Consider the following 54,329-nt stretch of genomic DNA (forward strand, 5'->3'; position numbering starts at 1 on the left):
ACTCATAGCTGACATTCCCCAAAGAAAAGAGTTAGTTATTGACTCTGAAGAATTAGTGAGATTATTTGAGCTAAAGGTATTGAGTAAATTACAATACTTTTATTTTGCCATTATGTGCGATTACGGGCAAAAATCTATTGCTTCTATTGACAAAGAAGCATTTTGCAAAGAATGGAGAATTGGCTATAACGATTTTGATTTGCTCCTAGCACAACTACAGAAGAAAGGAGCGCTAGTACTCAAGCAAGAAAAATACGTACAGCTTCAGTTGCACACAACTCAAGATGACGATGAAGAATAACATTAACTACCACAATCTATTGGTTTGTTTTCGCCGACTCCCTCATCTCAAGTGGAAGATTATTCAAGAGCGAAAACATAACCGTTGCGGTATTTTTTGGGGATACGACGAGAGGGGAAACTATGTTGAGGTCATTGACCGGGAATGTGGTTTCTTTGCTCGCTACAAATCACATAGCGGTCAAATCCTATTGTTTAGCGATTTAGTTCCGGGAATGGAGTTATCTCAGGCTTTATCTCAAATTCAAAGACTCATGGAGGTGTTATATGCAACTACAAGCAATTAAATGCCCGCTCTCATCGGGCGATGGGCGGGCAAAAGCAAAGCAATATTTGCGTTTCAAAGTTTTTTTTCAAGAACACATTAATCAAGGGATTAACTGTGCCTAACAAACTAGCAAGAGAGCTAGCTATCGATGAATTAACACCTACTGAAGGAGTCATTAATATGAATATATCTGAAGACAACAATAATTACAAGCAGAAAAAACCCGTGTCAATCGAGAGATTAGCCCCCGCGACGCTTTTGCTAATTCAAGAAATTACTAAACTACTGAATGATGGAGTAATTCTCTCAGGGACGCAAATTGAAGAGATTGGGATGAATTTAGGATGTGGCTCTCAATCCAGAAAATCAGCAAAAAACTTTTTACTTGAGAATCAGGCTGCAATAAGAATCAGTGTTGGTTCTCGCTCTCTCGGCTCTTGGATGAGTCCTCAAACTCATCAAGAAAAATACTCGCATTGTCGCGAGTTTAAAGCTACAAAAAACAATACTCTCTATCAGGATTTACCAGAAATTTCTAAATGGGCACGCGGGGAGTTCGTTTACTTTCTAAGACGAACGAGAGATGGAATCTACAAAATAGGGGTAGCCAAAAACCCACGTAAAAGAGCACAAGGAATAGCGAATGCTTGCGGCTCTCACTTGGAAGTTGTTGCCTTCAAGGATTTTTGTAATGCCACAGACGCCAGAAATACAGAATTTACTCTTCACTCTATTTATGACGACAAAAGAACTGTTGGCGAATGGTTCGATCTCTTCCCAGAAGAAGTTGAAGCGATAACAAGAACATTGGGGGGCAAAGAAAATGAAATATAGTTTTCTAGCCATTTTAAGAGAAGGTATTCCTTACCACAAATCTCTAAGAGAATATACGGGAAGTGTGACATCTGTTATTTTAATGCAGCAACTTGACTACTGGTTTCACAAATACCCTGATGGTTTTTTTAAATTTCTTGCTCCATCGCCCAATCATCCAGACTATAGAGAAGAAGATAGCTGGATTGAAGAATTGGGATTTAGTGAAAAGGAATTTCGCACAGCTTTCGACTTCATCGGTGTTCGTTACGCATCTAAAAGTGAGTTTTTGAAAGCTGACAACAAGTTCATCGATAGCTCAGGGGAAGAGAGATTTTACTGTAGTTATCATGACAAGCAAAAGGGCTTGACTTGGTATTTTCGCAATCATCAAAAAGTTGATGAAATTATTGAAAAGGTGATTGCAGCAAAACCACCAAAGGAAAGAAAAAAGGCTTCTGTAACTGACCATAAGGCATCTACTGTAACTGCCCAAGGGGAAGTTACAGTAAACTCCCAAAGGGCAGTTACAGAACTTCCCTTTGGGCAGTTCTGTAACTGCCCAAGGGGAAGTTCTACTATATATACAGAAAATACAACAGAGACTACATCAGAGAGAGAAGAAGCGCCCGCGCTCGAAATTAAAACTATCACGGTTGAGCCGGAACTTTCCCAACCTGAAGCTCGCAGTTGTGACAAGGTTAACTCGGACAATCCCACGGAAAGTTTAATAACGGTTTGCCCTGCCCAACCACAAAATTCTGGAGCGGACAAAATTTCCGCCGCGCCGTCAGCAGTTGCAAAATTTGACCAACGGTTCATGGCAGCCTATGTGCCTGACGAAAAATTGGGAATTTACCTGCAAGTTTGGAATCAGGAGCGTCCATCGGCTTGTGGTGAGGCTTTCAAGATGGATTCAAAACTGAGAGCACATCTGCTTGAGCTTTCTAAAAGCTATACCGCGCAAGAGTTTGCTGAAGCAGTCATTTATATCCGCGAGGCAACAGAAGAGTTTTACCGCAAAGAGAAATTCACTTTGTTCAGGTTTACCAGTCCCTTGCAAAGCCATGTTGGGGATTGTTTCACCAAACATCACAACGCGATGAAGACAGACAGCGCCTATCGCGATCGCGTCCTTGGGAATGCCCCCTCTATGGACTTGGGGAGAAGTTGTCCCGATCTCGTAGGGGTACCCATGGCACAGCAGAAATACGAGCAAGCTGTAACCGAGTACAACAAGCCCAAGTCGTGGCTGGAACAAAGGGCAGAAGAAAGAATGCGTAAGTATCAGGAAGAATCACGAAGAGGTCAAGAACAATGCTAAATCATGAAGCTTTTTTACAGGGAATAGCGGCGTTAGAAGAGCATTACGGCAAAGAGTTGAGCAAGATTGCCAAAATTGCTTACTACGAGTGCTTGAAAGGTTTGAACGAGGAACAGCTAGAGGCAGGTGTTTTAAAAGCGATCACTTCCTGTGCGTTCATGCCCACGGCTGTAAAGCTCAAAGAATTTGCGGGGTGCGATGAGGAAAGATCTCCAGGAGAGAACTGGATCTCCTATAAAAGCGCCGGGACTAACTACTTTGCTCTACCATCTACCGAAATAGTCGTTGAAGGATTGTCCGACGAACAGCGATCGATTAACCTTCAACGCATTTCAGCAGAACTTGCAGCTAGAAAGGACATGAAGAAGCTTAGGAAAACTGCCAAGCCTCAACGAGAAAAGTTTGACGACATGAGAAAAATGCTGTTGTCTGGAGTTCCCTGGCTGCAGAAAGAAGCCATTACATGGGCTAAGGGTCAACCTTGTGTTTTGTTTGTTTATTGTGACAGCCCTGACGGCTCTGATATTCCTTCTGATATGCGCTGGGAAGAAGAGATGGAGAGCGGGCAGCAATGAAAACATACTTGGCAGTGTTTTCCGCATTGCCTCCCAAGTCGATGGATGTAGCTTACAAGGTACTGAGGAGCGGCGTTCATCCACGGGCGATGGCAGATTTCGATAAAGCACTTCAAGTGGTGAGGATACGGTGATGACAAGAAGACTTAATGATTTTTACCCTACCCCCGCATGGGCAACGCAAGAACTTATAAAGCGAGTTCCTATTATCGGAGTTATTCTCGAACCCTGTGCGGGGCAAATGGATATCAGCAAACGATTAGATAGTAGCGTCGATCGCCTTGTATTTAGCAGCGATCTTACTTGGGATAACGAAGCTCCTAGAGACGCAACAAAGGACGCATTTTGGGACTACTGGAGCAAAGAAACCCCTCTTGACTGGGTAGTCACCAACCCACCATTCACCCACGCTGCTGAAATTTTGATAAAAGCTTACGATCGCGCTCAAATCGGCTGTACTTTCCTGCTGCGATTGTCATTTCTAGAGCCGTGCAACGGACGAGCAAACTTCCTTGCCAAGCGCCCTCCGAATTATCTGATTGTTCTCCCCCGAATCTCCTTCACTGGGGATGGACGGGTTGATAACTGCACCTGCGCTTGGTTTGTGTGGATCAAGGGTTGCCAGGAACAAACGATCGCGATCGTCCCAAAAGATGCGCCGCAAGGTCAATTAAGTTTGGATTTGGGAGGCAACTGCAAAGCCTCCACGGATTGAACTGTTTGCCCGTGCCATCCGCCCGACTTGGAATGCTTGGGGTAATGAGGTGGTAGCAGAAAGTTCTATCTGCGGAATTTCCGCAGATAGCCTTGTTAGAGGAGGTAGTAAATTCTGAGAAAATTCTGAGAAAATTCTGAGGATCGCCCTGCACCTAGGCGGCGCGAGTTCATCTCACCTAAAAATCGCGGGAGCGTGGAAGCCCCGAAATATGAGACTCAAGAAATTAAATGAATTGAGTCTCATAGGTTATTTATATCGGGGAGGAAACGCGACCCGTGCGAATTTATTCGCTGTCATTCTTAGTTTTTGGCAGCCGCTTAATATAGTCTCGCAACACCTCAGCCGGAGATATTTGCTTTGACTCTGCATAGCACTTGAGCTTCACGAACTCTTCATCTGACAGCCTCAAATTGAATACATTAATTCTTGCCATCGTAGTAGAAATAAACTACAATGATTATATGCTGAAATGCGAAAGGCACTGTGGAAACCACGCAGAAAAGGTCTCGTAGTAGGCAAGTGTCGGAGATTGATACGCAAACCGTGGTTAATGGGGCTGTCCGGGGGAACTCGGTTGTAGAAACAAGACTAGATGTCCATGGGGATATCTTGAATGTAAGCCAGCCTCGAGGTTCAAGGGCTAGTGTTGCGAGACCTGAACAGGAATTCAACCGCTAGTTTCTTAGGGCTGCTGAAAACGACCGTTCTGGGCAAGAGAGCGAATGCTCCCGTGCTTCAGCCGGGAGTGAGCTTACCTTCGGGCGATCTGGAGACTGAGGAGAATTCGGTAAACTCCATCCGTTAACTATGCGCATAAAGTACATGGCGGCACACCCAGAGATTGAGGAGACAGTCGATGTTCAACAAAAGTTATTTCCACCATTTCAAATTGGTATAAAGTGGGAAAAATGATTGGAAATAAAAATCACGAATTTCAAAAAGCCTGACAAAATTAGGCTTGGACATAAAACTCAAAAATTTTACGTCCATCTCCCCAGGATTCATCGACTCACAGATAAAGATGATAATGAGTAAGGAACTTGAAGAATTTCTAGAGCAACCACCAGCGTGGATAGCAGTGATTGAGGCACCGCCACTGGCACCCACTTTTAAGCATTCATTAGGCACTATTCATGAAACAGGGATTCAATGGCGCACCTTTACGGGATGGGACGAGGAGCGATCGCGATCTATTCCCGTCATCGCTCCCTACCAACCAGGTGTGAGTGTAAAAACCCTTACCGCGATAAAGCAAGACAACAAATGGTTTTGGGAGTTTGAGTGGGTTACGAAAAAGTCAGACAAAGTGGACAGCCTTCATAGGTCATACAATCCCTAATGCAGATGGAAAAGTTGTTAACAAGGCTGTCCACTTTGTCAGGGATTAATGCAGGGGCTTCCTCCTCGCACTTCTCAAAGGAAATCTGAGGATGGCTTTTGAGTTACTATTAACGCACGTTGCTCTTAATCACCAATTCGGATCTTTATGGCAATTCACGACCTAATTAAAACTGAATCGGGATGGAAATGCAAAGTTTGCGATTGGCTGTGGCAAAGCAAGCCAAAAACTGAATGTCCCGGCATCACTCGATATGGTTGGAATCATCCAGACTGTTTAAAAACGAAGATCGAACTTCACAAGAAGAATCTCAAGCCCAAAGATAAAACCAAGCCAGATGCTTGTATCTATTCACAAAAAAGTTGCTGTTGGATATGGCTTTATGATGAGAAGAACTGTGAAGTGGATAACCCCAATTTACCACCGATTTATCAATGGGATGATAGAAGAGAGCTAAAAACAGTAGGTGAATTAAGAAAAATAAATTTAGCTCCTAGTGATGACATTAAAGCGGATGGAGTGGCATGGGTGTGGGATGAAGATGAGGAGTGGGGAAAGTGGATATCTCTTTATCATCGCGATGATTGCCAATGGCAACCCAAGGATAATTGGATTACTAAGTCGGCTCTAAAACAAAAGTATTTACTATCAGACGGATGGATTAAAAAAATAGGTGAGCCAGATAGAAGACTGGAGAATCGTAACTGGCGCAATGCCGCACCAATTCAACTTTACTCTAGGCAGAGGGTAGAGGCATTCCTAGCAGAAAATGCCACTGAATACGCTCACTGGTTGGACAGGCGAGAAAAGTACTTGGCAATTTTTGAAGCCAATAGAGACAAGATTTTTGAAAAACGCAATCTAATCAAGCAACAAACTGCTGATTGCTTGCGGTGTGCTTCCGGGTATTCCACTCCTGACGGATTCTTGTGCGCTATTTACCCGATGGGAGTAAAATATATGCCTTGTCCGGACTGGCAAGAAAGGAGTAAACCTTGAAATCTGCGAGTACAAGTACAGATTCAGTGGGGAACTTGCGGCAAATAGTTAAACGATCACTTACCTTTGTACACTTTTTGATATGGTCGGCAACTAAGAGATCTGACTGGCATTTGTTTGCGATCAGTATCAAGCCCCCCATTAAGTTTTCTTTCAGTTATCATGAGTGGTCTAGTGAATTTTGGCGAATGGAGATTCGTTTGTGCAAGCCCAAGTTTTACAGTTGCATCCCTTGGCACGCGCAGGAAGCTTATTGTTGGGAATTTCACGCCGATCTCAGTTTTCTAGATGACGACACTCCATTTTGATTTACAATAAGTCAGTTTTTTATCCCATAAATGGCTCTTATTCCCCGATACGCCGGTGTGGGCGAAACCTGTCCCCCCTGGCAAATTCAAGTCTTGAGTGGCGGCAACTTGTCGTCTGCTGGAACCCTCTATTTCAGCTTTCAACTTCAAAACCGTGCGGGTTTCAACAAGCCTTCAGCGAGCGCGGCGATCGCCTACTCCATCAATCAAAGAATCGTTATCACCATCCCTGAGTCAGTCCGCAAGGACGCTTGGGATATACATTACTTTGTGCTGAGTGCTGGAACCACAGCAGACGCCTCTCAACACGTGCAGATTGCCAGAGTCCCTGGCTATCAATACGGGTTGGGGATAGAACCACAATCAGTGAAGACAGTACTGCCAGCAACGATTGAATTGAGTAGAGATGTACATTTAGCTCTAGCTTCATCCATTGCCACTCTGGCGGATTTTCCAGTGGGTGCTAATCGATTAGATGGGCAGGTGAGGTGGGTCACCAGCGAATCAAAATGGTTTGAGTACAGAGCGGATTCAATTTTACCGATTACTACAGACGCAATAGAAGCGGATGTTGGGCGATGGGTACGGATTGGTGGTGCAAGTGCATATGTCACCGGCACAGCAATAGGGGTGGGTAGCGATCGCCCTATTGGTGCGATTAATCCAGTGACAATTATCCCCACTCCCACCTATCCCGGTCAAGATGCGGGAAATAACAAGGTGCTACCAGCTTGGGAAGCTCAATATTGGCTCTATAACTCTGGACCCGATGTGCTACCCGCAGGTCACGAATTTGGCGTGGAGTTAAGCTACAACGAGAAGCGCTCTCCCGACCTACTTAACGGGGTGGTAATGGTGAAATTCATCGGTTTTGCTTCTGCTGACGGAACCATCCGCACCACTGACGCTCAAGGCAGAAATTTCCCCAACACTGGCGCTTACTTTTCGTGGACTCCAAAAATCACAACAGTGTTTGTGACTGCTGATGACCTGCAAGTCGGGGAAGCGATCGCACTAGTAGTTAAACCCTTTTTCAGCAAAGCGGAACTGAACAACCAACTCACGCCGGGTAGCACTTTGGGTGTTATCCCAGCTATTCGCACTCAATCGGGTGATTTCAACCCACTAGGCAAGTTGTTCCCCACGGGTGCCGTGTACGCGATCGGGGACAGATATAGAGTAGTTCCCAACACCGGGCTATCGGTGGATATTTTATCTGGAAGTGCGATCGTTGGCTCTTATGATTTTCCCGAAAAGCCGCGACGCACTGTAGGCGGACTCGATCCGGCGACCGCAGGACAAAAAATAGTTATCAACGGCAATGGCGCAGTATTTGTTGACAGTCCAGCTTATACTCCCAGTGCCAGTGAGGCTTTGAGGGCGATCGTGAGTACATCGGCTGGCGAAAGCACGGTGGGTGAGTGGAGCAACGAGCTTGCCGTTTCGTCAGGTGGGTTGTCAGTTACACTCAACTATCCGTCTGCAATTCGCGATAACTACCCCGACGTTGTAGCTGGAAGCAATAAAGGGACATTTAATCCACCATTGGCTACAATTTACGTGCAGCGCACAGACACCGGAGAAATCCGCTCGTTCTCTGGGTTTGGGGTTGTTGTAGGAGGAAACTCACAGATTTTCACTGTTAATGATTGGAACAGTGGCTCAGTCGTCGCCTCACTCCCATCGGCGGCGGCTGATTTTTCTCTATTTGCACCGGGGGGGGTGGCGATCGCTTCTTCGATTGCTGGCAATTTTCCCGCAGCCACCTACAAGGCTTGTTATGCCTTTGTTTATGACGGGAATCAAGTTACTAGCATCTCTCACGCTTCACCGCCCTGTATAGCCGAAATAAACGGGGATTTTAGCCCTCCATCAATAAGTGTTGGATCTGTGACTGCGTTACCTTCAGGGTCATCGCCAACGGTTACAAATTCTGGGAGTGGTTCTCAAGCAATATTTAATTTTGGATTTTCTCCAGGTGAAGGTGCGGGTGGGGCTTCGTTCAGTGGTGAAATTGTCTGTTCCGGCACCTGTGTTATCGCGGGTACTGGAAAAGCGTTTAAATTCTATGCCCCACAACCAAATTTGGAAATCACGGTGCAAGTTAGTTTCGATATGACAGTTAGTACTGGTGCGAATTCAATTCAATTGCACCGATGGTCGCAAGAGCCAAATACGAATTTAAGTGGAAGAGAATTCGTTGCTGAAATGTCTCAAGCAGGAGGCAAGGCAACAGTTATCATTGATTCAATATATCGATGGATAAGTTTTTTTGCGAAAAATCCCAGCCTTGGCGACAATTTTGACGGTTGCTGCTTTACCGTTGAAGGAAATACTTTTACCCTTATGAGTTTCTAGTTATGAGAACGCTCATTAAACTTATTATTTATATAGGCGATCGCAAAGAAGAGCGATTTCTAAGATTGCTTGCGAAACTGGAATTTGGAGTTGCTATTTTTTGCGAAAAGCTATCACGAATGGCGCACGAAGAAGGATATTATAATTTATCAAAAATGCTAGCCGAGCACGCCAAGCAAGAAGAAAAGCACGGACGCATGTTATCTTCTTTGGTGGACGGCTGCGATCGCATATCGCTTAACGGTCAAACCGGGCATTGGTTTCACTTGAAGCGCTCCAACGGTCAAGACATACTAAAAACTCGCAATAATAGAGACTCAAAAGCAGAAGTTGCTACTCTATCTTGGGATTCTGTTGCTTATCCCGGAGAACGAATAGAGGGAGAATACGAAGCTCTAGATGGTATCAGTCAGCGCTATTTTTCTTTAAGATTGTTATTTGGAGGGCACAAGCCTGCGGATTTTTCTTGGGCAGACAGGCTGGCTTTTATGCACTGTTTGGAGTTAAGAACGAAAGAATTTTATGAAATGCTCTCAACTCAATCTAAACTGGAAACATTGAGGGCGATTTCATCTCAGATTGCTATTGACGAGAAAGAGCACGGCGACTATCTCAAATACGCGCTGACCAGTTTTTCTGAGCTACCTGCGTCACACATAGAAAAGTGGCAATTTCGGCTGTATTGTTCGTTATGGGGATTATTGGTTGATGGCTGGAGGTATCTCTGAATCCCAACTGTGGAACACGTGGAAGCAAGCTACAAAGCGCATGGTTCCCGTGAAGGTTGGCAAAGCAAAAAAAGGCGATCGCGTATATTTTAGCATGGGTATTGGTCGGGTTCAGGGGCAATGCTTGACCGATGTCAGTGGAGATGCGATCGCGTTATTAACTGACAAGGGGAATTGGTATCTATTAGGGGAAGATCGGGGGGGGGAAGATCGGGGGACAGAGAGCCGGAGCACCACTCGCGTTCTAGAGTATAGAAGGGTAGATGTCAAGAAAAAAGAGATCGCTGGTTACGTTGGATTCGCCAATCTAGGAAGTGAATACCCGTTAGGCAGGTCTACGGTAAAAATTTGGCGTTTTAAAAAAATTCCGGAATCACCTTCTTTTACAAATCTCGTCGAGTTTGCCGTGCTTAACACTTCCCCTGTCGTTTCTTACAATTCCATGATTGTTCGAGAAAGAAAAATACAATACTGGTTTGGGAGGAATATCGGGGCAATTTACGTAAGATTAATCGCCAGTACTTTTATTCGGAAGCTAGTTTTTAATTCAGCCTCTTCTTTATTGGAGGAAGATAGTTTTCATAACTTAAGCGTTGAGTTTTTAGAATATAGTGACGACTATAATTACTATTATAATAATGTTGCCCAATCACCAATTACCAGAGTTGTTAAATATTTTGATAGCGAAAATCAGTTGAAGTTGGCGGCAGTACTGACGACTAGTGACGAAACAGATGCTAGCACTCAAGGAGTTTTTATTTGGAATTTAGGCGATGCCGCCAACCCCACTTTTCCGACGAATGTTTGTTGCTATTTTGGAAGGGCATTTGGAAGGACGGACACCACCGCTAGAGATCGCCCCGTTGATATGTATGGCGTTCGAGGTGGTATTGTTTTTGATTTTATTTATTTTAAAATTTTTGTGAAGGACGAATATTTGAAGTTTGCTCAAGGGAAGAAATTGCTTCAGGCGGATTTGATATTTTCAAGCGATACTCCCCCAACTTTTATTTGGTATCAAGAGCCTGGGGTTCCTCAAAATTTAGTAAAAAGCGATCTGACGATTGGGAATATGCCGCCTCCAATAGATACGCGATCGCCGTATCTTCTTAAACCCAGTCCACTACAGCCGTATTTCTATCAAAACTTTCTGAGCAATACTCCTAAAAATTTGTTTTTACCAATTAGTAATAAAGATATTGCAGGTGATGCTCGGATTTTCCGCTAGCGCCCGTAACCTAGATAGCGCTTGGTTGTCGTCTTTGTCTCGGTTTTGGGTTTGTTGATCGCGTAAGCTTGTCCCCTTAGTTTTACATTGATTTTGCTATTTGTTTCTGATATTCGTGGAAACAAAGATTTCCACAATTGAAGAATTTCTCTGTCTTGCATAGTATTCGTTGTTTGTCTTTTGTTATCTGCGGAAATTCCGCAGATGCGATTATCCGGGATTGCGACGCGATCGCACGCTCGCCCAGTCCAGCAGCTGACCGAGGTTTTCGTTAATAATGTTAATGACTAACACGCTCAACTCTGGATTTGACGGATCGCCGTTGACCGGGATTTTAAAGTATTCCAATTGTGGCAGCATCCAGCGTCCCAACGTCAACCGGGTAACGGCGGTGAGACGAGGTTTTCTGTCAATTGCTCCGAGAATATTTAACGTAGTTGAAGCGCCCAGGACTACTCTTTGGCGGTATTCACCATTGAGATAGTAGTTAAAGCGATCGCCCTCTTTGATGTTTAGGTTACCTCCTATATCCAAAGTTTCCGTCAGTCCCTGTCTCCAGTTTTCGATAGCGAGCTTGCACCTTGCGGCTGTTAGTGCTTCTTCTAAAGTTTTGGCGAGAGGGAAATCTTCGGAGCCGTTTACTGGATCTTCCGAAGTGTAGCCCGGAGTGCGGATTAAATATTTGTATTGTTGTTCGCGATCGCTCTCGGTTTTGGAATTGTTTTGAGAGGGTTCTTCTTTTGCGTACAGCGCCACTCTGCGTTGGTGAACGGGCAGATCTCCCGTTCCTTGTTCGATGCTGGTTTCAGCGAGAGCTTGAGCGATCTGTTGCCCTTCGGCTTTGAACTTTTTGATGTACTTGATCCACTTTTGAGGATACAACTGAACACCTTGTTCATAGATAGGAATTTTGTTATCAAATCCCACAAGTTTTTCCTCATAGACTGCGGGAATGACTTCTACTCTTGCCTCAAACATTGACTCTTCTCCCACAATCAAATCGGGTGCAAGCTTGGTTTCAGAGTCTGGTTCCACACCTTCGTTGTCTGGGTTGGGTCGGGAAGCAAAGGCAAATGATTCAGTGCGTTCCCATTCTACGTAGTAAGGGGGTGCGTAATCGGGGTTGATAAGTGCTCGCAGCGAACTTGTCCCATCTCGGTTGCATACCTTGTAAGTCTCGAATAATCCTTCAGAACTGTATTCCGGCATCAACTTCAATCTGTAGCTGCTACGACTAGTGACCGGGATTCGGAAAAATTCGTAAAGCTCTTGTTCTTCGTCGGTTTCCTCTATTTCCAGGGTTTCGGGGCTATCGGTAGATTCTTGCCGCCAGCGAACGGTGTTGTATCCGGACTCGAAAATATAAAGTAAATATCCAGTGCCTTCATCGTAAATGTAATCGGTGCGCGTGCGCTTTATGCACTTCCAGTACTGTAGCGCGTTCCCCTTAAGTTCATCGCTACCGTCATCGTAGATTTGGAGTGCAGTGTAGGCAAACCCCCAAATTTCGTCAACTTTGCTTACCTCCGTCCCATCTTCTTGATTGACGTAGCTGCGGGTTTTTGTCGATCCACCTAGATCGAAACACAAACTCATGACTCTAATAACAGACACTCCATCGGGCGGGTTGTGAGCGTTTAAATCTCCATCAATTCTCGTGTCTCTGGTTGGCGGTTTCCGCACGTAGCGCGGCTGGCTTTGTCCTTGTGTTTTTTCTCTAGTATCGTCTTTTGGGTTTGAAAATTCCCCTGTTAATTCTACATTGGGATACTCAAAAGCTAGTGCCGTTGGAATCTCTGATTTAATTGTGGGAATTGGCGCTTTTTGGATGGCTGATGGGAAATAAACAAAATCTGGAGCAATGGGGTTGATGTTGGGAACGATCGCGGCTCTTTTGGATGGACGAGCGATCGCATCATAACTAGTTTCAACTTCTCCGAGTATATCAGGCTCTTGATAAAACCAAGCTTTGGTGGAATTGATGGGAATGACCTCAACAGCAGATGTCGTTGACCAGCGAACAAAACTGTTGGCTACCCTCAATCGCTCTTCTAGTAATTGCGAAGGACTAACGACTGCATCTCTTGGAGTTCCTCTCTCAATGGGGACTGGCTTGAGTGTTGGTCCCGAATAAGGGATTCCCGCACGGCTCAATAATTCTTGAATGCTGACGCTGTTATTTGGATCGGTTGTGCTGTTTAAAACCCCCGTGGAACATTCGGGGTCTTGAAATGGCTCGTTGTTAGGCGTGCTGTTACCGCCGTCGCGCCGCAAAAATACTGGGTCTTCAATGCGGTTTTCCCACTTACCACCTAAACTTACGCTGATTTTACACCTTGAATCGGGGTAAATGCTGCGAGGTAGTTCCACAATTCTGATGCTGTTGATTCTCAGTGGTAATCCATAAATTTCCAGTTCTGTGCCCGGTGTGAAAATCTGCTGTAGTTGGGATTTGCTAAGAGTTGATTCTAGTTGGAAACTGACTCTGGGATGTTGCTCGAAGTCGCGATCGATTTGAATATTTCCCTCTAGTGGCAGTCGGGTAAACAGCCACGGGTAAGGACCGGGAAGCATCGGTGGGGCGTATTTGATTTGCTCTTTCTTACCCAGCAGAACGAGCGATCGCACTCCCGGAACAAATACCCGCACCGTCTTGGTATAGGGGTCGTATTGATATTCGCCGTACTTTAAAGTTTTGGCGACTGTTGGGGTTAAAGTTTGTCCGTTGGCGATAACGGAAACGAGATCCAAGTCTTGAGGAAGGGCGATGATTTTCGGTGGGTTGTTAATGGCGATCGCTTCAACTTCTCCATAATCAATTCGCACCAAAGGAGCGTATCCACCCTCAGGCATTTCTGTCAGGTGGGCAGTGTAGGTAGTATCAATTGTAGGTGAGTTAAAGTCGATTGAAATCACTTTGTTTACACTTTTTCTTGTTTAACTTACTTGTGATTCTCTGTCTCTTCCCAGATTAAAGCGATGTATATTAGAACGACTAGCGGCATCAAAATCAATAGTAAAATCAATCCCAAAATTAATATCATCTCAGTTGCATATGTCCTTCGCTGTCAATGTTAAATTGCATGAAGGTGCGATCGCATATTTCATTTAAGTCTTTTATCTCTACCGAAGTGGGCTTTGCTGGAACATTTAAGCTGTCAACGATGACATTTAAGTTATCAACGATGACATCCCAAACTGCTTTTAAAAATTGATAATCGGGTGATGCTCCCATTGCTATATCAGCACAATTAGAAACTAAAACTTGTGCTTCTATCTTAGCGGAGGATTGATTGCAGATTCTTCTAAATCCCGCATTCAAGATGATTGTTTTATTGAAATCAACCCAGTTTGGCTGTACTGGATCGGGCGGCGGTGCAAGGTCGGGGCGGTCTCTGAGTTCGTAATTCAAGTCTTTTCCTTCTGCCCAATTATCCCAAGCAGTTTTTATAGAATTGCGCGTGGGTTCGTAGTCTATAAGATTCCAGTTTATAGTTTTGGAATTTATATCCCAAGGGACTTGAGAAAATGAATCATCGGTTTGAACGTGGATTGTGACTATGTTACCAGTGTGATCGTAAGTTATTTTTATCATTATCTTATTAGCCTGTACTCGATCATTTGGGTGACATTGATAGAATTTCCAGAAGTTCCTTGTTTCTGCCACAAGGTTCTAAAGCTCGTTGGATATTGATTTTGTCCGAGATTTTGAAGAGCCAAATTAATATTTGTTGCCTGAGTAGAATATATTTGTCCAGAAGCGCCCCCTTGCGTATTAATAGAAACCAGTCCAGTTACGGGAGCAGCTAAAATCGCGGCGCTAGTGTTGTTGTAATAGTAAATTTGTCCCCCGGAGAGAGAATCGAATAAAAAATAATCCGTTGCTGAACTTACTGTCACGCTGAAAATGACAGCAATGCTTACATTTACTACAAAAAGTCCCCTGAATCTATTATTTGGAATTGGGCATACAGCCCATTGATTATTGGAAGCTATGCCAACTCCTGAAAATCCCGTAGTGACTTGAGATGCGTGGAATAAGGTTTTAGAAAGCCAATACGTCCCGTTCCATGTCCACTCTTGAACCAGATCTCCATTGCTATTTCTCTCCATCCAAATTTGCCCTCTTTTTGGAGAAAGTGGAGAATTTATGGAATCAAAATATAGTCCTCTGTCTAGTATTTGTATAACCATTTTTACATCCCCACCGCAACTAAAGAAATATTGGGAGATGTGCCAGTTATAACTGTCACATTTGCCTTGAGATAGCCTGTGGGAGTATTAGTGAGGATTAGTATTCCTCCATCAGCCGTATCGGTGAAAGTTGTTACAGTGTGCCATTTCGAGCCATTGGCACTTATTTGAATATCTATTGAAATAGTTGTTAAACTTCCGGAGTTTACGATTAGTTGAATTTGAAAATCTTTAAAAATACTTCCAAGATTTTGAGAGCTTCCGTTTACTGAAGTCGTAACGTTCGATAGCAAAGAAACTGGCTGTAATGCAAAATTACTGACAGAGACAGAGCCGATCGCATTACTCCCAGCAGATAGTGCAGGCAGCGAAGAAACTGCAACGCTTCCACTTACTGGTTGAGTGGCTGGGAAGTTAGAAACTGAAACCGAGCCAGAAATAGCTTGAGTCTCCGGGAAATTCCCGACGCTTATATTACCCGACACTAGCTGAGTGCTAGGAAAGTTCGAGACTGAAACCGAACCGCTAATCGGTTGAGTACTGGCGCTGCTATCAGTTTTTAAAGCTCCGTTGATCGTTAGAGCGGGTGGGAGGCGATTGCGAACTTGAGCAAGCGTTATTTCCGTCGCTCCCCCAGTTGTGGAACCGCCCGCACCCTCAACGATTACTTTGCCATCTTCCGTGACAGCGATCGGCTTAACGTCGCCGCTAGGGTCTATGCCCCCAACCACTTGCGTTTCTGTAATATCTGGTGATGTTGTAAAAGTCATTGTTCCCGGTCTTAGAATGGTTTCTTTAAAAGTAAAACCCCAGTCTTTTTTTAAATAATCTTCTTTAGCTTTAATGAGCGAAGGAAGGTTGGTATCTAATACTAACTCGCCCCACCTAATAGTTGCTAATTCACCATCATAAGCACTTGCGCTTGTGGTTTCTGGATGGCAAAAATCGACAACCTTAACAGGAGAATAACGCCTGTATGAGGTTGTTTCCGATATGTCTGCTAATTGTTTTATAATATTGAGTATTAATTTTCTGTGGTCTTTGACTGTAACCTTAAATCCCCTGCGTGTATTAGCAGGGGCGTAGACAGCAGGTGAATTAAAAGTATTTCTAAATCCCTTTTCCCCTAACACGTCGTTTTCTACGTCGTAGTCGGGGTACAGGGTTAAATAAATATAGTCTTCTGTATCATCAGCGTCGTATAAAGTTGCATCAAACAAATCCAAATGTTTGTGCTCTAGGTTTAGTTGTTCTGCGGTTGCTAGCGGGACTCTCAAAAGCAATCGTTTGTGACTAAAACGAGCATCACAAGCATGAGTTTGGTGGTAAGCTATAACATCATCTCTTAGTGTCATTTTCTGAATATCATCCTTCCGCTTACAGTTCCAAGGCTGATAGACGTTATTCTGACTCGCATATATCTTGCTAGTTTCCTCGGAGAGTAAAATCCTGCTGAGCTAGCAGAAGTCATAAAACTATTTGAAGTATCGCTTAAATTTTCAAATGCGATCGCATTCCAACTACTATTATTGTTGCTACCTTCAATAGTAAATGATGTTGTTGGCATCCCAGTAAAAGTTATTTGCAGAACTGCTGAATTGTAAGCTTTAACATCGGTGGATGCGATCGCAAATCCGCCCGCAGCAGTTGCGCTTCCAGATACCTCTAGATACTCTTCTCTCAATGCTACTACTACAGCAGTATCGTCTGCTGCTGTAGGGGTGTTGGCATCTTTAATTGTTGCCTGAGTTTGATTTGTCTTGTCCTTGAGAGATGTACTGCTATTGGCAGTGGTACTACTTTCTTTTGCTCTTTTGATATTAGCAAGAGTTTCTAGTAGCTTTTCCGGATAACCATTGGGAAAACGTTCTCCGTGAGCCGCTAGTGCATCCTTAGCTCTTTGTTCTAGCTGTTCTAGAACTGTGTCTAGTTTGGTTGACATGGTGAGAAAAACTTGCTTGTCTTGCGATTAGTTTCACTTTCAAAAGTGACTTTAATATCAATCTCAAAAATGATTAATTGGTCGCTGTTTTTGTGTTCTGCAATTGACACGCTACCAGACGGCTCAATTTGTTGGATATCGGGACTTAGGCAACTAGGGGTTTGCAGTTGGGTCAATATTTGAGTCAAAAGCGCTTCTGCTTCTCCTCGTGGCAATCGTTCGTATTCGTAACAAGAATCAAAGCGATAAATCACTTGGAATGGGATTGTGGTTGTGACAATTGAAACCCTTGATTCTCCCCACCCTTCACCCGGAGTTATCTCAATATCCAGCGCTGGTTTGTCCAACCCAATGGAAGGCGGTTCTTGCGATTTTTGGATGCTGTCAGGCAATCCCAAGCCCCATCGGTCAATCCGCAACTTGGATTTTAAATACTCCTTAAATAGTGATCGCAATTCCCCAATATTCATCAGTTTGTCTGGGTAACGTCAGCTTCGATAAAGAATTTGCCCTTCTCTAAAGTTCTCACCGAAACGGGCGTCGTTGTTTTCATCTGAATGTCGTAAAACAACTCGTCATCCTGCTTGAGGATTTCCGTGTCGGTGGATGCAATTGCGATCGTTGCTTCGAGCATATTCGACGCAACAGAGGCGACTGTTATACCCCCATTAGTAGCGGAAGTTTTTTGAATAATAGCATCCCCATCAGGGTCAGATGGATTGATTTTGGCGGTAAAAGTGAATGAGAAGTTAGCGGCTACCAAGCTTTGACCCACCAATCTTACCTTGATGTTTTCGGTGTCGCCCCGTGTAAACTTCGAGTTGTTTACGCTTCCACTAGATGACTCTCTAAAAATAGTTGCTCGCATATTAACAAGAATGACTGTAAGTATCTAAAGCGAATCGGTCGGACTCAATCGTGTAAATTTCATCCGCCAATCTGTCAATAATTTTAGCAGTGTAAAAAACTACTTTTCGCCCCAATGTTAACCCTTGGGTGTCGTAGGGGTAAAGAACAATTTGAGCGATTAGACGTTGTGCTTGTCCCAGTTGTGTAGTCGCTGGTGAGAGGTCGGTGACGGTAATGTCACCTTGGTTTGATTGGTTGGTTTTTACGGTCAGAGGTTTGTCCGCAATGTCGTGCTTCAAAGCAAAAACGATTTCTGGTTCTGTGGGAAAATCCCCGATCGCTGTCAACTGAATAATGTGAGTATCTCCCCTTCTTAGAGTTGCGCCTTTTAAAGGAGTTTCGCTGTCAGCTTTCAGAACTGTTAATTGCCCTTGTGGTGGTAGTGGCAAATTCCGTCGCCTCAGTGCCGCAATGTTGGCATTGTCAACGGTGTCAGTTTTGATGCTGAGCACCATTGCTCGCCTGGTATTGCTGCTAAATTCTGGTAAAGCGTCGCTAACTTGAACGGGCGATCGCAATGCCAGCTTTGCGTTGCTGACTGCGGAATTAGGAGCTTCAAGAACATTGATTTTGCCCTTAATGCTGCGGTGATAGTTGACCGCCAAAATTTCGGCGGGAGTGACATTGAAGTCAGTAAAAATGCGACTGAAAAGCGATACTTTAACCATATCAAGCCCTCACAATGAGGTTGCCAGGGGAGATGTAAAGCTTGTCTTTTCTATGGATTGCTCTGCGGGTTAGCGGTGCTTTCCACAGTACGTTCCCGCCGTCGTCTAGTAGCGCGAATCCCGCAACTTCTGGTAAATCGATTTCTGGCTTGGGAAATTCTATCGCTTGTAAATTACTGATAGAGCGACTCGTCGGAGCACCCCAATAAGCAGAAGTACAAGGCACTATTGGGAATTCATAACCAGCGACGTTGATTTGTTGAATTGTGTCGGTATCGTCTGGGGGCGCTGCTAATAATGCCACTCTGACAAAGGGAGGAGGGGCGATAGAAACGCCCCTAAGCACGTTTAATCTTTTGTTTGCCCAGTAACTGCTGGAGTACTGTTTTTTTAATAATTTGCTAATTATTAAATCGCCTACATCAAAGTAGGGCGGATCTCCAATGCCAATAATTTTAGTTATCTCATTAGTACCAAAATACCAGACATTAGAACCATCTGCGATCGCGACACCCATAGGAGTATCCCAAGCACCCGTAGGCATGGGAAATTCCAGTTCGGCAACATTGGAAATCTCGCGATTGGCGGCGTTGCCCCATTGTGCGGGTAGTAGATTGAAAGCAGCGTATCCAGTGCCAGCAACTGAGGTATGTGCTCCAGTTGCTGACGGTACATCTTTGGTGAGGTGAAGCTTTAATCCACCACTAGGGTACTCGAACGCTTCACCTCTAAGCGTTGACAGTTCTTTGTGAGCTAAGTATTCGCTCTGACCTTCAGCCATTTGATACCTCACAAATAATAGCTTGCTCTGCCAGTCCAATAACCTGACTCCTCAACCAAATTGCCATATGGTCTGGATTGAACGGCTTGCACTCAAGCGATGGAGCACCCATGACCATGTACAATGCGGCTAATGCGTAATGTCTTTCAATGGATTCGGAGCAAGAATTGATGATGATTTCTGCCAACTCCTGGCATCTGACAACGTACTCTCGACCGCCAATATCAGGGTCTGCCATTGCGATCGCTACTTCTTTTGCTGCTAACCTAATTTGTTGACAGCGCCTAGCTTGGTCTTCGCTAAAAAGGGCGTTCTGGGAAAACCATTTGTCAATTAATGATAAGGATTCTTGGTCTAGCATATTTTTGGGTGCGGAATTTCCGCAGATAGATTTACAATCCCCGGCGCTCGTCCGGTCTTCTTCTTAAAATTAGGTTCCAAGTTAGCGGCAATTCGTTGATAATGACAAACTCCGCTTCAAAACCACCAGCGATCCTGTCAAAGAGTAATTGGGAGTCAACAAAGTAGCTGATTCCAGTGCCGATGATATGTTCTTTGGGGTATCTTCGACTGATGCCACTCACCAATAGATCGTCAATTTTGATTTGCTGGCTGGTGTTGAAAGCAGCAGCTAAGGTCGGTGAAACTCTGTCAATTATGGGTTTGGGATCAATTTCCAAATATGCGATCGCCATCTCGTTTGAGTCTGCTGGCAGCCATCGCCTTTGGATAATAAGCGATCGCGCCGTAGGGATTTCGAGTTCGCTAGCACGGCGAGCCACTCTATCCCGCAGTGATGCCATTCTCTCAGTCAAGCTGGTTTTAGGGCGGGTATCTTCAGTGCTCATACTGTAAACCCCGAAACAGGAATACCAGACCGCAATTGCAAAAATTGCTGACCGTAAGTAGTCCCGTTGAACCAGTTATCCGACCCCATCAAGTTTTTGCCCTCTTTCCCCTTAGCGGATTGCACGGCTGCTGCTACAGTTGCTGCAGCTTGTAAATCTCTCATGGTCAGAATGTGGGCGGTAACCAGCCCTAATGCGAGGTTGCGATCGGTTCCCCAAACATCAATGGGACAAAACCGTGCGGCTTGAGCGATCGCGACCTCAACTTGACTTGGATTCCACGCTTGAAACTCATCGTACTGACTTAAGAATTGAGAGGAAGTGAGCATCATTCCTCCTCGTCTTTCGTTTCAGTAGTTGGAGTTTTTTTGTCTTTGTCTTCTTCTGCCAGTTTCAGCTGAGAGTGAATGGCATTCTTAACCGTTGGTCGGTTCTCAGATTCCAGCCACGACTTCAATAAACTAACGGCGAAAGTCCGCTTAACCAAAGCGACCGCTTCCGTTTGATTTTTGGGAAGGGTGGGGGTTTCTGTTTTTTCGTTGGTTGATTGCGAGATGATTCGCAAAATTCCATTGTCCAAGCACGATTGAATAGCAGTCCACAAGTGGGGTTGACCTTGCAGTGCTTCCCACTTTTGCAAGTCGTAGTTTTTGACTCCGGGGACTATGGTCAAGTCTCCTATTATGTAGGGACCGGAACGAGAAGGAGAAAACAGTTTGGGTCGATATTCAAGCAAGATTTGCTGCATTACAGATTCTCCACAATAACAGCTGACAAAGCTTGAATCATGGAAACTCCACCGCAGCGCTCGTGACAGTCAATTTCAACTTCTTTTCCTTTGTCATTGGGTGGAAGTTGCTCGAAGTCCTGGGGGATGTGGAGAACGATATGGTCTGGGTCTCGCACGTAAGCGAGCATCGTGTTGCTGCCATTAATCCCCGACCCTTCACACTGAGAGCACCAATCAACGTAGTTAATATTGGGGTTGGCTTTTCTAAATAACTCCATTAAAAAAGTGTCGGAGTCTTCAGATTTCGTAGTCGAGTTTAAGTAGCCGAAATCTTCCTTGCTAAAAAGGACGGCTGTGATTTCAAATTCCGCTAGATACCAAGGCACTCTCACCCAAGAATTGAGCCTGTCTAATTTCGCTTGAGCGGGAACGGCTGGATCTGTTAGCTTAATGTCGCTGACAACCCTCGGCGTGGTGGGGTATGTCAATGCTCCCAGTAATCCAGAAGATTCATCGCCCAAATAAGCAATTTCATTTTCAGATTTCATGATAAATCGCTTTGCTGCCATAGCCCTGCGATCGCTCAAATTTCTGCCAGTCGCTGCAGACGAACGAACTTCTTGGAAATTGTAGCCGTAGGAGTCGCCCAAGCCGCGAACGTGCGCCCAGTGGCGGGAAGCGACGACATCAACGCGGGGCCAGTCACCAGAGTAAGAAGTGATAATTTTTGCCATACCCACTTCTTCATAGAGGTCGATGCCAATCATTTCTGCGGCAGGTCCACCCTCGTCACTTACCGGAAAATGCTCGCGGCTTTTATATTTGGGAATGGGTTTTTCATAAACTTGAGTCATGATGAACTCAAGTTGATTGTTAAAAAATGCGGTTTCGTCCGCGTCTAGATGTTTAAAAACCATATTACGCTACTACAAACTTTTCACTACCAGTTAAAAATATTTCGGCCAATCCGGTGCCCCCGGTGATGCACCGCGCCCCAGATAATTCCACAACTCCAGTGCCCGCAGTGGCAGTAAATCCGCCAAGTAGGGTATTGCTGCCACTCGCCTGGAATCTTACGTAAACTTTACTGTTTACGGTCATTGTTCCCTCGACTGGCACCCAGATCGATCCCATTTGAATGACGGGCATCGGTTCGGTGTTGTCGTAGCTCGCACCGCCGCCGTAATACTGAGCCTTTTGGCTGTGGAGCGTTACGCCCAAAAATTGCTGGGTGTTGGCAGTTGGGATGCGGGCAACATCCTCTTTGTCGGTTGTTGCGCGAACGACTGCAAGACCAAAGCCAATGGGAGAAGACTGCGCGGCGGTTGCTGTGGGTGCGATCGCGTATCCAGTTCCGCCCCCGGTGATAACTGCACTAAAAGCAACTCCAGGGTAGCCAGTGAGCGTAAAAGTTCCCGCTCCCGTCGCGGTGGCGCGAACGCCTAAACTAGCTAGGTTGATTTCAGCTATCAGTCCGTCTCTAATGCCCGTTGCGGTATCGGTAGCCGTGCTTTGGTAGGTGACGGTTTGCCCGTCAACAAGGACATTGTAGGCAGTGTTTACAGCCGCAGTTCCCACGGTTATTGTACTGACCTGCGCGACCTCGTTTGAGGAATTTTTGAAAGTCGCAATCCCGCCCGGAATTCTTCTACAGCCCTGCATGCCGGGTATTCCGGGTGCTGATTCGATTCTATCTGAATATGGCATGGATACCTCTAATTAGTTGTTTGCCAAGCTTTGCGAGACTCTTCTATTGCTTTCTTGCGAGCGTCGCCGTTATTCCCAGTTCCGTTGAAAGCGCCTTCCACCGCTTGCATGAGCTTTTTGGTGGGGTCTTTTTTAGCTTTCCCGCCTGCTGCTAGCAACATCTCAAAAGCTCCGTCAATTCTGTCCTTTGATGCACCGTCGAGCTTGACTCCGGGCGAACTGTTTTCCACTGCAGCACGCTTAATGTCAGTCGCGCTCATGCCGGAATCCGGTTTTTCCGCAAGGGATTTTGGTAAATAGGGTTTGGCTTGAGTCCAAGCATCAAAGCGATCCGCAACTTCTGAAGAAATAGCTGTGTCAAAAGCTTTCTTGTGCTTCTCCAGTTCAACTTTGGCGTTGGTCGCCTCGGTTTTTAATTTTTGATTGTCTTCAGAAAGTGACGCAATATCTTGACGCAATCTGTTAATTGTGTCATCGCGATCGCTCACCTGTGCTTGTAGCGATCTGACCTGTTTGCCCAGTTCATCCTCTCGCTTGGAAGCTGTCACTGGAGGTACAGTTTCTTCCGGTTTCGTATCTGTTTGATTTTCTTTATCTTCAACGTCCATGGCTTGAGCTTCACGATAAATATTATCTAATTTGGCTTTTACAAGCTTTTCTGATATAGACTGACGCGATTCCCAAGCGTCAATTAAGTAGACCTTGACATCCGCACCAGCGCGTCCTTTTTCGACCGCAGAAACGTGATTGCCTCGAATGTTTCGTTGAATCGCATCGTATTGTTGACCCTGCCAAGTCCCAGGACTGAATTCTAATTCGCATTCATATCCAGCGCTTAACTCCTGTTTTTTGCCGCTAGCAATTTGTTCTATTGCATCCTCGTCAAAAGTGTTAACAGCAACCCACACAAACCCGTGTTTGTAATAAACGAATGAGTCAGTTGACCCAACCATGTACTTTTTGGCGTTGCGGTTGTCAAGAAATTCTGGAGGGTGATCCACTGTGAAGGGTTTTGTCCCAAAACTAGCAAGACTTTTGGGATCTGATACTTCTTTGGGTAACCTCAGTTCCCTGCGAGGACTTCCATCTTTGTTGTAATACGTCTGTACTCCTGTGCGTGCAATGGCAGACCATGCCCGCAGGTATCCTTCGGGTGTTATTTCATAGCTGCTAATTTCTCCTGTATCAAATCGGTACTGCATATACTTAAAAACCTTGCTCTTTATGTCATAGCACGCAAAAGTTGAAGTGAGAATTGTGCTAAAAAATTACAAGATTTTCATGTAAAACCATGTACAATCCTTCAGTATATTTACCAATAAATTTAAATAACTCTATTGCTAGAAAATTATATAAAATGGCAAGAATAAAGCGGTGCTCGATGACAAAAGTTGTTGAGGACATGATTGAGGAAGGCTTGGAAGATGTGCCAGATAGCGGAGTGGCAACAACTCCCATGAATCAAAATATCAAGCAACAAGAAGAAATTAGAGCAGTTATTGGAGGCAATATAACGCGACTCAGGCAGTTAAATTGTTTGTCCCAATCAAGCTTGGGAAAATTAATTGGACTCCACCAGCAAGATATTTCTCAAATTGAATTGGGTAAAAGGAAATTGGATATTGTTGAAGCGATCGCAATTTCTCAAGTACTGGGTGTTGAGTTGGAAGAACTGTTTGAAGGCGTGGTTGATGGTAAAAAATCTGCGTGCGGCGGGTTTTCACTGAGTTAACAATTTGTAAGCCTGCTCGTATTTCTGTTTTTGCTGCTTGACGATCTGGTTGCCATCTTCATTAACGAATGCAATTGCGATCGTCCCTTTTACCAAGAAAGTGCCAACAAATTTAACTGAAGCGCCGTCCATCTCGTACTCTTCCCCCGGTACTAGATGCACCACGTCTGGGCTTGATAAGTCCATATAAAAAGTTGAGTCAAGTTTTCAATTCCAATTCTATCTGCGGAAATTCCGCAGATACAGTCCTATTCTGTGGGGATTTCAAAAGCCAGAGCACCCTCAGCCATTTTTGTTTTCACTTCTTGGGGGCTTATTCCAAGAGAGTTTGCCAGTTGGCCAAGGAATGACGGAGCTTCCTCTGTCATTTGGACGAGGTCTCCCAGCTTGGCGACTATCCGTGATGAAGGATTCACTGCGGTTTCCCTTCGTACAGTGCTTATGCTTCCGTCATCGTTTCTCAAAATTGTCCAAATTTTTGTGTTAGTCATAGAGGTTAAAGTAGTTGTTGTTGGTAGTGCATGAAATTGGAATATTCGTAGAAAATTCACAGACAGAAAGGGCGATCGCGGTTTAAAATTTTATTCCAATAGTCCATCTTTTTTTAACCGCTCTATCACCGCTTCTCTGATATATTCAGAGCGGTTGGGGATTGATTCTAGTATTTCTGCAAGTTCTGGGGGGAATCGTGCTGCGAATTGTTTCCCATTAGCTCCTATGCCCTTCCCTTCGGGCATAAAACCTTTCCGACCCCTAACCGCTTTCCCTTTATAAGTTGTCATACTCAAACTCTTACACCAATACGTTTAGCGTGTTAAAATAAGTTTGAGTTTGTCCACTGCCTAACTTTGGACGGTGAGAGCAGTGGACGACTGAAAACCGCAAACGAGGAAATCAGTCCATGGCTAATATTGTACATTCTTTGTCAGAGGGCAACGAAAACCCCTTTGACCAAATCCGCAAAGTAGATGAGCACGGTCACGAGTATTGGGTTGCTCGTGAGTTAATGCCTTTGCTCGGTTACTCCAGATGGTCTGATTTCAAGCCAGCTATTGAGAGAGCTATGCTAGCTTGTCAAAATACTGGGAACGACCGGAATAAGCACTTTTCAGGAATGCTCCTGAAAAGTAACGGGCGTAATGGGGAAGACTACAAATTATCTCGGTACGCATGCTACCTAACTGCGATGAATTCTGACCCGCGCAAACCCGCGATCGCGATGGCTCAAACCTATTTCGCAATCAAGACGCGAGAGGCTGAGTTAAATGTTGTCCCACAGCCCACAGAAGCGATCGCTCCCAGCTATGTGGAAGAATTGCTGCGCCGCAGTCTGAGTAGAACTTCACTAAGTCCCGAACATCAAGAAATAGCAATCCTTCGAGGGATCGGCAACAGTTTTCCTCAACTGCGATCGGCTACCGATGAAGCCGTTCAGATGATTCAGGAGTCGATAGCCACACCAGACAGACATATCAGTCCTACAGACTTAGGCAAGTTGTACGCCCAAAAGTACGGACTACCCAAATCCGTATCGGGTCAAAGAATGAATGAGGCGCTGGAATTCGCAGGCTTGCAATATTCAACTTCGAGGGTATCTAGCAGTGGCGAAGCCAAGAAAACTTGGCACCTTACGGAAGCAGGCAAAGAGTTCGGAGTAGTGTTCATGGAGCGCGTATCCAACGCCAAGGACATTGAAAAAGTGCGGTGGTTACCCTCCGTCATCGATCGCGTAACTATTGATTTGTCTAAGAAAGTTAGTAGATAAAAAGAGTGCAACCATGACTGACATCCTAGTAGTCGAAGCAAACGAATGCCCAAAGTGCAAACACACCGCACTTAACCACGGCAGTCCTTTCAGTCCAAAAGCGTTGCCAGGATGCGTGACAGTTCGATGTAGCGCTTGTTTGTGGCGAGGAGCACGGAAGATTTACGACTCAAAGCGAGGCTGGTTAATGTAAACCACTTGCGGGATTAGTAAAGGGTGGGCAGTACCCACCTTTTTTTGTGTCACCATTATCTGCGGAAATTCCGCACTAAAAAAACCACCTTATCAGAGGTGGTTTTTGAATCTTGTAATAGGCGTAGCTATTGTTCAATCTCGCTTCTAGCGTTCTCTAGGAAGTAAACCACGCGATCGAGTTTTGGATCTTGGTACACCCAGTTCGCTAGCCCTTCCAGTAAGTCTTCGAGTGAGTAACCAGATTGAGATAGAACTTCCATGAACTCGCCTACCAGTAGAGTAACTGCTTTATGGCGCTGGTCTCGAAGGCTGTTTTGCATGATAGCGCGTGCTTCGGCGTTCATTGTTGCACTCCTTTAATCAATTCCAGTTGCTCGGTTAGTGCAGCGATTTTGGTGTTGCACGAGTTGACTTCTTTCTGAATCATCTCTTGCAAATCGGCTTCTGTTAGCGGTTTAACGCTTTCCTCGCTCCATGTTTCAGTGTCCTCGGAGTCTTTGTGCGGCATCACCCAGTAAATCCAACCCGCACCATACTTGTTGCCTCTAAAGCTGTTAGGAAGGTAATACTCAATCCCGACAATAAGACCCTGTTTTATCCATTGTCCGAGTTGGTATTTGGGCGCTGTCCATTCTTCGGGGATGACAATTGTTTGTTGACTCATTTTGATGTCTCCAGTAGTGTGTGTTCGTCGAGCTTGGCTACCGCGTCCCAAATGCGATGGGCTACCGCTTTGTAGTCTCGGTCAAAAGCGCAGTCCACCATAGCGCGGAGTAGATTTCGCAAGGTGTAGCCGCGATCGTTGAGTGCTGGGATGAAGTAGTCGCGTAAAAAGTGATGCAAGGCGATTTCTCGATCTACCTGCAGAAGAATTTGAATCTGTTCTGCACTCATGTTGGTCATCCCCAAGCCCGGATAGAAGGTACGAGGTAGTACCGTGTCCAGTCAGTGGTCATTGGCTTCCAGTGCATCCAGTACTGACAGGTGCCACTGTAGGGACTGGATGGTTTTACCGTGTCCCTTGGCAGTATCCACAACCAATTGGCTGTGTTCTTTGCCTTTTTCTGTGGGTAAATAATCGGGGTTCTTGCCGTCTGGGTTTTTGATTTGAAAGCCTCGGTCAATCAAGGTTTTGTTGACACGAATAGCGCTCCACTTCTCCCCTGTCTTTTCAGCCAACTTTTCACCGAGTGCAGTCGGGCGAACGAGTTCGGATTCTATCGGGACTGGCAGGAGGGTTTTTGCAGCTTCAATCGCGGGAAGAAGTTGAGGATGAAGTTTCGCGATCGCGCTTCCTTTGACTCCGGCTATTAAGTTGGGATGCAGGTCGGTTTTGCCCAGCATCAAGTCGATGACTTGCGCTATCTCTTCAGGTGCGGGTGGTAATGTTGGAACTGGTTCGGGAGTAGCGGGAGTGGGAGTGGTAATTATTTCACCAGTCATGAGCTTCCGGAGTGCGCGATTTGCCCAAATTCGGAATTCAACATTAACCCATTGAGCAAGGTCGATCGCGATTTCGGGATGAGTCCAAGTACCTTGTGCTTGCTTGTTGTTTCCGCCTTTAATAGAAACGACCAACCCCGAAACGGGAATTCCCGTTTCGGTAGAAAGTGCTTCCCAGTAAGTTTTTGTAGAATCAAGGCGAGCGTAGTCGTTGAATTGCTTGTTGTGCGCCCGACACATTTGAGTGGCGTTGACGTAAGTGGCGGGGATGGTAAATTTAGCGATCGCAGTTTCCGTTGTTAACTGAGTAATGGGATTGCCGTTCCAGTCGTGAGTTAGCAAATTCATGTTTCTTTTCCAAGGTAAAAATTGCACAAACCAAGAAAGAGGTGCAAATCAGTTGCACCTCAAAGCGATGGGATTATTTAGGCAGCTGTAGCAACAGCCAAATTGCAGTAAGAAGCGATGATGACCAGCTGTGCTTGGTCGGGCGTGTTCAATCGCGGACGAAACTCAGAATTACAGGGCTGAGCAATCCACTTGCCATCTAAGTCTTGATAGAAGGTTCCGAGAAGGTGGAAAGAATGCCACACGCGGTACATAGTGCCAAAACGCGGGTCGTAGTCTGAATCAATTTCGATTGGCTGTTCGGGAGCGATTGTTTCCGACTGCACCTCAATATATTTGTTCAGTTCTTGTTGAGCTACTGCTTGTTCGTCTACAACCCGTTCTACAGTCGCTTGCACCTTAGCTTTCTTGGCATCGATATGAATTTGTAGCAGTTCGCTAGCGCCTACAACGCCTTCTTTCTTTAACCGTCTCAATGCTTCTTGCACGGCATCCTTAAGTTCTGGGTAGGCAATGGTGCGATACTTATCTTTTCTGCCAATCCAGCACAGTACGTCACACTGCTTTTGGTAGAAGGTAAAACCGTTTGCGATCGCGAAGTTGTAACCAGTCGCGGGTTCAACTTCAACTACTTCATCTGCGAATGCCTCAGCGACCATCGCTTGCTCGTCGGCAATGGTGTTAATGCAGTCTTGAGTTACGCTGTGGTTTTCTTTTGCAAATGCGTTAAATAAGTTACACCAACCTTTGTTGGTTCCGTCGTTGCGAGCTGAGTAATAAGGGCAATCCGCGCAAGTTTTAGTCTCAGGCGCGGCTGCTTGAGATTCAAGAGTTGTTGATGGCATAATTTAGATGTCTACGTTTTGTGGATTAGAGAAGCGCTTTTAGTTGTCCAGACCGGGGCGCTTTCTCTATTACTAATCTACCGTAAAGAACTTTACGCGTCAATACTTTACGTAAAGACTTTTACGTCTTAGTATTGATATAAGAGTCTTTATGGGAGAGATAACAGTGTCACGCGTAGCAAAGTTAAGGAAGCGATTAGACCTCACACAACGGCAGCTGGCTGACTTAGTAGGGGTTACAGAAACCACTATCCGCAATTGGGAGAACAACCGCAGTGGGGTTGAGTGGTTTGAAAGAGTCACCAAGTTGTGCGAGGCATTAAAATGTACCCCTAACGATTTATTTGGGTATGAAAAGGTCGGAGAGGCGGAGAGCGAGGAAAATGTTTAACCCGCCTCCGTTAATCCCTTTGATTTGCCCTCGGTGTCTTTATTGGAGCGATCGCACAAGGGAGTCAAAAATGACTGAATTTGGCGAACATTTACCAGACTCCGAGGCACAACCGACCGAAGAAAGCGAGGAAATTGGGGCTTACAGTCAGGCACAAGCAATGAAAAAATGTCTTGAATTAGCACGCAGCTATGGTGGTGTAATGAAAGAACCACCCGCTCACACTGGTAGACCCGGAAGATATATTTGTAAAATTATTGTTTGGAGAAAGCGAAGAGATGAACATTCAAACTAGATTAATTAAAGAATGGGATCACAACCCGCCCGCGATTCTCGTAATGACTCAGCCGACTCCGGCATCTCCGAGCGTTCCCCTTGGAGGGGCGACAGGTACAAATTACGCTTTTAAGTTTTTTGATGACTTGAAAGCTTCACTTTCGTCTCAACAGGGTGAGTATTATCACGTTTACACCTGGGACAAGTATAAAGATGAAAACCACTTGTGGACGTTAGTTGGTTATGAAGTTTTTCGGTCAGAAAGTTCCATTTACGATGCGCTGTGCGTTCTCTATTACGAACCAGTCAATCCCGAATACGTGATTAGGGATTGTATGGGAGAAGAGATGGCGGCTGAGTGGCATCGCAATAATCGCGTTGACACTCTCCATGCTGCTCACGTTGCGTAAATATGGATAAAGAACAAATTCGCTACTTAGCACATGAAGCGGCAGAACTCAGCAAGCAAGGTATTAAACTTATCAAAGCTGGTAAGTACAAAGAAGGTCACTCTTATATGCGTCGAGCTTACTTAGCTAGCAAAGAATGCCAGTCATTGATTAATGAAGGTAAAGTTCAGAAAACTTTGGAACAGTTTGAGGAACTTCACGCTGGCTAAGTAGCCTGTTGATAACCTCATGTGTGTTCTCACGGAAAGTCGGGGTCGCAGTCAGAGCAAACGATCGCAATGACTTCATTCAGACTTCAGTGCGGCTTTACCATTTTTAGTATTTAATATGACAAATTTAATTTGGGTGTACAACAAACGAATTTTCAGGTATCACTATGGGATTGCTACTTCGCCGAATTAACCGACTCGTCAAAGCAGAAGTAAACTATGCAAAGCGTGAAATGGAGGCAAAAAAAGCCATGTCCTTGGGGCTGGCGGGTGCGGGAGGCGTAGCGGGCGCTTCCATTGGGAAAATCGGAATTCTAGCAAAAGGTACCGGTTTTAGCGTTGGTACTGTTCCATTGACTGCTGCTGGTGCTTTAACTGGTTTTGCCTTGTATGAAGCAATCAGGGCGACAACGGAGGAAGATACCTCGTCTCTTGGAGTCGCAGCAATGGGAGCCGCAGCAGGTGCTGGTATTTCTGCCGCTATTGGCAATATAGGGGTCGCCACCGGGGGAGCAGCTTTTGCTGTAGGCGTGGCTCCTATGGCTGCGGCAGGTGCGATAGCGGGTCTTGGTATTGCTGGCTTAAGTCAACTCTTGCGGCAAGACGCAGACCCTGAAAAGACGCTGGAACAAGCTATTCTGGAAATGCAAGAAGAATTGGTAAAGTTTCGCCAGTGCGTTTCTCAAGCCGTCGCTGCCCAAAAACGTACTGAAAAGCAGTACAATGATGCTCAAAACGAAGTGAACAAGTGGCACCGAAATGCCCAACTGGCTTTGCAAAAAGGCGATGAAATTCTAGCAAGACAAGCCCTGGAACGAAAAAAGACTTTTAACGAATCTTCAAGAGCGCTCAAAGTTAGCTTAGAGCAACAAACTACCCAAGTAGACTCACTCAAGCGCAACCTAATCCAGCTAGAAAGCAAAATTTCTGAGGCAAAAACCAAAAAAGAAATGCTTAAAGCGCGAGCTACCGCAGCCAAAGCACAAGAACTACTCCAAGGCATGGTGCGCGGTATGAATACCAGTAGTGCAATGGCTGCTTTTGAGCGCATGGAAGAAAAAGTTTTGATGCAGGAAGCCCGCGCTCAGTCATCAGCTGAGTTAGCAGGTGCCGATCTAGAAGCTCAGTTCGCCAAATTGGAAGCCAGCAGCGATGTTGATGATGAATTAGCAGCACTGAAAGCACAAATGCTTGCTTCATCGACCCAACGAGCACTCCCACAACAGTCCACAACCCCCAATACGAACGCCGGGAATAATGAAGTTGTAGATACTGAGTTGGAATCGCTACGCAAACAGTTAGACAATTTGTAACCTTAACTGGGCTTCTATATCTTAGCTGTGAACGGTTGGCTGACATTCGTTTACGAAGGAGGTTAACACTCAGTATTTATACACCACCTGTTTTAGGTGGTGTTTTTGTTATGATGTCGTGTTATTTACACTCTTTTTAGATGAAAAACGTTGCTATCAACGTAAAACTTGGGCTGGACACTGCTGAATTCAGCCGCAAAATTGAGGGGATGGGAAGTAGTTTTAAACCTTTAGAAGTTCCCGTTCGCCTCAAGTCTTTGGGGTTGGATGCGGGTTTCGCCAACGTGAGGGTTAAAGCCGATCTAGACCCCAATACCCTCACTCCTTCACTCACTGCCAGCCTAAAAACCGCCTTTGGTACGGTCACCGCCAAGCTAGGTGATGATATTGGTACATCAGTTAGTAAAGCAGTCAAAGAACTCAAGCCTTCGACTTTTGGTAATTTAATCTCATCAATTACCGCACCGTTCCGACAAGTTGCAACGGGAGCGCTTGAGGGTGTCGGTTTACAACTATCCGCAAAGTTGGGACAAGGTCTTGCCAAGGGTCTCGAACAAAAATTATCCCCCACAATTGGCAGCTTTGATTTACTAGGTGAGGCACTTTTAACAAAAAAAATAGCGCCTTTATTTAATGAATTAAATAAATCTGTTGAGATTAAAAAACTCTTTAATTTAGATGAATCTGCTGAGATTGGAAAAATCTTTAATTCTGCTGTTAAAGAAATTCTTGACGAAAATGATGTCATTATTGCTAGAAATGCTCAAATTTATCAAGATAGAACCCAGGCTATCAAGCAAAAAAAATCGGCTATCAAGGCAGTCGGTCAAGACTTGTCAGATGCAGTTGCTGATAGTGCCAGTGAATCAGTAAAAGCCACTGAAAACGAAAAAGTCCTAAAGAGGGATCTGAGAAATCTCAGGCAAGAGATTTCTCAAAATGAAACAAAAACCAAGCAATTAAAACAGCAAAGAGAAGAGGTGATAGCAAAGGCTCTTGACGCCACATCCTTGCAGTTTAGCGATGCCGTCACTCAAGAGCAAGCTGTCCTGAAAAATGCTAAAATCAATAAAGCTAAAAATTTAGACATAGCAAAACGTGCGCGATCGCAAGGAGATTTTGAAAAAGAAAAAGAACATTTGGCGAGAGCTTCACGTGATGAGATGCGAATCAAGCAGTACGTTGGCAATATTACGAATTTAACCGGAGAGGAACTGCTAGATAGACCCAGGAAAAGATTGCCGCCAAAACAGCGAGAACAGATTCGGTTGGACTCTCAATCTCAAGAAATGCGCCTTGAAACCGAAATTGGAGAGTTAGGGCGATATTCCAGAGCACAGAGAAAGCAGTTGTCTTCTTTAGAAAATCAGGTTGGTAAAGCTAAAAATAGGGGCAAGGATAGAATATTAGCTGCATTAAAAACACTAGAAGGCTTGGGAGTTAACGTAAAAGAAGTTTTATTTTACGACACGCAAATAGATACTTTAACAGATAAATTGAGTGCAAGCACCACTGAGTTAAATCAACAGATCCAGCAGCAACAGCATGAAATTAAAACTGCTAGAAAAAATATAGTTAAGTTAAAGCAGAAAGCGCGAGAGGGTTTGGAACAAAGCAATAAACCGTTAGCTCAAAAAGCACTTAGTTTAATTCAAGCAAACAAAAATGTAGTCGTTACAGCTAAAGAAAATATAAAATTATTAGAGAAAGAAAAAAAAGCGCGTCAGTCCACTACGGCTGATAGCATTGCGGATAGCAATCAAGAAATCATAAAAGAAAGTGCAAGAGTCGTTGCGGCAACTTCTGCAAGCAATAAATCCTTAGAAGTCATTGAACTAGAAATACTTACAAAGTCACAAGATAACCTGAGAAATGTAAAGCAGTCTGTTGATGTCAATTTAGCAGAAATTAAAAACTTACAGAAAGCTTCCGAGAAAACCTCACCTCTCTATACTGAGCTAGATAGCTCAAAAATTAACGAATTAAAAGATAGAAGAAATGAGTTAAAAGCCAAAATAGAGCAAAATCAAAAACTTTTAACTTCTCAGCCACTAGCAGGCGAACAATACACAACTATTAACAATTCGATTAGTGAAGATTTAGAAGAAGTTGGCAAACTTGACGAACAATTAAAATCCGTAGATTTAGCTCAACAAATTCAGGAAGCTAAGCTAAGACGAGAAAAACTTAAAAGAATTATACTTAAAGCTCAAGCTAGGGAGTCGCTTTCTAAAGTAAAGGGAGACTACAAACAGTCAGCTAGATTCTCAAATTTAGTTGATACTTTGCAAGCTCAGCTACAGGAGACGGAAGCAATTATTAAAAAAGCTACCTCATCCGATCAATACGACGCGTTTTTAAACGAATCAATTAAATCCGCTCAAGCTAGAAAGCAAAGGGTAGAGAAAAGTGTTGCCCAGCAAAGTCAACGAAACGCTTCTAGAATTGCGGAGTTAAAGTCTAGCGCTTTTAATGCGCCACAGCAGTTGACGACAAAAGCAGAAACTCAAGCTCAAGTTGCTCATTCCGACAAAGCGAAGGAGATTTACGAGCGTATAGGAGCGCGGGTTTTAAAAACTTCTGAGAGCTTGTCGGGGACTAAAATAACAGGCAAGTTACCCCCTCTAATTCCTGACGACTTAAAAGCTGGTTCTTATGGCAGTTACACCCCCGATGAAAACTCCATTAGGGTCAGTAAAGAAGTTTACGGTGCTTTACGAAAAGGAGACCTTACTCATGAAATTACTGAGGCTCTGGTACACGAGTTGAGGCACGCGCTTCAGTTCGGTCTTGGGGAAAGTCCCGAAGGTACCGCTATCAAAAATTTAATAGAACCCACCACGCAAGAGCAAGATCGTTTATCAGATAGAATTAAGAATTCAGTTGCCAATTCTGGCGCTTCAGATGAGAGAAAAGGGCAAATACTGGCTTTAGAAAAAGACGCTTATACTTTTGCCGATCGCTACACTCAAGAGATATATAATCACGTTCGTGGTATTTCCGAGCCTCAAAATATAAAATCTTTAAAAGGCAAGTTTACTGAGAAGCAAAAGGAGTTTAAAGTTGCATACCGTCAAGCTCAAGAACAGTTAGAGGAAAGTTTAACAGCAGAAAACAAAGCAGCTTTAGAGCAGTTAACTAAAGTCCAACTAAAAGCAATTGCTAAATCATCAGGCGTTAAAGGTTACTCCCAAGAAAATATTGCCGATCTTAGAGAACTATTATTAAAAAAAGTTAAAGCTGAAGAACTATCATTTAAAATTCCAACTTTCTCAAAAGTCGATCCAAAAGTACAGCAAGACGTTGCGGAACTACTGCAATTTGCACCCAATGAATTAAAGCAAAACGTTAGAGAACTATCGCAATACCTCAGCCAAACCACAAAGCAAGCTGGTAAAACGGGGGATGTTCAAGCCTTAAGACAGGTACTAGACGGCATATCGGATGCAAGAAAAATTTATGCTTCAGCTTTAGCGCAGGATTTGGACAAGGAGACACGCGGTTTACTCCAAGCTGCGATCGCGACTTTGGGCAAGCAACGAATAGCCGCTCAAAACAGGCTTACTCCCTTAAGTGCTCAAGAACTAAATCCAACAGCAACACAACTAGGCGCTCAACCTCAATCTCAACAAATTACGCTGTATGGATTTAGAAACAACTCTATAGATCGCGAACTAAAAACCCTACGCCAGCGCCTCCAGCAACGCTCCTCAGTTATTAAAGGTCAAGCTGCACCAAATTTCAATGAAGTCAACAATTTAATCAACCGCGTCACCAATGCTGCCAAGGACGTTGATGCGGGCATTGATAACTTAATTCGCCAAGTCAACCAACAAGTCTCCCAGCAATTGATCGGTACTGACACTGCACTGAAACGGTTAGCTGCTATTGCCAAGCTCGCTGAAACCAGACAAAAGCAACGAGCACAACTAATTACCAAAAACGCCGAGGAAGCTTTTAAACGTTCTCAGCAAGCCCTCAAAGAGCTAGAAACTCAAACCAACCAACGAGTTGCTGAAATTGAAGCAAGGGGTAGGTATAAAGAACAACAGCGCTCGTCACAGATGCGGGAACGCCTTAACCGTTACGGTATTGAGCAAACTGCACCAGTGGACATCGTTGAACAAGCTCCTCAGCGTCAACCGTTTAGCGTTGCTAAATTCGCCAACAGAGTCAGATCTGAATTCCAAGAATTTAGGGTATCTGGAGCCAAGAAGCAAGCGGAGGCGCTCGGTCAACAGGCAAAAGCTATTCTCGTAGATCTAGATTCTCAAATTGCAATTGGCAAGGCATCGGCGGCTGAAGCCAAAGTAGTACAAAAAGCGATCGCGGAGAACGAGAAGCACCTTGTGCAAATCCTCAACACTATCAAGCGAGCCAAAGCAGGCAAGGAACCCGCACTCACCCCCGGAGATTTACAAAGATTATCGGGTCAAGCGGGTCAACTGGGGCAAATAGTTGATGCTGACAAAACACGGTTAGCGGAACTCGCGCCGCAAGTGGAAAAAGGGAAGCGACTGCAGCCAGTTGCCCAACAGTTAAAAGCGTCAAGTGAAGGCGCTGCGGGCATCGCGGGACAGAAAAATCTTAGCAAGAAAGATGTTGAAAACCTTACTGAATTCAATTTTCAGACTCGCGAAACTCTCAAACTTTTGGGTCAAAATCCTAAGAATAATTTCTTTGGCGATCTGAGCTTGGGAATGCCCAAACTAGCCAAGCAAGCTTTTGAATTAGTGAAAGGGTTTTTGGCGTTTCAAGGGCTTAGTTTTATAACTCAACAGCTGCAACAAGTCGCAGTTCAGGCGTACCAAACTTCTAAAAGATTCGAGGCTTTACAAAAATCACTGCAATTTACCAGTGGCAGTGAATTTGAAGGAGCTAAAAATTTAGAATTCATTCGCAAAGAAGTAGACCGCTTGTCAGCGCCATTAGAAACCTCAGTTAAAGGCTTCACTGGATTGGCGGCAGCAGCACGGGGAACGTCTATAGAGGGAGCTGGGGTCAGAAAAATATTCACTGCTATCACCCAAGCGTCTCGCGTTTACAACCTCACTGCCGAGCAAACCGAAGGTGCTTTATTGGCAGTACAGCAAATGATTAGCAAAGGTTCTGTCCAAGCTGAAGAGCTGCGCTGTTACGATCGCCACACCGAGGTTTTAACTTGTAGGGGATGGGTTCGATGGGATGAGATATCTAAAGAAGATTCATTTGCTAGTAAAAATTTAGAAACTGGGGAAATTGAGTACCAACAACCAATTCGGACTGTGAGATATCGATATAAGGGATTGATGCTTCGCGTCAATTCAAATCATATTGACTTATTGGTAACTCCCGACCACCGAATGGTTGTGAGAACTGCTAAAGACCAAAAGTTTGAAATAGTTAAAGCTAGAAATTTAGTAAAAACCGAATCGTATTTTTATTCAACTGGTTTCGATACCGATGAAGAAGCGCTGGTCGATTCGTCAAATTTAGAGTGGGTTGAATTTGATGATGAAGTATTCTGCATGGAGGTTCCGTTTACCACGCTTTATGTTCGCAGAGCCGGAAAGCCATGCTGGAGCGGGAATTCACAATTTGGTGAGCGTATCCCTGGCGCAGTTCAAGTGTTTGCGAGAGGAATCGGAGTTTCAACCGCAGAACTCAATAAGATGCTGGAAGGGGGCAAGGTAGGCTTGGACGACCTACTCAAGGCGATGGATCAGCTTTACAAAGAAACTGCTGATGGTGTCGTTGGCGCTGTTGGAACCAGTGCCGCAGCCGAACAACGCTTGGCGAATTCTTTCGCTAATTTGAACAAAAGCATTGGTGACGCACTACAACCAGCCGCGATCGCAATCTTTAATACCCTCTCCACTTCACTAGACTTCGCTCAAAAGAATGCAACCCTCGCCAAAGCCGCTTTCGCGACACTGGCGTTGAGCTTGACCATCGCTATGTTGCCCAGCGTCATCGCTCTTGGCGCAGCTCTCACGACATTCGCCACTGTAACTTTACCTGCGGTTACCGCAGCGACACTCGCGGCAGTTGCTGCCAATCCATTTCTTATCGCTTCGCTAGTGGCTTTAGCAGCAACTTTTGTGCTTGCTGAGGAAGGAGCAAAAGCTTTGTCCCAGGCTATCACAGGGATATCCGAGGCACAGATCAAGCAAGCGGACGCTGATGCTTCACTCGATTTTAAATACAACGCATCACTCAAGCAACTTCAGCAACAAATTCCACTCACAAAAGAGCAAGTTGACGAACTGACAAAGGGACTTGACGACCAAGCAAAACGTGGTGTAACTGCCGCCAGTACCGCCGAAGTACTCAAAAACCAATTACTGAAACTACAGACTCAAGCAGAAGCTACAGCCAAAGCTCAAGCCGAACTCAATAAATCGGTCGCTGATAGTGCGATCGCATTTAAAAAAGCTAAAGGTGAGGCAGAACTCAAAAAACTGGGCAAGGAATTATCACTTGCTCAAGCCCGTGCTCGTGGCAGCATTGGTGAAGATGCGGGCAAGGATAAAGAATATGAAATAGAACAGACAAGTAACTTGGAACTCTCTTCACTTTATGCAAATAGAATTGCAATTATTAAAAGCCATTTGGCTGAGTCAGAACGACTACAAAAACTGGGCAGAAAGGGGTTAGAAGCTAAGCAAGAAAAAGAGTATCGTGACGATTTGCTATCAACTCAAAAAGAGTACGACCAAGCGCAAATTAGTTTAAATAAAACCGAAGACGAGCGCAAAAAAGTTATTAGAGAACGACGTTTAAAAGATTTTGAAGAATCTGAGTCAATCCTTGACTCTCAACGCAAACAGGGACTAATCAACGAGCAGCAAGCTATTGAAAAAAGACTCGCGATCGCAACCCAAAAAACAGATGAAGAATTGCGGATGATTCAAGATAGGCGCTCAAAATTAAATCCAAATGACAAAGAGGGACTGGAAGCTTTGGCAGTTGAAGAAGCAGCAGTATACGCCAAACTCGCCGATGCGCGTAAAGCGAGGTACGACGGGCAGTTTAGCCAGGTGAAAGATGCGACAGATCGCGCCAACGCCTATCTTGAAGCCCAACGGAAGCGCGGACTAACCAGCGAACAAGAAGCAGCAGTGCAGTCAGTCGCGATCGCAACTCAATCAGCCAATGCCCAGCAAATGCTTGTCAAGCAGCGACTTGCGGAAGTTCCCAAAACCGACACCACCACTCGCGACCAACTGTTAGTACAGGAGCAACAAGCGTTGGCTTCAGTAAGTGACGCTCAAAAATCCGCATTTGACTCGCAGATTAACGCAACTAAAGCCCACGGCGATCGCCTTCGTACTATTGCCCAAGCCAACCGCGATCGGGGACTGACTGACGAGAGGGAAACGGCGAACGCATTGGCACAAGCGCAAATAACCCAAGCCCAGCAAGAATTAGATTTAATACAGCAAAGGCGCTCTCAGTTAAATGCTGCGGATAAAGCGGGATTGGAGCAATTACAAGCACAAGAAAGTGAGGCGTTAGCCAGTATCACTAAGGCTCAAAAGCAGGCGTTTGATTCTCAGTTGGGTGATATCAAGGCTGATTCTGAAAAACGGTTGGCAATATTGGTGGGCGATCGCGCTCGCGGATTGATAACTGAATCCCAGTTCAACGAACAGCAGTACCAGGAGAAGGAAGCAGCACTTGATGAAGAATTAGCACTGGTCGAGCAACGGCGCTCTCAAATAGCGGCGACTGACATTGAGGGACAATTAGAAGTTGAGGCGAAGGAAGCTGAAATTTATCAGCGTCGAATTGATAATCAAAAAGCTTTCTTGGACGCTCAACTGCATCAGTTGGAGCGGGAACAACAAAAAGCTAGGGATGCTGTTACCCAATCGGCTACCGAGAGGGAAATTGAGCTACAAAAACTCATCAACGCCCGCGTTCTCAATGAAGAAGAAGCGCGAGTGGCAACTACCAACCTCGCCCGCAAAGGGATTGAAGATGATATCAGGCTGGAAGAAAAAAAGTTAGCTAGACTTCTTGCCCTACCGAAGTACGATGACCCAGTAGCGGAGGATGAACGTCAAGCCAAAATCCGCGCTTCTAAACTCCAAACATCAAAGCTACAGTTACAACTGCTGCAGAATGAAAAGCAACAGCAAGAGGCGGTATACGCAGCTTATGCAAAATCGGTAGAGCGCATCACCCAAGCCATCACTAACCGCGCTACGGCTACAACTCAGGCTCTTGATAAAGAATTACTGTTAAATTCAGCACTGGAAAAATCGCTCAATCGCCAGAATCAGTTATTGGAAGCCAAGAAGGGGCTGTACACTGCTCTCAACAACTACATTCAATCTGAATTCCAAATCCTAGAGGATACCGCTAAAAACGATCGCGAAAAGAAAGTTGTCAAAGAAACAGCCGCACAAGCCAAATTGGACGCGGCTAGACAGCAAGTAGAGTTAGATCGCCAATCCCTCGAGCTGCAAATTCAACAAAACGAACAGGCGCAACTGAGGCTGGAAATTGAAAACCAAATTGCCCAGGTAAGAAATCAGGCTGAAATAGCCAAGGCAGAAGCAAAGATAGCTACAGTTGCGAGAACCCCGAACGCAACTCCAGAAGATAAAATAGCCGCACAACTGGAACTGGATGCTGCATTAATGGAACGCGAGGGGCTTCTGATGAATGAATCAATGCTCGCTCAAGGACGTGCTACCAATGACCGAGTTAATCAAATGAAAAGGAATACTCTTGAGTACGAGGCGGGGGCGCAAATCTCCCGTGTTGAGTATGAAAAAGCGAACGCCATAGCCAATCCTAGAGAACGAAGGAAAGCACTCAGGGAGTTAAACAAGCGTGCGAGAATGCGGGTTACTGGTACTGACGGTAGCGATTACATCTCTCGTCTTAAGGACTACAATGCCGCAACTCGTGGTGAAGCTCAAACACCCCTACAAGCTTACATGGCGTCGGAAGTTGGTCGCAGGGTTAACCCTCAACTGCCAACGACACAGCTAATTGCAAGCACTCCCGTTTTCAGTAAGGCGGTTAGTGACTTTGGGACAGCTGTAGGAGAATTGACCAAACTCATCAAAGAAAAACTGAGTACGCCCGCGACCGTATCAGTCACCAGTCCAATCAACAACTACTTTAACAATCAAAACCAGCAGGGGGCGGCGGGTCAAGTCACCCAGCAAATTCGCCAGAGTTTGAGGGATTTGGGGTTAGAGTTGCAAAGAGCGATTTAGTTATCTGCGGAAAATCCGCAGATAGTTCGGTCTCTCGTTTTAATAGCAGATATTAGGGGCTATGAAACAATTTTTTATTGGTGCAGTTGTCACAGCGATCGCAGTAGCAATATGGCTGTGGTTGAGACAAAAAGAACGGGGTGAAAAGCGCGAACGTAAAGCACCTCCCGTACCCAACTTTACTGAAATTAACCCAAAAGGAATTCGGGTTGAGTCGCGTACCTTAGAGCGCTCAACTCGACCGAGAGAAGACCGCCAAGTTCCGAAGCCAAAGGCAACGAGCACTGACTTGCCGCGCCCAATTTCACAAGCAAAACCGGAGTTGACCGCAACATTACGAGAACTTTTAGCGGATGGGAAGTGGGAAGAAGCAGACCGAGAAACACTTGGAATTATGCTCAAAGTAGCGAATCGGGAAAAAGACGGTTGGTTGGATGTAGAGTCAATTCAAAATTTTCCCCAAAAAGACTTGCACGCCATCGATCGGCTTTGGATGGATTTTTCTGACGGTCGTTTTGGCTTTAGCGTTCAAAGGGATATATGGCAAAGTGTTGGCGGAAACCTTGAAGCTGGCGACAAAATTTACAAAGCTTTCAGCGAGAAGGTGGGTTGGCGCGTGCAGAAAGAGTGGCTGCAAGTTAATGAATTGACCTTTGACCTTTCGTCTCCAGTTGGGCATTTACCCGGTCTCGCTGTTAGGTTGGGTGGTTTAAGTTGGGGTGTTGATGGTTTTTGGTGGGAAAAGAGAAGCGCCTACGTGTTTTTGGTATCCCAGAAAGATTGGTAATTGTTGGGGGTTCTAAATTTAAACCATCTGCGGATTTTCCGCAGACAGCGATCGGGACTAAAGTTGATCTAATTGTCGGCGTAGCGATTCCAGTTCAGTGTCTATAACTTCATCATTCCCGGTCTTTGTGTTGGGAGTTGTTGACTGCTGTGGGAGTGTTTGCTGAGCTAGTGAAGCACCAGGAAGGGTCATTTGTGCTTTCAAAGCAGCTAATTCATCATCAACATCGACACTGGGTTCCAGTTCCGCAAACCGAGCTTCTAGATCGGCACCAGCTAGCTCAGCAGCTGACTGGGCGCGGGCTTCCTGCATCAAAACCTTTTCTTCCATGCGCTCAAAAGCAGCCATTGCACTGCTGGTATTCATGCCGCGCACCATGCCTTGGAGTTGTTCTTGAGCTTTGGCTGCAGTAACCCGTGCTTTGAGCATTTCTTTCTTGGTTTTTGCCTCAGAAATTTTGCTTTCTAGCTGGATTAGGTTACGCTTGAGTGACTCTACTTGGGTAGTTTGCTGCTCTAAGCTAGCTTTGAGGGCTCCTGAGGATTCGTTAAAAATCTTTTTCCGCTCAAGTGCTTGTCTTGCCAAGGTTTCATCACCTTTTTGCAAGGCAAGTTGGGCATTACGGTGCCACTTGTTGACTTCGTTTTGAGCGTCATTGTACTGCTTCTCAGTACGTTTTTGGGCAGCGACGGCTTGAGAAACGCCCTGACGCTGCTGTACTAAGTCTTCCTGCATTTCCAGGATAGCTTGTTCTAAAAGTTTTTCTGGATCTGCGTCTTGTTGCAAGAGTTGATTGAAACCAGCAATACCAAGACTCGTTACGCCTTCCGTAGCCGCCAGCCCCAGAGAAATGGCTTTTTTTGCGTCCATTTCACGCTTTGCGTAGTTCACTTCTGCTTTGACGAGTCGGTTAATTCGGTTAAATAGCAATCCCATAGTGATACCCGGACGTTCGTTTGTTACACCCAAGCTAAATTTGTCATATTAAATACTAAAAATGGTAAATCCACACTGAAGAAAGCGTGAAGTGATTGCGATCGCTTGCGCTGACTATGACCCCAATCCTGCGTGGCTCCACGCAGGAGGTTGTTCACTGGTGTGAAGTTCCTTCAAGAAACACATAGGAGGTGGCTTAATAAAACTGCTTCAATTCTTCTTCTAAACTCTCACCGTCTTTCCACATATCAATATGTCCATCACGAAAGAGTTTGGCAATGAATGGAGCGGGATGCTTCCGAACAAATTCCTGCATGGGTACAATAGCTTTTAGAAAAGCTTCAATCATTTGGTCTCCCGTCATGCTTTGGGAAGCAAGGACAATCATCTTAACTTTGGCACTAAAAACAGCAAATTTTTCTGAGGTGTGTTTGCCAATCTTGGCATCTTTGGTTAAGACCACCCATCCTCTTTTACCAACTTCTGGCAACCAGTCTACGTCTTGAGCGCCTTTGTGAAAGTGCTCGTCATGAACTTCAATTGAGAGACCTGAGTTGCGAAGCGTTTCTACAACACGCTTGCTCCCCAGGCATCTATCTACGAAAAAGACAATTGACTGGTATTGACTCATGCAGCTAGCAACTCGTAGCGAATAGCTTCCTCGATCGCTAGACGATCTATTTGATAATCATAAGCGAGTTCATCAATTGAATCGCCTGCTTCATATCGCTCTGTCAAAACGTCCGTAGCAATTCCTGTTCCAGCAATGACAAGGCGACCAAAAGCAATTCGCGGGTCGATGACGACAATCCGGGGGTTGTCTTCCTCATGAGAGCGAGTAAAGGGGTAAAGTTTGATAGCTAGCCCCGTGTCATCGGGTTCAATTCGTTCGAGGTGAGCATTAAGGGCATCTCTCATTTCCTCTTGTCCGCTTTTTGAAGCGTTAATCAAGGAACCGTAACGCTCGATAAATAGGTCAACACCATCAGTGCGAAATATTTCACGAGCCAAAGGGTGAGACACTTGAAATTGCTCTTCAATAAAATCAAGAGCGGAGCGCACCTTGTATAGATCGATTTTGTGCTGCTTGCGGATTGCTCGAAGGACATGAACCTCAATGAGATTGGTAAAAGAAAGGAGTCGGGGTCTGCCATTGCGGATTGGAATAAGGGGTTTGAAAAAATTAGATCCCGAAACAATCGGGTAACGCCGCCCTACTGTCCACGAACGAATTGTACCTCTTGGAATGCGTAGGTAGTGAGCAGCATCACTAATGGAATAACTCGGAATGTTTCTAGGATCTATTCCTCCATAAAGGTCTGTCATAAGCGCGGCTGCCAGAAGGGGGTACTTTCATTATTAAACATATCGCCGCGATCGCTGTTCTCTTGGCATCAGTCTTTACGTGAAATTTACTCCATGCAGCTAAATTGCATCTGAAGTGCAACAGACAGCGAACGAGTCTAAGCATCCCCTCCCAGTAAAGCCGTTGCGATCGCGTATGCAAAGTAAATACAAGGAGTAACGGGTAACTGCGATCGCTCCTTCAAAGACACCGAGGGCAGGGGGGAAAGGTTGACGGGTGAGAGGTTAAGCACTTTCTTTGCCGTCCCTTTCACCAATTTCTTCTTCAATTAGATCGGTGGGTTGGCACTCAAGCAATTCACAGAGCTTTGCGACTCTAACAAACATCTCCATCCCTTTGCCTCTCTCCCAATTTCGGATGGTGGATGGATCGACGCCAATTAAATCCGCTAATTGCTTTTGAGTCAATCCGGTTTTTTCTCTTAATTTAGCGATCCCTTTGCGAGGTGAGTCAGGCGCATTCATTGGTGGATTAAAGGCTCGAATTAGCGCCAATTCAATCTTCCTAAGCAAGCTCATCTCGACCTTTAGGTAAGAAATTTTTACACCCTCAAGTTGCATCAGCGCTTCTAGCTTGTGGTGATTGCTCCACCTATGCTTTAAGTTTTCGGATTTGCCTACGTACAAAACCGACTGGTTTTTATCCAGAACAAGATAAACACAAGGCTCATTTGGCAATAGTGTTCTATCCTCAAGAGCCACAGAATCCAGCCTCTCAACACAAACGTTTTCTAGATCAAGCATAACTTTTTAGCTATAACCCGTAATATATAACGCTAGAATTTTAATTATTATAGCTAAAATTTTCTTGACAACGCTAAAAAGCTACGAACTTGAGTGATAGCATCACTTCACCAAGATTTCCGAAACCTGTCCTGACCCTTGTACGGTTCAATATATGAAACAATCTACAAAAAACGCCTTAAATCGCGCATACGTTTCGTTGCAACGAATAGTTAATGAGTTGTACCGCGAAGTCGATAAAGCGGTAGACAATGGGGATTATGCCGATGTTAGTTTACTTGAGGCGAGAGCCGAAAGACTTTTTGAAGAAGCGGAGGCTATCATTGTTGTAATTGCGGAGCAAGAAAATGGACGCTGAACAAATAAAATCTTTGTCAAAAACTGCCTCCACCCTGAGTGGACAAGCGATCGCCTTGATTGAAAAAGGTCAGTACGTAGAAGGTCATCGCTTAATGCGTCAAGCTGTAGAAGCTGGAAGAAAATGTCGTCAGTTAATCCAAGAGCCAGAAATTGAACGAGCTTTAGCTCAGCTTGAACAAGCTTGATTGGTAGGCTAGGGCATTAACGAACTATCTCGGAAAATTACCGAGATAGTTCACCTATCGCTAGGTGTTGCTCACGCCCTGTTGCTGCTTCAACCTAGCTATTTCTGCTTTCAGTTTCTCAACTTCTCCCTCGGATTCGGTGTCTGGTACTTGCGTGGCTTGCACGTCTAGCACGGAGGTGGAAGCGCTTCCTTCTGTCTCATTCTCGTCGCTAGGTAGTAGAGGCATTCTTAAATACTCGTTGATTATCCTTAACCCTTCCTCTTGTTCGGCGATCGCAGCCTCGTCACCCTTGGCTTTAGCTTCCTCTAGCTTTTGCAAACGATAACAACGTCCGCACCCCAAAATAAGGTCGCTGATTTCTTCTGGCTCTACCGAGGGGTGCCACAAATAAAAATTTTCATCCTCATTACTTTTAACGATAATGTCGTCGGTAATTGTCGGAACGAGGACTTTTTTAATGGTTTTGGCGGACTTGCTTAATAGATCTACGTCTGCCAAATCCCCCAAGCATTCGGTTAAACCTCGAAAGTAGATTTTACTAACTGGTTCAACTTTGTGTTTTTTGCCCCGAACTTCAATATATTGCGTACTCATAATTAACTCCTAATTTTAAATAAATCTATCTGCGGAAATTCCGCACCCTCAATTTCAACTTCCAAACCCTCGTTTTGACAAATTCTTGAAAAAGTGATGAAGAAAATTTTCATTTTGTTCGAGAAATTGCACGCCTTCCTCCTCGCTTATATCCTCATCTCCCAGAGCTTTGGATAGTTGCAGCATTGCATAAGCTCCCATATAGTAAGCTTTCTTCATTTCGTTGACTTGGACTGCGGAGGCGTTGTGGGGAATGACTTTTTTGCGAAAATCCAGCCATTCCTGTTCTATAGTTCTAATTTTCATGCTCAAAACAAAAATCAAAGACAGTAATCAACATAACTATTTTCAACCAATCCCCAATGCCTGCAGATAAGTCTGTTGATTCTCTCGCTTCCACTCTTCAAAGCGCTGATTGAGGTATTCAGTCAACCTTTCTTGTGGATCGCGCCTCAACTCATTTAACTGCCCAATAATGGCATTAATCGTTTGAGCGTCAAACGTTGACCAAATCCGCCAAGCTCCCTCGATAGACTCATCCAAATTAATCAAAGAAGCAAAGATATCTGCATCCGGTAATCCACTAGACTCTATGGAAATATCCGCAGGCGTCAAAGGCTCGCCCTCTTTTTTGGGTGGCTTAGTCTTAACAGTGAACGAATGAAGTTCCAGTACTTCACAGGGTTTAATTTCCCCGGCTACAATTTGACCCAAGAACAGAGATTCTGCCCTCTCGATCGCCAACTTCCGCACGTCAAACCCAAAAGTTCCGGGCTTGTCAACCCGTGGCATCAATGCAGCAATCCGTTCGATAACAGACCAACTGCGATCGCTAACCCTAAAATTATCTTGCTGCCAGCATTGATGGAGGTATCCTAACAGTGACTCCAGTGCGGATAAATGACTTCGCGGAACGGGACCGGCGATCGCGAAGTCATCACCCAGATCGATAATTAAGGCTAAGCGTGCTGACATTTACGAGCTTGTCCGAGGTATTTGATTTCGATTGGCAGGCAACCGGCACCGTTATAAACGACGCGGAAACTGACTTGCATTGTGGCTTCGGTGAAGTTAATTTCTCCATCGCCTGGAACGATAACTTCACGGAATCCAACCGAGACTATTCGCAAATCGTTTTGGACAAACACAAGATTCATTTTGAAGCGGTTAAATGCGGCTTCGGACAAATACAAGCCATCGGTGATGGTGACGGGAATTCGCCAGCTGACATACTTGCCGATCAGATCATCGCTGAACTTCATTGCTCCGTTAAGACCGACTGCGAACGATAGCGTTGGAGACCCGGTAGAGAAAGTCGCAAAAGTCCCCTGCGTTAATGGAACACTAATTCCATCTTCATCTAAATAGGAAGCTATAGCACCTTCAATGTCGGCTGTAATCCCAAAGCCCTCATACCCGGTCGTCGCCGCTGGGTAACTGGTTCCTTCGACCTTAAACCCATTACGAGCAACAAAAGACGACATGCTCGCTTCTGTAGCCATTTTCAATCCCATCTTCATCCCCAAGATTTCGGGAGTCTTTTTGGGGAATGTCAAATTGACTACTGGGTTTTGCGACTTGGGATATACATCCACGATTTGCATAACGCCCAAAGGAGTGGAAGCCATCACTTCTTCGAGTTCAATTCCGGGGTCGTAGGATACTTCTGAAGCGTTGGGGATAACAAGAATGCGTCCTGGGGTTTCAAGGTCTTCAAGAACTACGTCCGTGTTCTGCTTGATGCCGTTATAGAGTTGGTTAGCCATGTGTAAAGTAAAACAGTTTCACACAGTTTTAACACGCATCTAGGTAGTTTGCCCTTAGTATTTTTTCAACACCTCGTCAAGAGCCTCGCTGACCTCTCCCTGGATAATAAATTCCATCTCAATAAGGTCATTGTCGTCAACAAATAGCACCCCTTCCGGTGCTGGTCCTTTCTCCTGAAATTTCATTTCCACCAGTCCGGCGTAGAATTTTTCAGACCATACCCGCAAACCAGAATCGTCAATTTTGACGTTCTGGGTGTAGTCCTCGAACATTGCCCCAGTGTCAATACCAAACAGCGATCCTTCGGTGATGATAGTGCCGTTGCGCTTCCTTCTTCCTAAACTAGCGGGAGCATAGGGTGTTTCTTGGGCGGCTCTAAGGTATCTAGCGCGAGTTTTAGTACGGTAGTACTGGTAGAACCGCCTGTAAATGTCTAGGATGCCAAGCTTGCGGACTTCCTTGAGTCGCTTGGCAAATTTCTGCAAATTTGTGGTATCTACGTATATTGGATACTCTTTCATTTTTCATCTGCGGAAATTCCGCACCCCCTCATGAGTCTATTGCCAGATATGCTAGCAATTGCCGTTCCCCTTCATATCCGCCGTATCAAACAAAGAGGGGACATCAAAAGTAATTGGGATTTTTACCAACAGCGACTCAATGAGTTTACGAATCGCACTTTAGATGAACCCAGCTTTTCAGAAGCCATATTATTCAAAATTGAGAAGAAACCGGGACTATCAGCACAAGCGTTCAATCTCTTAGCTGAAGTATTAGCAATTATGGCGTTCCTTCCGGGTGGGGTGCGGATTTTTGATATGGAATTTGATGCAGAAAGAATACCTGTTGCGATCGCGAAGCGTAACGAAGTTATCGTCCCCGATTTTGAGGGTATTGGCTAAAAAGGCATAGCAGCTTTCTTCAGTACACTGAATATCATCTGCTCGTCCTCACTTTTCAAACCTAATTTAGTCCTAGTTTCTTCAAAATCTTGTACCTCAAGAAAAATAGAAACGTATTGAGTCACAAGAAGCTTTAGTTCTTGACTAATATTCAACTCTTCTAACTCAAACAACACTTGAGCTAATTCTTCAGATTCGGGTACTTCGTTATTTTGATGATAATCTAACGCATCATTGTACTCGCTACCAGGTTGCAAATGCTTTTTAATAAAATGAAAAGCTTTGACAACGTAAAGCATAATACTCCCACCCGCGTCATTGTAAATCCGAGCACAACAAGTTGAACTGAAAAGGTGTTGATAGTAATCCGCTTTTTCAAGCGAACCAGAGGGCTGGTATCCTTTAGGAACAAACTCATTCTTAAAAAATCTTTGCGATTGCTCGTCTAATAGTTGTAAAGCGAACTCTTCAGCGTAGTATCGTGTCTTTGAATCATGCTTTAAAATTGAATAAAAAATATTATAAACTCGTTGTGCGATCGCGTTAAGTAAACTCCTGTGACAGTCTGTCTCTCTCCGCCCGTAAAGCTTTTTAATTCTTTGCAGCATGATTGACTGATAAGTTCTTGCTAATTCTTGTTTGGGCGTAAGGGGCTGACTGCGAGACGCTTGCAAACATTGTTTTTTGAACACCCCAATGGATATCCGCACCGCATTCCTAGCAGCAACAATCAAGCATGATTTAGTGAAGCCATCAATATTGCAAAGTTCCAAATAAATTTCATAAAAGATTTGTCCCGTATAGTACAAGAATTCCGCCTTCAACTCCAACGGCACCTCAAAGCACGGATATTGCAGTCGATACCAATTCATGCCGTTAATCATCGGTTTGTCGCTAGAGCAGTTGTAAAGAATTCCTTTATCAGTCACTTCAGAGTTTAGCAACCTCGAAGCATCTTTGGCTGACTCGTAGACAACGCCCGTATCTAGTCGCACAATGACGGCATCTCTCGGTCTGGGGCGACTTGCGATCGGCAAAACTCTTTCTACAACTTTCTTGTTTCTGATAACTTTACGAACACGACTGGTTTTGATGCCAAGGAGAAGACTTGCATTTTCCGCCGCAAAATCTTCAAAATCTTTGCGGCACACAAATGTTCTATTGCCGCGCCAAGTCGCCCCTTCTCGTCTCAAAACTTTTAAATCGTGATGGCGAATCCAAGATCGGACACGCTCGTAAGATATCCCCAAAGTTTTAGCTAAATCCGTTGGAGTCCACATTCCAATTGACGCTTTTGAAGAAACACCTTTACTTTTGGCGGTTCTCGTGATTACAGACTGCACTTGCTTGCGTTTACAACCCGGATATTGTCTGATGAATTCATCAATTAATTCTTGTGGTGGCAATCTTTGAAGTCTAGACTCTACCCAATCATATTGCTCTTTAGTAAAAACACCTCTCGCTTTACACGAGCAGCTTAAAGAGCAAAATTCTGATTTTGATTTAGGGATAAACTCACTTGAACAAAATTTACAAATTCGCATTGCTACTTGTCATTTTTTGATACTATGAAAAGCGCAATATATTAACGCAGAATCGCTCCACAAGGGCGATTTTTCTATCTGCCTTTACCAAAAAGTTCTTCCTCTTCTCTCGTTACTATAAACGCTGCTTCAAGGTACTTAAGTTGAGAGCCGTACTTCCATTGCTCGCCAATTGGGGCTTGCGATCGCTCTTTGTACAATGCTCGGTACAATGCCGCTATCTTTTTGCTAGATAGGTCTAAGATGTTCATTCAATCTCCTTTATCAACGCCACAGTTTGAATATTTGGGTAACTAGGATGAGCCATCAACCTATCGCTGTAGGGGCATTCAAAATCACAATCTTCCGTACCCGCAAGCAAGCAACCTTCACCCGGCATAAACCCGCAGTCAAATTCTTCCTCGTCTTCAAGGAATTCGTCTTCATCGTCTTCATCGTCATCCCAAGGGTAATAATAAGTCACGATCCTGCGATCGCCTCCTCCAAAGTCAAAAACTGTAGGCGGCAATGACAACGAGTACCGCAATCGCACGCCTGAGTGGGAAATATCACTTCATCAATTAACACGATACCCCTAGCAGCGTACTGAGGGCATTGAGAGCAATGTTCCGCGATACCCAGCAACCGTTTTGCATGAGTGTATCCTACTCTGATTGCTGCTACCTTCTCCCCTCGGAAAAACGATACCTTGGCAGCTTCAGCATAGAGATCGACTCTTGCCTTAAACTGCGCTCTTGTTATTGTCCCTTGAGTTAGTTCAACTGCAAAATTTCTCAAATAATCGTATTGATTCTTAAGTTCTCTTCCTATCTCTAAATAGTCGGATTTTTTAAGAGCTTTTTGACCGCCCACGCCTAACAAGTACTCTTGGGTGTGGAGAATTTTGAGAACTTCTGCTGTTTGTTCTTGCCAACTTCTTAAAGTGATTTTATTGTCAAGCAGTAATTGAGCAATTTGACCCAAATCTTGCTTGACATTTTCAATGCGTTTTTGGGTCAAAGTGTAAACAGCTTCTTTGGAAATAAAACGCCCTGTGGTTTTATTTCTGTAGCGGTTGGTTCCCTTTTCCCACTGAAATAATGGATTGTCGGTAGCGGCATCAAATGTCAGCATTTTACCACAAACCTTTTTCATCGAAGGGGTCTATATATCCTTGCGAATCATCGGCTTTTCCAAAGACGATAACAAGATATCCGATGCAAAAACTGTATCCATGGCGATCGCTTTGCATCCACTTCCATCCCCGTACAAATCCAAAAACATCTAAAGCGGAGTCAGGATTCCAGATCGCTTGAATTCCCCAGTGGAATTTTGAATTTTTCATCTAAGATATCCGTTTTTGACAAAGTTGGGTATAAACTATATAACGCGGTTGCAACATTATCATGCTTGTCTATTTTGATTACAAAGCTATCTTTTTCCATCCACTTTAAAATTTGATAAACTTGTCTTAGATGAATTCCTGTAGCTATTGAGATTTCTTGCGCTCTAGCAAGTGTATTAGCTTTTATCAGAAATTGCCCTACGCGCTTATAATTGTCGCTGCGCTCAATGCTCAAAGCAATAGTTAAGGCTAAGATAACAGCTAACTCCACAATACTGATAGCAGAAAGCAGTGAAACAGTTTCGTTCATCAATAGACCCTCGTGAAAAACTTTTCTTGCACCTTCGCTGCGATCGCCTTATTTTCTTCATCAGATCGAGAACGGAGTTTATCAAGAAGCTTATCTCTAAAAGCTTTCAATGACGGGAGGTTTGGGCAATATTCAGGATTTAAACAATCGTTTAAATATCCTCCTAAAAAGAACTCTTGCTCTAAAGTCAAAGAGTTAATGAATTTTTGGAAATCCATTTGAAATGTTTTCATAAAACCTCTGCATCTAGCAAATTACTGTAAACGTTGGGGGCGACTTGCTTCCAGTTAGTTATAGCGGCAGCGATGTCCTCGTCATCGATAGTAGCGATCACGTCAAACTCTTCTTCAGATAATACATCGCCACTGATGGTCAGAAAATCCGCAACGTCAGTTCGCATCGCCTTGAGTTCGTCAATACCAATCTCCTTGATTCCACCAAAAAATTCCAATGGCATAGCGGATAAATAAATTTCCTTCGCTTCTTTAATATTATCAACACCAATGACCATTTTTTCTTCATCAAATTCACCATTGACTAATTGTTCAACGGCAAAAATTTTGGATGACTCTAACTTAACCCCAATGTATACGTCCACAGCCATCCCGTCAGCACCTTTTGTTTTTTGAAAAAATCCGTACCCAGATTTTAGGACTTTGCCGTGCCTCTCTTGGAAGGGGAAATATTGAACCCCTATTTTAAAACCTTGCCACTCTAAAATCTTTTGTGCTCTGGTAGCATCATCAGATTTCAAGTTTTTTCGTCTTAAAGTCCAGTCGTCACAAACGTAGTCGCGCTTAACCTCAAAATCAAACTTGTCACAGTTTAGCCACCCCGTACCGTCGCTATTGCCAGAATAACTGTACTGACAGTTAACACATTTACTATCGCCACTAGCTTTGCGGTAGTTCGGTGCATCGTCCTCGCTATCTGTATTGGGTGCAAAACTAAAGTAAAGGTTCGCCCAGTAAGTTGGAGAGTGCGGATTTTCCGCAGATAGATTCGTGTTCACATCGCTTGGTGAAAACGTCACCAACTGTACATAACCATTTTTGGTGGCAAGGACGTAATAGCGATCGCCTACCTTGTAAGGCTTGTTGGGGGCATATAGTTTACCCTTGTACCGAACCCGCCCGCCCGTTTTTTCAAGGTCAGCCAACCTCAGTGCATCAAATCTGTCGGCTCTTGCTTGTAAAGTAATCTCAGTTCGGAAGCTGTCACCCTCATGCCTAGTCCTAGCTTCCTCTTGGGAGTACACCCCATCTTCAATGTTGATCTTGTCAGCTTCAGCGTAAACCTTGAATATATCCGCTTTTTCTTTGGGCGATTCGGTGTACAGTGGATGCCAAAGAAAGCCATAGGAAGTGGGAGCGGATTTCACTTCATCTTCCTGTAGCAAATAAGAATTGAGCGCGTCAATGTTATCGCTGAACTTATCCTGTTGACCTTCCTCTACCAAATCATTGAGATAGCGCTGTTCGCCGGTTATCTTACCACTGGCATCCAGCCCAGCAGCGAACTCACCAAACAGCACCGAACCAGGTAAACCACTGGCAGCGACCAACTCCGACTTTAGGCGATCGGCAACGTCACCCACTCCACTAAAGTTACGCGATAAAATTTCTAGTTTCTCTTTGGAAAGATCTGCTGCGTAACCCTTGTAAAGACTCTTACTAGTTTGATTGATTTGCAATCGGTTTTTAAGCTTTTCTTCAGCTTCTTTACCACCCTGCCACAGTTTTTCAAATAATCCGTCCATGTAGTGGACGAAAATGTTAAAGTCTATCAATCCTCTAGATATTGCGGCATAGCTGGTAAAAAACCTTTCCCAAACGTCAATAAACGGTTCTAAAACTGACGCTTCACACCCCGCATTACGAGACTTTTGTGTATCTGGTAAATCGTTTCCTATAAAAGGTAGAACTCTAGTTTTGTGAACTTTATTTTTGAAATTAAGGCTATTAGGAAGAATGATTTTGTTACTACTGATACTTGTAGCTAAGGTATAGTATTCTGGATCTAACCGTTCGTAAGCTGTTGTTCCTTCAGGGTACAATTTGTATCTATCGAGCACAATTAGCTTTTTGATTTTCGCGATTCTACTCTCTTCTACTGGCTGACTGTAGTCCTCAGTCTCATCATCAACCAACATCAATATATTGCATTGTCCATATAAATTCGCCCAATATTGAGCTTTTTTGAATTTCTTGCGAACTTGCAATTGCTTGTGACGGTTGTGAACATATTCTATCAAACTAGGGTCATTTTTATCCCCACCAAGAGTAAAGGTTCCCCATTTCCTCGTCATCAGTCGGGGCATGATTTCTACAACTCTACGACAAGCCCAGGACGAGGTATAGTAAGCATCTAAAGTTTCCTGACCGTAGACGCCACTTAGGTTTCGGACTTTCGTTGCTTCGTGCGGGTCACGGCGGCGATCGCCAAGCCCGATGACAGCATTTTCTAAAGGGGATACATCAAAATTCTGTTGCACAGTTAAACCTCAAAATACTTACAACTTTCACAAGAACCGCATGGGTTAACAGCGCAACGAAGATGGGGAGATTTTGCGTTGTATTTACAATCAGATTTTTCTACAACTCCTGTTGAAGATGAAGCTGTTGCATAA

70 protein-coding genes (2 of these 70 running past the window's edge) are annotated in these 54,329 nt (G+C 44.6%); 25 read left to right on the plus strand and 45 right to left on the minus strand.

Features of this window, described 5'->3' with window-relative positions; genetic code table 11:
- From WA1_RS18745 to WA1_RS18795, 12 genes are all read left to right on the plus strand, one after another.
- A protein-coding gene (locus WA1_RS18745; RefSeq protein ID WP_017742038.1) for a hypothetical protein crosses the window boundary here: on the plus strand, positions 1-301 show its 3' portion. The gene continues 11 nt to the left of window position 1, outside the view; only the last 301 of its 312 coding nucleotides appear in the window; its start codon lies beyond the left edge, outside the window; its stop codon occupies positions 299-301.
- Positions 291-587, plus strand: a complete 297-nt coding sequence (locus WA1_RS18750) for a hypothetical protein (protein WP_017742037.1) — start codon at positions 291-293, stop codon at positions 585-587. The genes WA1_RS18745 and WA1_RS18750 overlap by 11 nt, the downstream gene beginning before the upstream one ends.
- A gap of 95 nt (positions 588-682) precedes the next feature.
- Positions 683-1,402 (plus strand): GIY-YIG nuclease family protein, encoded by a 720-nt coding sequence (locus tag WA1_RS18755; RefSeq protein WP_158516655.1) that lies wholly within the window; start codon positions 683-685, stop codon positions 1,400-1,402.
- The gene (locus tag WA1_RS18760; protein ID WP_017742035.1) at positions 1,392-2,705 is read left to right on the plus strand and encodes a hypothetical protein; all 1,314 of its coding nucleotides are present in this window, start codon (positions 1,392-1,394) and stop codon (positions 2,703-2,705) included. Before WA1_RS18755 ends, WA1_RS18760 begins: the two co-directional genes overlap by 11 nt.
- A complete protein-coding gene (locus WA1_RS18765) occupies positions 2,699-3,280 on the plus strand; it encodes a hypothetical protein (RefSeq protein WP_017742034.1) in 582 nt (193 codons plus the stop codon). Before WA1_RS18760 ends, WA1_RS18765 begins: the two co-directional genes overlap by 7 nt.
- Positions 3,277-3,414, plus strand: a complete 138-nt coding sequence (locus WA1_RS57055; protein ID WP_017742033.1) for a hypothetical protein — start codon at positions 3,277-3,279, stop codon at positions 3,412-3,414. The genes WA1_RS18765 and WA1_RS57055 overlap by 4 nt, the downstream gene beginning before the upstream one ends.
- A complete protein-coding gene (locus WA1_RS18770) occupies positions 3,414-3,995 on the plus strand; it encodes a hypothetical protein (protein WP_017742032.1) in 582 nt (193 codons plus the stop codon). The genes WA1_RS57055 and WA1_RS18770 overlap by 1 nt, the downstream gene beginning before the upstream one ends.
- Positions 3,996-5,025: 1,030 nt before the next feature.
- Positions 5,026-5,337, plus strand: a complete 312-nt coding sequence (locus WA1_RS18775; protein WP_148662716.1) for a hypothetical protein — start codon at positions 5,026-5,028, stop codon at positions 5,335-5,337.
- 147 nt (positions 5,338-5,484) lie between these two features.
- Positions 5,485-6,336 carry a hypothetical protein gene (locus WA1_RS18780; RefSeq protein WP_017742029.1) on the plus strand — a complete coding sequence of 284 codons (852 nt, stop codon included), beginning with the start codon at positions 5,485-5,487 and terminating at the stop codon, positions 6,334-6,336.
- A gap of 338 nt (positions 6,337-6,674) precedes the next feature.
- Complete coding sequence (locus WA1_RS18785) at positions 6,675-9,002, plus strand: hypothetical protein (RefSeq protein WP_017742027.1); 2,328 nt, start codon at positions 6,675-6,677, stop codon at positions 9,000-9,002.
- A 2-nt stretch (positions 9,003-9,004) separates the two neighbouring features.
- Positions 9,005-9,730, plus strand: coding sequence for a hypothetical protein (locus WA1_RS18790; protein WP_017742026.1), 726 nt, complete (start codon positions 9,005-9,007; stop codon positions 9,728-9,730).
- Entirely contained in the window at positions 9,711-10,958 is a 1,248-nt protein-coding gene (locus tag WA1_RS18795) for a hypothetical protein (protein ID WP_017742025.1), read from the plus strand. Before WA1_RS18790 ends, WA1_RS18795 begins: the two co-directional genes overlap by 20 nt.
- Here the strand turns inward: WA1_RS18795 and WA1_RS57060 are convergent.
- The 17 genes from WA1_RS57060 to WA1_RS18875 form a co-directional block, all read right to left on the minus strand.
- A complete protein-coding gene (locus WA1_RS57060) occupies positions 10,955-11,119 on the minus strand; it encodes a hypothetical protein (RefSeq protein ID WP_017742024.1) in 165 nt (54 codons plus the stop codon). The two genes, WA1_RS18795 and WA1_RS57060, sit on opposite strands and share 4 nt — an antisense overlap.
- Before the next feature lie 49 nt (positions 11,120-11,168).
- Entirely contained in the window at positions 11,169-13,874 is a 2,706-nt protein-coding gene (locus tag WA1_RS18800) for a hypothetical protein (RefSeq protein WP_017742023.1), read from the minus strand.
- A 124-nt stretch (positions 13,875-13,998) separates the two neighbouring features.
- Positions 13,999-14,553 carry a hypothetical protein gene (locus WA1_RS18805; RefSeq protein WP_017742022.1) on the minus strand — a complete coding sequence of 185 codons (555 nt, stop codon included), beginning with the start codon at positions 14,551-14,553 and terminating at the stop codon, positions 13,999-14,001.
- Positions 14,553-15,152 carry a hypothetical protein gene (locus WA1_RS18810; RefSeq protein WP_033334789.1) on the minus strand — a complete coding sequence of 200 codons (600 nt, stop codon included), beginning with the start codon at positions 15,150-15,152 and terminating at the stop codon, positions 14,553-14,555. The genes WA1_RS18805 and WA1_RS18810 overlap by 1 nt, the downstream gene beginning before the upstream one ends.
- 2 nt (positions 15,153-15,154) lie before the next feature.
- Positions 15,155-16,507 carry a hypothetical protein gene (locus WA1_RS18815; RefSeq protein ID WP_017742020.1) on the minus strand — a complete coding sequence of 451 codons (1,353 nt, stop codon included), beginning with the start codon at positions 16,505-16,507 and terminating at the stop codon, positions 15,155-15,157.
- Positions 16,504-17,094 carry a hypothetical protein gene (locus WA1_RS18820; protein ID WP_017742019.1) on the minus strand — a complete coding sequence of 197 codons (591 nt, stop codon included), beginning with the start codon at positions 17,092-17,094 and terminating at the stop codon, positions 16,504-16,506. The genes WA1_RS18815 and WA1_RS18820 overlap by 4 nt, the downstream gene beginning before the upstream one ends.
- On the minus strand, positions 17,079-17,564 hold the full coding sequence (locus WA1_RS18825; RefSeq protein WP_017742018.1) for a hypothetical protein: 486 nt from the start codon (positions 17,562-17,564) through the stop codon (positions 17,079-17,081). The genes WA1_RS18820 and WA1_RS18825 overlap by 16 nt, the downstream gene beginning before the upstream one ends.
- Positions 17,564-17,962: a hypothetical protein gene (locus WA1_RS18830; RefSeq protein WP_017742017.1), complete on the minus strand. Its 399-nt coding sequence runs from the start codon at positions 17,960-17,962 to the stop codon at positions 17,564-17,566. The genes WA1_RS18825 and WA1_RS18830 overlap by 1 nt, the downstream gene beginning before the upstream one ends.
- Position 17,963: 1 nt before the next feature.
- Positions 17,964-18,671 carry a hypothetical protein gene (locus tag WA1_RS18835; protein ID WP_017742016.1) on the minus strand — a complete coding sequence of 236 codons (708 nt, stop codon included), beginning with the start codon at positions 18,669-18,671 and terminating at the stop codon, positions 17,964-17,966.
- Position 18,672: 1 nt separating this feature from the next.
- Positions 18,673-19,452: a phage tail fiber protein gene (locus WA1_RS18840; RefSeq protein WP_017742015.1), complete on the minus strand. Its 780-nt coding sequence runs from the start codon at positions 19,450-19,452 to the stop codon at positions 18,673-18,675.
- The gene (locus tag WA1_RS18845; RefSeq protein WP_017742014.1) at positions 19,445-19,813 is read right to left on the minus strand and encodes a hypothetical protein; all 369 of its coding nucleotides are present in this window, start codon (positions 19,811-19,813) and stop codon (positions 19,445-19,447) included. The genes WA1_RS18840 and WA1_RS18845 overlap by 8 nt, the downstream gene beginning before the upstream one ends.
- Positions 19,814-19,844: 31 nt before the next feature.
- Positions 19,845-20,300 (minus strand): hypothetical protein, encoded by a 456-nt coding sequence (locus WA1_RS18850; protein WP_017742013.1) that lies wholly within the window; start codon positions 20,298-20,300, stop codon positions 19,845-19,847.
- Positions 20,297-20,632, minus strand: a complete 336-nt coding sequence (locus WA1_RS18855) for a DUF4054 domain-containing protein (RefSeq protein ID WP_081402904.1) — start codon at positions 20,630-20,632, stop codon at positions 20,297-20,299. The genes WA1_RS18850 and WA1_RS18855 overlap by 4 nt, the downstream gene beginning before the upstream one ends.
- Positions 20,629-21,048 (minus strand): hypothetical protein, encoded by a 420-nt coding sequence (locus WA1_RS18860; RefSeq protein ID WP_017742011.1) that lies wholly within the window; start codon positions 21,046-21,048, stop codon positions 20,629-20,631. The genes WA1_RS18855 and WA1_RS18860 overlap by 4 nt, the downstream gene beginning before the upstream one ends.
- The gene (locus WA1_RS18865) at positions 21,048-21,884 is read right to left on the minus strand and encodes a major capsid family protein (protein WP_158516656.1); all 837 of its coding nucleotides are present in this window, start codon (positions 21,882-21,884) and stop codon (positions 21,048-21,050) included. Before WA1_RS18865 ends, WA1_RS18860 begins: the two co-directional genes overlap by 1 nt.
- Positions 21,885-21,948: 64 nt before the next feature.
- The gene (locus WA1_RS18870; RefSeq protein ID WP_017742009.1) at positions 21,949-22,737 is read right to left on the minus strand and encodes a structural cement protein Gp24; all 789 of its coding nucleotides are present in this window, start codon (positions 22,735-22,737) and stop codon (positions 21,949-21,951) included.
- 8 nt (positions 22,738-22,745) lie between these two features.
- Positions 22,746-23,939, minus strand: coding sequence for a DUF2213 domain-containing protein (locus WA1_RS18875; protein WP_017742008.1), 1,194 nt, complete (start codon positions 23,937-23,939; stop codon positions 22,746-22,748).
- Positions 23,940-24,118: 179 nt separating this feature from the next.
- Here WA1_RS18875 and WA1_RS52900 point away from each other — a divergent pair, with 179 nt between their 5' ends.
- Positions 24,119-24,469, plus strand: coding sequence for a helix-turn-helix domain-containing protein (locus tag WA1_RS52900; RefSeq protein WP_017742007.1), 351 nt, complete (start codon positions 24,119-24,121; stop codon positions 24,467-24,469).
- Here the strand turns inward: WA1_RS52900 and WA1_RS18885 are convergent.
- From WA1_RS18885 to WA1_RS18895, 3 genes are all read right to left on the minus strand, one after another.
- On the minus strand, positions 24,458-24,655 hold the full coding sequence (locus tag WA1_RS18885) for a hypothetical protein (RefSeq protein WP_017742006.1): 198 nt from the start codon (positions 24,653-24,655) through the stop codon (positions 24,458-24,460). The genes WA1_RS52900 and WA1_RS18885 overlap by 12 nt on opposite strands.
- A gap of 62 nt (positions 24,656-24,717) precedes the next feature.
- Entirely contained in the window at positions 24,718-24,960 is a 243-nt protein-coding gene (locus tag WA1_RS18890) for a hypothetical protein (RefSeq protein WP_017742005.1), read from the minus strand.
- A gap of 90 nt (positions 24,961-25,050) precedes the next feature.
- The gene (locus WA1_RS18895; protein WP_017742004.1) at positions 25,051-25,251 is read right to left on the minus strand and encodes a ribbon-helix-helix domain-containing protein; all 201 of its coding nucleotides are present in this window, start codon (positions 25,249-25,251) and stop codon (positions 25,051-25,053) included.
- Between the two features lie 119 nt (positions 25,252-25,370).
- On the opposite strand from WA1_RS18895, the gene WA1_RS18900 reads away from it, so the two are divergent.
- A complete protein-coding gene (locus WA1_RS18900; RefSeq protein WP_017742003.1) occupies positions 25,371-26,234 on the plus strand; it encodes a BRO family protein in 864 nt (287 codons plus the stop codon).
- 13 nt (positions 26,235-26,247) lie between these two features.
- Positions 26,248-26,427 carry a hypothetical protein gene (locus WA1_RS55100; protein WP_148662717.1) on the plus strand — a complete coding sequence of 60 codons (180 nt, stop codon included), beginning with the start codon at positions 26,248-26,250 and terminating at the stop codon, positions 26,425-26,427.
- 127 nt (positions 26,428-26,554) lie between these two features.
- Here WA1_RS55100 and WA1_RS18905 read toward each other — a convergent pair whose 3' ends face one another.
- The 5 genes from WA1_RS18905 to WA1_RS59930 all read right to left on the minus strand — a co-directional run bounded on the left by WA1_RS18905 (position 26,555) and on the right by WA1_RS59930 (position 29,065).
- Positions 26,555-26,773, minus strand: coding sequence for a hypothetical protein (locus WA1_RS18905; protein WP_017742002.1), 219 nt, complete (start codon positions 26,771-26,773; stop codon positions 26,555-26,557).
- Entirely contained in the window at positions 26,770-27,093 is a 324-nt protein-coding gene (locus WA1_RS18910) for a hypothetical protein (RefSeq protein ID WP_017742001.1), read from the minus strand. The genes WA1_RS18905 and WA1_RS18910 overlap by 4 nt, the downstream gene beginning before the upstream one ends.
- A complete protein-coding gene (locus WA1_RS18915) occupies positions 27,090-27,323 on the minus strand; it encodes a hypothetical protein (protein WP_017742000.1) in 234 nt (77 codons plus the stop codon). Before WA1_RS18915 ends, WA1_RS18910 begins: the two co-directional genes overlap by 4 nt.
- A gap of 51 nt (positions 27,324-27,374) precedes the next feature.
- A complete protein-coding gene (locus WA1_RS18920; protein ID WP_017741999.1) occupies positions 27,375-28,220 on the minus strand; it encodes a KilA-N domain-containing protein in 846 nt (281 codons plus the stop codon).
- Between the two features lie 77 nt (positions 28,221-28,297).
- Positions 28,298-29,065, minus strand: coding sequence for a hypothetical protein (locus WA1_RS59930; protein WP_017741997.1), 768 nt, complete (start codon positions 29,063-29,065; stop codon positions 28,298-28,300).
- A gap of 166 nt (positions 29,066-29,231) precedes the next feature.
- Here WA1_RS59930 and WA1_RS18930 point away from each other — a divergent pair, with 166 nt between their 5' ends.
- From WA1_RS18930 to WA1_RS18960, 7 genes are all read left to right on the plus strand, one after another.
- Entirely contained in the window at positions 29,232-29,456 is a 225-nt protein-coding gene (locus tag WA1_RS18930; protein ID WP_272819172.1) for a helix-turn-helix transcriptional regulator, read from the plus strand.
- The gene (locus tag WA1_RS18935) at positions 29,449-29,751 is read left to right on the plus strand and encodes a hypothetical protein (RefSeq protein WP_017741995.1); all 303 of its coding nucleotides are present in this window, start codon (positions 29,449-29,451) and stop codon (positions 29,749-29,751) included. Before WA1_RS18930 ends, WA1_RS18935 begins: the two co-directional genes overlap by 8 nt.
- Entirely contained in the window at positions 29,735-30,142 is a 408-nt protein-coding gene (locus WA1_RS18940; RefSeq protein WP_017741994.1) for a hypothetical protein, read from the plus strand. Before WA1_RS18935 ends, WA1_RS18940 begins: the two co-directional genes overlap by 17 nt.
- Positions 30,143-30,144: 2 nt before the next feature.
- Positions 30,145-30,351 (plus strand): hypothetical protein, encoded by a 207-nt coding sequence (locus tag WA1_RS18945; RefSeq protein WP_017741993.1) that lies wholly within the window; start codon positions 30,145-30,147, stop codon positions 30,349-30,351.
- Between the two features lie 539 nt (positions 30,352-30,890).
- A complete protein-coding gene (locus WA1_RS18950) occupies positions 30,891-31,664 on the plus strand; it encodes a PspA/IM30 family protein (protein ID WP_051077025.1) in 774 nt (257 codons plus the stop codon).
- 140 nt (positions 31,665-31,804) lie between these two features.
- Positions 31,805-40,879 carry a tape measure protein gene (locus WA1_RS18955; protein WP_017741991.1) on the plus strand — a complete coding sequence of 3,025 codons (9,075 nt, stop codon included), beginning with the start codon at positions 31,805-31,807 and terminating at the stop codon, positions 40,877-40,879.
- 61 nt (positions 40,880-40,940) lie between these two features.
- A complete protein-coding gene (locus WA1_RS18960) occupies positions 40,941-41,666 on the plus strand; it encodes a GUN4 domain-containing protein (protein ID WP_017741990.1) in 726 nt (241 codons plus the stop codon).
- A gap of 57 nt (positions 41,667-41,723) precedes the next feature.
- On the opposite strand, the gene WA1_RS18965 is transcribed toward WA1_RS18960, so the two are convergent.
- The 6 genes from WA1_RS18965 to WA1_RS52905 all read right to left on the minus strand — a co-directional run bounded on the left by WA1_RS18965 (position 41,724) and on the right by WA1_RS52905 (position 44,711).
- A complete protein-coding gene (locus tag WA1_RS18965) occupies positions 41,724-42,602 on the minus strand; it encodes a PspA/IM30 family protein (RefSeq protein WP_017741989.1) in 879 nt (292 codons plus the stop codon).
- A 23-nt stretch (positions 42,603-42,625) separates the two neighbouring features.
- Entirely contained in the window at positions 42,626-42,760 is a 135-nt protein-coding gene (locus WA1_RS59935; RefSeq protein ID WP_272819173.1) for a hypothetical protein, read from the minus strand.
- A gap of 38 nt (positions 42,761-42,798) precedes the next feature.
- Positions 42,799-43,233: a PIN-like domain-containing protein gene (locus WA1_RS18970; protein ID WP_017741988.1), complete on the minus strand. Its 435-nt coding sequence runs from the start codon at positions 43,231-43,233 to the stop codon at positions 42,799-42,801.
- The gene (locus WA1_RS18975; RefSeq protein WP_017741987.1) at positions 43,230-43,928 is read right to left on the minus strand and encodes a DUF433 domain-containing protein; all 699 of its coding nucleotides are present in this window, start codon (positions 43,926-43,928) and stop codon (positions 43,230-43,232) included. The genes WA1_RS18970 and WA1_RS18975 overlap by 4 nt, the downstream gene beginning before the upstream one ends.
- Before the next feature lie 137 nt (positions 43,929-44,065).
- A complete protein-coding gene (locus WA1_RS59940; protein WP_272819174.1) occupies positions 44,066-44,200 on the minus strand; it encodes a hypothetical protein in 135 nt (44 codons plus the stop codon).
- Positions 44,193-44,711 (minus strand): helix-turn-helix domain-containing protein, encoded by a 519-nt coding sequence (locus WA1_RS52905; RefSeq protein WP_017741986.1) that lies wholly within the window; start codon positions 44,709-44,711, stop codon positions 44,193-44,195. Before WA1_RS52905 ends, WA1_RS59940 begins: the two co-directional genes overlap by 8 nt.
- Before the next feature lie 154 nt (positions 44,712-44,865).
- Between WA1_RS52905 and WA1_RS18985 the strand changes: the two genes are divergently transcribed.
- Entirely contained in the window at positions 44,866-45,069 is a 204-nt protein-coding gene (locus WA1_RS18985) for a hypothetical protein (protein ID WP_017741985.1), read from the plus strand.
- On the plus strand, positions 45,059-45,256 hold the full coding sequence (locus WA1_RS18990) for a hypothetical protein (RefSeq protein ID WP_017741984.1): 198 nt from the start codon (positions 45,059-45,061) through the stop codon (positions 45,254-45,256). The genes WA1_RS18985 and WA1_RS18990 overlap by 11 nt, the downstream gene beginning before the upstream one ends.
- A 60-nt stretch (positions 45,257-45,316) precedes the next feature.
- On the opposite strand, the gene WA1_RS18995 is transcribed toward WA1_RS18990, so the two are convergent.
- Genes WA1_RS18995 through WA1_RS19015 form a run of 5 tightly spaced genes read right to left on the minus strand, consistent with a single transcriptional unit; the run spans position 45,317 to position 48,141 of the window.
- The gene (locus WA1_RS18995) at positions 45,317-45,853 is read right to left on the minus strand and encodes a hypothetical protein (RefSeq protein WP_017741983.1); all 537 of its coding nucleotides are present in this window, start codon (positions 45,851-45,853) and stop codon (positions 45,317-45,319) included.
- A 54-nt stretch (positions 45,854-45,907) separates the two neighbouring features.
- Positions 45,908-46,159, minus strand: coding sequence for a hypothetical protein (locus WA1_RS19000; protein WP_017741982.1), 252 nt, complete (start codon positions 46,157-46,159; stop codon positions 45,908-45,910).
- 42 nt (positions 46,160-46,201) lie between these two features.
- On the minus strand, positions 46,202-46,828 hold the full coding sequence (locus WA1_RS19005) for a hypothetical protein (RefSeq protein ID WP_017741981.1): 627 nt from the start codon (positions 46,826-46,828) through the stop codon (positions 46,202-46,204).
- Positions 46,813-47,619, minus strand: a complete 807-nt coding sequence (locus WA1_RS19010) for a hypothetical protein (protein WP_017741980.1) — start codon at positions 47,617-47,619, stop codon at positions 46,813-46,815. The genes WA1_RS19005 and WA1_RS19010 overlap by 16 nt, the downstream gene beginning before the upstream one ends.
- Positions 47,620-47,673: 54 nt before the next feature.
- A complete protein-coding gene (locus WA1_RS19015) occupies positions 47,674-48,141 on the minus strand; it encodes a hypothetical protein (protein ID WP_017741979.1) in 468 nt (155 codons plus the stop codon).
- A gap of 30 nt (positions 48,142-48,171) precedes the next feature.
- Here WA1_RS19015 and WA1_RS19020 point away from each other — a divergent pair, with 30 nt between their 5' ends.
- Positions 48,172-48,522: a BAR domain-containing protein gene (locus WA1_RS19020; protein ID WP_017741978.1), complete on the plus strand. Its 351-nt coding sequence runs from the start codon at positions 48,172-48,174 to the stop codon at positions 48,520-48,522.
- Here the strand turns inward: WA1_RS19020 and WA1_RS19025 are convergent.
- From WA1_RS19025 to WA1_RS19055, 9 genes are all read right to left on the minus strand, one after another.
- Complete coding sequence (locus tag WA1_RS19025) at positions 48,519-49,928, minus strand: helix-turn-helix domain-containing protein (RefSeq protein ID WP_158516657.1); 1,410 nt, start codon at positions 49,926-49,928, stop codon at positions 48,519-48,521. The genes WA1_RS19020 and WA1_RS19025 overlap by 4 nt on opposite strands.
- Before the next feature lie 212 nt (positions 49,929-50,140).
- The gene (locus tag WA1_RS57065) at positions 50,141-50,317 is read right to left on the minus strand and encodes a hypothetical protein (RefSeq protein ID WP_017741976.1); all 177 of its coding nucleotides are present in this window, start codon (positions 50,315-50,317) and stop codon (positions 50,141-50,143) included.
- A complete protein-coding gene (locus WA1_RS19030; RefSeq protein WP_017741975.1) occupies positions 50,314-50,529 on the minus strand; it encodes a hypothetical protein in 216 nt (71 codons plus the stop codon). The genes WA1_RS57065 and WA1_RS19030 overlap by 4 nt, the downstream gene beginning before the upstream one ends.
- Complete coding sequence (locus WA1_RS19035) at positions 50,526-51,200, minus strand: hypothetical protein (RefSeq protein ID WP_017741974.1); 675 nt, start codon at positions 51,198-51,200, stop codon at positions 50,526-50,528. The genes WA1_RS19030 and WA1_RS19035 overlap by 4 nt, the downstream gene beginning before the upstream one ends.
- Entirely contained in the window at positions 51,181-51,390 is a 210-nt protein-coding gene (locus WA1_RS55105; protein WP_148662718.1) for a hypothetical protein, read from the minus strand. Before WA1_RS55105 ends, WA1_RS19035 begins: the two co-directional genes overlap by 20 nt.
- Entirely contained in the window at positions 51,341-51,700 is a 360-nt protein-coding gene (locus WA1_RS19040) for a hypothetical protein (RefSeq protein ID WP_017741973.1), read from the minus strand. Before WA1_RS19040 ends, WA1_RS55105 begins: the two co-directional genes overlap by 50 nt.
- A complete protein-coding gene (locus tag WA1_RS19045; RefSeq protein WP_017741972.1) occupies positions 51,700-51,933 on the minus strand; it encodes a hypothetical protein in 234 nt (77 codons plus the stop codon). Before WA1_RS19045 ends, WA1_RS19040 begins: the two co-directional genes overlap by 1 nt.
- Entirely contained in the window at positions 51,930-54,194 is a 2,265-nt protein-coding gene (locus tag WA1_RS19050) for an anti-CBASS protein Acb1 family protein (protein WP_017741971.1), read from the minus strand. Before WA1_RS19050 ends, WA1_RS19045 begins: the two co-directional genes overlap by 4 nt.
- A gap of 2 nt (positions 54,195-54,196) precedes the next feature.
- Positions 54,197-54,329, minus strand: the end of a protein-coding gene (locus WA1_RS19055) for a DUF6464 family protein (RefSeq protein ID WP_148662719.1). The gene runs 314 nt beyond the window's last position; only the last 133 of its 447 coding nucleotides appear in the window; its start codon lies beyond the right edge, outside the window; the stop codon is at positions 54,197-54,199.

Origin of the sequence: Scytonema hofmannii PCC 7110 (assembly GCF_000346485.2) — a bacterium.
Lineage (GTDB): Bacteria > Cyanobacteriota > Cyanobacteriia > Cyanobacteriales > Nostocaceae > Scytonema > Scytonema hofmannii.

Excerpts from the sequence above, each read along its gene's own strand:
- WA1_RS18750 (WP_017742037.1), top strand. The coding sequence starts at position 291 with ATGAAGAATAACATTAACTACCACAATCTATTGGTTTGTTTTCGCCGA.
- WA1_RS18760 (WP_017742035.1), top strand. The coding sequence starts at position 1,392 with ATGAAATATAGTTTTCTAGCCATTTTAAGAGAAGGTATTCCTTACCAC.
- WA1_RS18765 (WP_017742034.1), top strand. The coding sequence starts at position 2,699 with ATGCTAAATCATGAAGCTTTTTTACAGGGAATAGCGGCGTTAGAAGAG.
- WA1_RS57055 (WP_017742033.1), top strand. The coding sequence starts at position 3,277 with ATGAAAACATACTTGGCAGTGTTTTCCGCATTGCCTCCCAAGTCGATG.
- WA1_RS18770 (WP_017742032.1), top strand. The coding sequence starts at position 3,414 with ATGACAAGAAGACTTAATGATTTTTACCCTACCCCCGCATGGGCAACG.
- WA1_RS18775 (WP_148662716.1), top strand. The coding sequence starts at position 5,026 with ATGAGTAAGGAACTTGAAGAATTTCTAGAGCAACCACCAGCGTGGATA.
- WA1_RS18780 (WP_017742029.1), top strand. The coding sequence starts at position 5,485 with ATGGCAATTCACGACCTAATTAAAACTGAATCGGGATGGAAATGCAAA.
- WA1_RS18785 (WP_017742027.1), top strand. The coding sequence starts at position 6,675 with ATGGCTCTTATTCCCCGATACGCCGGTGTGGGCGAAACCTGTCCCCCC.
- WA1_RS18790 (WP_017742026.1), top strand. The coding sequence starts at position 9,005 with ATGAGAACGCTCATTAAACTTATTATTTATATAGGCGATCGCAAAGAA.
- WA1_RS18795 (WP_017742025.1), top strand. The coding sequence starts at position 9,711 with ATGGCTGGAGGTATCTCTGAATCCCAACTGTGGAACACGTGGAAGCAA.
- WA1_RS57060 (WP_017742024.1), bottom strand. The coding sequence starts at position 11,119 with ATGCAAGACAGAGAAATTCTTCAATTGTGGAAATCTTTGTTTCCACGA.
- WA1_RS18805 (WP_017742022.1), bottom strand. The coding sequence starts at position 14,553 with ATGATAAAAATAACTTACGATCACACTGGTAACATAGTCACAATCCAC.
- WA1_RS18810 (WP_033334789.1), bottom strand. The coding sequence starts at position 15,152 with ATGGTTATACAAATACTAGACAGAGGACTATATTTTGATTCCATAAAT.
- WA1_RS18815 (WP_017742020.1), bottom strand. The coding sequence starts at position 16,507 with ATGACACTAAGAGATGATGTTATAGCTTACCACCAAACTCATGCTTGT.
- WA1_RS18820 (WP_017742019.1), bottom strand. The coding sequence starts at position 17,094 with ATGTCAACCAAACTAGACACAGTTCTAGAACAGCTAGAACAAAGAGCT.
- WA1_RS18825 (WP_017742018.1), bottom strand. The coding sequence starts at position 17,564 with ATGAATATTGGGGAATTGCGATCACTATTTAAGGAGTATTTAAAATCC.
- WA1_RS18830 (WP_017742017.1), bottom strand. The coding sequence starts at position 17,962 with ATGCGAGCAACTATTTTTAGAGAGTCATCTAGTGGAAGCGTAAACAAC.
- WA1_RS18835 (WP_017742016.1), bottom strand. The coding sequence starts at position 18,671 with ATGGTTAAAGTATCGCTTTTCAGTCGCATTTTTACTGACTTCAATGTC.
- WA1_RS18840 (WP_017742015.1), bottom strand. The coding sequence starts at position 19,452 with ATGGCTGAAGGTCAGAGCGAATACTTAGCTCACAAAGAACTGTCAACG.
- WA1_RS18845 (WP_017742014.1), bottom strand. The coding sequence starts at position 19,813 with ATGCTAGACCAAGAATCCTTATCATTAATTGACAAATGGTTTTCCCAG.
- WA1_RS18850 (WP_017742013.1), bottom strand. The coding sequence starts at position 20,300 with ATGAGCACTGAAGATACCCGCCCTAAAACCAGCTTGACTGAGAGAATG.
- WA1_RS18855 (WP_081402904.1), bottom strand. The coding sequence starts at position 20,632 with ATGATGCTCACTTCCTCTCAATTCTTAAGTCAGTACGATGAGTTTCAA.
- WA1_RS18860 (WP_017742011.1), bottom strand. The coding sequence starts at position 21,048 with ATGCAGCAAATCTTGCTTGAATATCGACCCAAACTGTTTTCTCCTTCT.
- WA1_RS18865 (WP_158516656.1), bottom strand. The coding sequence starts at position 21,884 with ATGACTCAAGTTTATGAAAAACCCATTCCCAAATATAAAAGCCGCGAG.
- WA1_RS18870 (WP_017742009.1), bottom strand. The coding sequence starts at position 22,737 with ATGCCATATTCAGATAGAATCGAATCAGCACCCGGAATACCCGGCATG.
- WA1_RS18875 (WP_017742008.1), bottom strand. The coding sequence starts at position 23,939 with ATGCAGTACCGATTTGATACAGGAGAAATTAGCAGCTATGAAATAACA.
- WA1_RS52900 (WP_017742007.1), top strand. The coding sequence starts at position 24,119 with ATGACAAAAGTTGTTGAGGACATGATTGAGGAAGGCTTGGAAGATGTG.
- WA1_RS18885 (WP_017742006.1), bottom strand. The coding sequence starts at position 24,655 with ATGGACTTATCAAGCCCAGACGTGGTGCATCTAGTACCGGGGGAAGAG.
- WA1_RS18890 (WP_017742005.1), bottom strand. The coding sequence starts at position 24,960 with ATGACTAACACAAAAATTTGGACAATTTTGAGAAACGATGACGGAAGC.
- WA1_RS18895 (WP_017742004.1), bottom strand. The coding sequence starts at position 25,251 with ATGACAACTTATAAAGGGAAAGCGGTTAGGGGTCGGAAAGGTTTTATG.
- WA1_RS18900 (WP_017742003.1), top strand. The coding sequence starts at position 25,371 with ATGGCTAATATTGTACATTCTTTGTCAGAGGGCAACGAAAACCCCTTT.
- WA1_RS55100 (WP_148662717.1), top strand. The coding sequence starts at position 26,248 with ATGACTGACATCCTAGTAGTCGAAGCAAACGAATGCCCAAAGTGCAAA.
- WA1_RS18905 (WP_017742002.1), bottom strand. The coding sequence starts at position 26,773 with ATGAACGCCGAAGCACGCGCTATCATGCAAAACAGCCTTCGAGACCAG.
- WA1_RS18910 (WP_017742001.1), bottom strand. The coding sequence starts at position 27,093 with ATGAGTCAACAAACAATTGTCATCCCCGAAGAATGGACAGCGCCCAAA.
- WA1_RS18915 (WP_017742000.1), bottom strand. The coding sequence starts at position 27,323 with ATGAGTGCAGAACAGATTCAAATTCTTCTGCAGGTAGATCGAGAAATC.
- WA1_RS18920 (WP_017741999.1), bottom strand. The coding sequence starts at position 28,220 with ATGAATTTGCTAACTCACGACTGGAACGGCAATCCCATTACTCAGTTA.
- WA1_RS59930 (WP_017741997.1), bottom strand. The coding sequence starts at position 29,065 with ATGCCATCAACAACTCTTGAATCTCAAGCAGCCGCGCCTGAGACTAAA.
- WA1_RS18935 (WP_017741995.1), top strand. The coding sequence starts at position 29,449 with ATGTTTAACCCGCCTCCGTTAATCCCTTTGATTTGCCCTCGGTGTCTT.
- WA1_RS18940 (WP_017741994.1), top strand. The coding sequence starts at position 29,735 with ATGAACATTCAAACTAGATTAATTAAAGAATGGGATCACAACCCGCCC.
- WA1_RS18945 (WP_017741993.1), top strand. The coding sequence starts at position 30,145 with ATGGATAAAGAACAAATTCGCTACTTAGCACATGAAGCGGCAGAACTC.
- WA1_RS18950 (WP_051077025.1), top strand. The coding sequence starts at position 30,891 with ATGGCTGCGGCAGGTGCGATAGCGGGTCTTGGTATTGCTGGCTTAAGT.
- WA1_RS18955 (WP_017741991.1), top strand. The coding sequence starts at position 31,805 with ATGAAAAACGTTGCTATCAACGTAAAACTTGGGCTGGACACTGCTGAA.
- WA1_RS18960 (WP_017741990.1), top strand. The coding sequence starts at position 40,941 with ATGAAACAATTTTTTATTGGTGCAGTTGTCACAGCGATCGCAGTAGCA.
- WA1_RS18965 (WP_017741989.1), bottom strand. The coding sequence starts at position 42,602 with ATGGGATTGCTATTTAACCGAATTAACCGACTCGTCAAAGCAGAAGTG.
- WA1_RS18970 (WP_017741988.1), bottom strand. The coding sequence starts at position 43,233 with ATGAGTCAATACCAGTCAATTGTCTTTTTCGTAGATAGATGCCTGGGG.
- WA1_RS18975 (WP_017741987.1), bottom strand. The coding sequence starts at position 43,928 with ATGACAGACCTTTATGGAGGAATAGATCCTAGAAACATTCCGAGTTAT.
- WA1_RS52905 (WP_017741986.1), bottom strand. The coding sequence starts at position 44,711 with ATGCTTGATCTAGAAAACGTTTGTGTTGAGAGGCTGGATTCTGTGGCT.
- WA1_RS18985 (WP_017741985.1), top strand. The coding sequence starts at position 44,866 with ATGAAACAATCTACAAAAAACGCCTTAAATCGCGCATACGTTTCGTTG.
- WA1_RS18990 (WP_017741984.1), top strand. The coding sequence starts at position 45,059 with ATGGACGCTGAACAAATAAAATCTTTGTCAAAAACTGCCTCCACCCTG.
- WA1_RS18995 (WP_017741983.1), bottom strand. The coding sequence starts at position 45,853 with ATGAGTACGCAATATATTGAAGTTCGGGGCAAAAAACACAAAGTTGAA.
- WA1_RS19000 (WP_017741982.1), bottom strand. The coding sequence starts at position 46,159 with ATGAAAATTAGAACTATAGAACAGGAATGGCTGGATTTTCGCAAAAAA.
- WA1_RS19005 (WP_017741981.1), bottom strand. The coding sequence starts at position 46,828 with ATGTCAGCACGCTTAGCCTTAATTATCGATCTGGGTGATGACTTCGCG.
- WA1_RS19010 (WP_017741980.1), bottom strand. The coding sequence starts at position 47,619 with ATGGCTAACCAACTCTATAACGGCATCAAGCAGAACACGGACGTAGTT.
- WA1_RS19015 (WP_017741979.1), bottom strand. The coding sequence starts at position 48,141 with ATGAAAGAGTATCCAATATACGTAGATACCACAAATTTGCAGAAATTT.
- WA1_RS19020 (WP_017741978.1), top strand. The coding sequence starts at position 48,172 with ATGAGTCTATTGCCAGATATGCTAGCAATTGCCGTTCCCCTTCATATC.
- WA1_RS57065 (WP_017741976.1), bottom strand. The coding sequence starts at position 50,317 with ATGAACATCTTAGACCTATCTAGCAAAAAGATAGCGGCATTGTACCGA.
- WA1_RS19035 (WP_017741974.1), bottom strand. The coding sequence starts at position 51,200 with ATGAAAAAGGTTTGTGGTAAAATGCTGACATTTGATGCCGCTACCGAC.
- WA1_RS55105 (WP_148662718.1), bottom strand. The coding sequence starts at position 51,390 with ATGAAAAATTCAAAATTCCACTGGGGAATTCAAGCGATCTGGAATCCT.
- WA1_RS19040 (WP_017741973.1), bottom strand. The coding sequence starts at position 51,700 with ATGAACGAAACTGTTTCACTGCTTTCTGCTATCAGTATTGTGGAGTTA.
- WA1_RS19045 (WP_017741972.1), bottom strand. The coding sequence starts at position 51,933 with ATGAAAACATTTCAAATGGATTTCCAAAAATTCATTAACTCTTTGACT.